General features: G+C 63.6%; 45 protein-coding genes and 3 tRNA genes. 14 read left to right on the forward strand and 34 right to left on the reverse strand.

Annotated features, from left to right (window positions below):
• The coding region (gene lpdA, locus GV368_RS09465; RefSeq protein WP_169116352.1) for a dihydrolipoyl dehydrogenase at positions 1 to 1,838 on the forward strand (1,838 nt) is incomplete at its 5' end.
• A gap of 78 nt (positions 1,839 to 1,916) precedes the next feature.
• Here the strand turns inward: lpdA and GV368_RS09470 are convergent.
• The gene (locus GV368_RS09470; RefSeq protein WP_169116353.1) at positions 1,917 to 3,716 is read right to left on the reverse strand and encodes a methyl-accepting chemotaxis protein; all 1,800 of its coding nucleotides are present in this window, start codon (positions 3,714 to 3,716) and stop codon (positions 1,917 to 1,919) included.
• Positions 3,717 to 3,902: 186 nt separating this feature from the next.
• Between GV368_RS09470 and lysS the strand changes: the two genes are divergently transcribed.
• Entirely contained in the window at positions 3,903 to 5,414 is a 1,512-nt protein-coding gene (gene lysS, locus GV368_RS09475; RefSeq protein WP_169116354.1) for a lysine--tRNA ligase, read from the forward strand.
• A 6-nt stretch (positions 5,415 to 5,420) separates the two neighbouring features.
• On the opposite strand, the gene mnmC is transcribed toward lysS, so the two are convergent.
• From mnmC to rimP, 18 genes are all read right to left on the reverse strand, one after another.
• Positions 5,421 to 7,259: an FAD-dependent 5-carboxymethylaminomethyl-2-thiouridine(34) oxidoreductase MnmC gene (gene mnmC, locus GV368_RS09480; RefSeq protein WP_169116355.1), complete on the reverse strand. Its 1,839-nt coding sequence runs from the start codon at positions 7,257 to 7,259 to the stop codon at positions 5,421 to 5,423.
• A 10-nt stretch (positions 7,260 to 7,269) separates the two neighbouring features.
• Positions 7,270 to 8,670: a glutamate--tRNA ligase gene (gltX, locus tag GV368_RS09485; protein ID WP_142804445.1), complete on the reverse strand. Its 1,401-nt coding sequence runs from the start codon at positions 8,668 to 8,670 to the stop codon at positions 7,270 to 7,272.
• A gap of 93 nt (positions 8,671 to 8,763) precedes the next feature.
• Positions 8,764 to 9,141 (reverse strand): HepT-like ribonuclease domain-containing protein, encoded by a 378-nt coding sequence (locus GV368_RS09490; RefSeq protein WP_142804444.1) that lies wholly within the window; start codon positions 9,139 to 9,141, stop codon positions 8,764 to 8,766.
• On the reverse strand, positions 9,138 to 9,428 hold the full coding sequence (locus GV368_RS09495) for a nucleotidyltransferase family protein (protein ID WP_142804443.1): 291 nt from the start codon (positions 9,426 to 9,428) through the stop codon (positions 9,138 to 9,140). Before GV368_RS09495 ends, GV368_RS09490 begins: the two co-directional genes overlap by 4 nt.
• 66 nt (positions 9,429 to 9,494) lie before the next feature.
• Entirely contained in the window at positions 9,495 to 10,490 is a 996-nt protein-coding gene (locus GV368_RS09500; protein ID WP_169116356.1) for an L-threonylcarbamoyladenylate synthase, read from the reverse strand.
• Positions 10,487 to 11,653 carry a 5-(carboxyamino)imidazole ribonucleotide synthase gene (locus GV368_RS09505; protein WP_169116357.1) on the reverse strand — a complete coding sequence of 389 codons (1,167 nt, stop codon included), beginning with the start codon at positions 11,651 to 11,653 and terminating at the stop codon, positions 10,487 to 10,489. The genes GV368_RS09500 and GV368_RS09505 overlap by 4 nt, the downstream gene beginning before the upstream one ends.
• The gene (gene purE / locus GV368_RS09510) at positions 11,650 to 12,117 is read right to left on the reverse strand and encodes a 5-(carboxyamino)imidazole ribonucleotide mutase (protein WP_142804514.1); all 468 of its coding nucleotides are present in this window, start codon (positions 12,115 to 12,117) and stop codon (positions 11,650 to 11,652) included. The genes GV368_RS09505 and purE overlap by 4 nt, the downstream gene beginning before the upstream one ends.
• Before the next feature lie 50 nt (positions 12,118 to 12,167).
• Positions 12,168 to 13,025 (reverse strand): bifunctional methylenetetrahydrofolate dehydrogenase/methenyltetrahydrofolate cyclohydrolase FolD, encoded by an 858-nt coding sequence (gene folD / locus GV368_RS09515; RefSeq protein WP_169116358.1) that lies wholly within the window; start codon positions 13,023 to 13,025, stop codon positions 12,168 to 12,170.
• A 57-nt stretch (positions 13,026 to 13,082) separates the two neighbouring features.
• Positions 13,083 to 13,158: transfer RNA gene (locus tag GV368_RS09520), tRNA-His, on the reverse strand.
• A gap of 23 nt (positions 13,159 to 13,181) precedes the next feature.
• A tRNA-Arg gene (locus GV368_RS09525) sits at positions 13,182 to 13,258 on the reverse strand.
• Between the two features lie 32 nt (positions 13,259 to 13,290).
• Positions 13,291 to 13,367: transfer RNA gene (locus GV368_RS09530), tRNA-Pro, on the reverse strand.
• 43 nt (positions 13,368 to 13,410) lie between these two features.
• Positions 13,411 to 15,504, reverse strand: a complete 2,094-nt coding sequence (gene pnp, locus GV368_RS09535) for a polyribonucleotide nucleotidyltransferase (protein ID WP_169116359.1) — start codon at positions 15,502 to 15,504, stop codon at positions 13,411 to 13,413.
• 73 nt (positions 15,505 to 15,577) lie between these two features.
• Positions 15,578 to 15,847: a 30S ribosomal protein S15 gene (rpsO, locus tag GV368_RS09540; RefSeq protein ID WP_142804438.1), complete on the reverse strand. Its 270-nt coding sequence runs from the start codon at positions 15,845 to 15,847 to the stop codon at positions 15,578 to 15,580.
• Between the two features lie 65 nt (positions 15,848 to 15,912).
• Complete coding sequence (truB, locus tag GV368_RS09545) at positions 15,913 to 16,875, reverse strand: tRNA pseudouridine(55) synthase TruB (RefSeq protein WP_169116360.1); 963 nt, start codon at positions 16,873 to 16,875, stop codon at positions 15,913 to 15,915.
• Complete coding sequence (rbfA, locus tag GV368_RS09550) at positions 16,847 to 17,239, reverse strand: 30S ribosome-binding factor RbfA (RefSeq protein WP_142804436.1); 393 nt, start codon at positions 17,237 to 17,239, stop codon at positions 16,847 to 16,849. Before rbfA ends, truB begins: the two co-directional genes overlap by 29 nt.
• Positions 17,236 to 20,061 (reverse strand): translation initiation factor IF-2, encoded by a 2,826-nt coding sequence (gene infB, locus GV368_RS09555; protein WP_169116361.1) that lies wholly within the window; start codon positions 20,059 to 20,061, stop codon positions 17,236 to 17,238. The genes rbfA and infB overlap by 4 nt, the downstream gene beginning before the upstream one ends.
• A gap of 12 nt (positions 20,062 to 20,073) precedes the next feature.
• Entirely contained in the window at positions 20,074 to 21,546 is a 1,473-nt protein-coding gene (gene nusA / locus GV368_RS09560) for a transcription termination factor NusA (protein ID WP_169116362.1), read from the reverse strand.
• The gene (gene rimP, locus GV368_RS09565) at positions 21,543 to 21,998 is read right to left on the reverse strand and encodes a ribosome maturation factor RimP (protein ID WP_142804433.1); all 456 of its coding nucleotides are present in this window, start codon (positions 21,996 to 21,998) and stop codon (positions 21,543 to 21,545) included. Before rimP ends, nusA begins: the two co-directional genes overlap by 4 nt.
• A 237-nt stretch (positions 21,999 to 22,235) precedes the next feature.
• On the opposite strand from rimP, the gene GV368_RS09570 reads away from it, so the two are divergent.
• Together GV368_RS09570 and GV368_RS09575 are read left to right on the forward strand one after the other, a co-directional pair.
• On the forward strand, positions 22,236 to 22,487 hold the full coding sequence (locus GV368_RS09570) for a type II toxin-antitoxin system prevent-host-death family antitoxin (protein WP_142804432.1): 252 nt from the start codon (positions 22,236 to 22,238) through the stop codon (positions 22,485 to 22,487).
• The gene (locus tag GV368_RS09575; RefSeq protein ID WP_169116363.1) at positions 22,474 to 22,803 is read left to right on the forward strand and encodes a type II toxin-antitoxin system RelE family toxin; all 330 of its coding nucleotides are present in this window, start codon (positions 22,474 to 22,476) and stop codon (positions 22,801 to 22,803) included. The genes GV368_RS09570 and GV368_RS09575 overlap by 14 nt, the downstream gene beginning before the upstream one ends.
• Positions 22,804 to 22,841: 38 nt before the next feature.
• On the opposite strand, the gene purL is transcribed toward GV368_RS09575, so the two are convergent.
• Positions 22,842 to 26,762: a phosphoribosylformylglycinamidine synthase gene (purL, locus tag GV368_RS09580; protein WP_169116364.1), complete on the reverse strand. Its 3,921-nt coding sequence runs from the start codon at positions 26,760 to 26,762 to the stop codon at positions 22,842 to 22,844.
• A 232-nt stretch (positions 26,763 to 26,994) separates the two neighbouring features.
• Here purL and GV368_RS09585 point away from each other — a divergent pair, with 232 nt between their 5' ends.
• The 5 genes from GV368_RS09585 to rplS all read left to right on the forward strand — a co-directional run bounded on the left by GV368_RS09585 (position 26,995) and on the right by rplS (position 29,771).
• Positions 26,995 to 27,693 (forward strand): hypothetical protein, encoded by a 699-nt coding sequence (locus GV368_RS09585; RefSeq protein ID WP_169116365.1) that lies wholly within the window; start codon positions 26,995 to 26,997, stop codon positions 27,691 to 27,693.
• A gap of 64 nt (positions 27,694 to 27,757) precedes the next feature.
• Positions 27,758 to 28,009 carry a 30S ribosomal protein S16 gene (gene rpsP / locus GV368_RS09590; RefSeq protein WP_142809043.1) on the forward strand — a complete coding sequence of 84 codons (252 nt, stop codon included), beginning with the start codon at positions 27,758 to 27,760 and terminating at the stop codon, positions 28,007 to 28,009.
• 16 nt (positions 28,010 to 28,025) lie between these two features.
• Complete coding sequence (rimM, locus tag GV368_RS09595) at positions 28,026 to 28,538, forward strand: ribosome maturation factor RimM (RefSeq protein WP_142804512.1); 513 nt, start codon at positions 28,026 to 28,028, stop codon at positions 28,536 to 28,538.
• Between the two features lie 3 nt (positions 28,539 to 28,541).
• Positions 28,542 to 29,309 carry a tRNA (guanosine(37)-N1)-methyltransferase TrmD gene (gene trmD, locus GV368_RS09600; protein ID WP_169116366.1) on the forward strand — a complete coding sequence of 256 codons (768 nt, stop codon included), beginning with the start codon at positions 28,542 to 28,544 and terminating at the stop codon, positions 29,307 to 29,309.
• 63 nt (positions 29,310 to 29,372) lie between these two features.
• Positions 29,373 to 29,771: a 50S ribosomal protein L19 gene (rplS, locus tag GV368_RS09605; protein ID WP_142804425.1), complete on the forward strand. Its 399-nt coding sequence runs from the start codon at positions 29,373 to 29,375 to the stop codon at positions 29,769 to 29,771.
• Positions 29,772 to 29,850: 79 nt separating this feature from the next.
• Here the strand turns inward: rplS and lptG are convergent, their stop codons facing one another.
• On the reverse strand, positions 29,851 to 30,930 hold the full coding sequence (gene lptG, locus GV368_RS09610; RefSeq protein ID WP_142804424.1) for an LPS export ABC transporter permease LptG: 1,080 nt from the start codon (positions 30,928 to 30,930) through the stop codon (positions 29,851 to 29,853).
• Positions 30,927 to 31,973: an LPS export ABC transporter permease LptF gene (lptF, locus tag GV368_RS09615; protein ID WP_169116367.1), complete on the reverse strand. Its 1,047-nt coding sequence runs from the start codon at positions 31,971 to 31,973 to the stop codon at positions 30,927 to 30,929. Before lptF ends, lptG begins: the two co-directional genes overlap by 4 nt.
• 25 nt (positions 31,974 to 31,998) lie before the next feature.
• Between lptF and GV368_RS11570 the strand changes: the two genes are divergently transcribed.
• The 5 genes from GV368_RS11570 to GV368_RS09635 all read left to right on the forward strand — a co-directional run bounded on the left by GV368_RS11570 (position 31,999) and on the right by GV368_RS09635 (position 35,338).
• Positions 31,999 to 32,862, forward strand: coding sequence for a M17 family peptidase N-terminal domain-containing protein (locus GV368_RS11570; RefSeq protein WP_206673381.1), 864 nt, complete (start codon positions 31,999 to 32,001; stop codon positions 32,860 to 32,862).
• Positions 32,784 to 33,512 carry a leucyl aminopeptidase gene (locus tag GV368_RS11575; RefSeq protein WP_328514256.1) on the forward strand — a complete coding sequence of 243 codons (729 nt, stop codon included), beginning with the start codon at positions 32,784 to 32,786 and terminating at the stop codon, positions 33,510 to 33,512. Before GV368_RS11570 ends, GV368_RS11575 begins: the two co-directional genes overlap by 79 nt.
• 8 nt (positions 33,513 to 33,520) lie before the next feature.
• On the forward strand, positions 33,521 to 33,949 hold the full coding sequence (locus GV368_RS09625) for a DNA polymerase III subunit chi (RefSeq protein WP_028874759.1): 429 nt from the start codon (positions 33,521 to 33,523) through the stop codon (positions 33,947 to 33,949).
• Complete coding sequence (locus GV368_RS09630) at positions 33,946 to 34,209, forward strand: hypothetical protein (protein ID WP_169116368.1); 264 nt, start codon at positions 33,946 to 33,948, stop codon at positions 34,207 to 34,209. Before GV368_RS09625 ends, GV368_RS09630 begins: the two co-directional genes overlap by 4 nt.
• A gap of 145 nt (positions 34,210 to 34,354) precedes the next feature.
• Positions 34,355 to 35,338 (forward strand): Rpn family recombination-promoting nuclease/putative transposase, encoded by a 984-nt coding sequence (locus GV368_RS09635; RefSeq protein WP_169116369.1) that lies wholly within the window; start codon positions 34,355 to 34,357, stop codon positions 35,336 to 35,338.
• A 19-nt stretch (positions 35,339 to 35,357) separates the two neighbouring features.
• On the opposite strand, the gene GV368_RS09640 is transcribed toward GV368_RS09635, so the two are convergent.
• From GV368_RS09640 to GV368_RS09695, 12 genes are all read right to left on the reverse strand, one after another.
• The gene (locus tag GV368_RS09640; RefSeq protein WP_169116370.1) at positions 35,358 to 36,443 is read right to left on the reverse strand and encodes an MraY family glycosyltransferase; all 1,086 of its coding nucleotides are present in this window, start codon (positions 36,441 to 36,443) and stop codon (positions 35,358 to 35,360) included.
• Positions 36,440 to 37,579, reverse strand: coding sequence for a glycosyltransferase family 4 protein (locus GV368_RS09645; RefSeq protein ID WP_169116371.1), 1,140 nt, complete (start codon positions 37,577 to 37,579; stop codon positions 36,440 to 36,442). Before GV368_RS09645 ends, GV368_RS09640 begins: the two co-directional genes overlap by 4 nt.
• Positions 37,580 to 37,585: 6 nt before the next feature.
• The gene (locus GV368_RS09650) at positions 37,586 to 38,656 is read right to left on the reverse strand and encodes an EpsG family protein (RefSeq protein ID WP_169116372.1); all 1,071 of its coding nucleotides are present in this window, start codon (positions 38,654 to 38,656) and stop codon (positions 37,586 to 37,588) included.
• Positions 38,657 to 38,854: 198 nt separating this feature from the next.
• Entirely contained in the window at positions 38,855 to 39,991 is a 1,137-nt protein-coding gene (locus tag GV368_RS09655) for a glycosyltransferase family protein (protein ID WP_169116373.1), read from the reverse strand.
• 54 nt (positions 39,992 to 40,045) lie between these two features.
• Positions 40,046 to 40,204 carry a hypothetical protein gene (locus tag GV368_RS09660; RefSeq protein ID WP_169116374.1) on the reverse strand — a complete coding sequence of 53 codons (159 nt, stop codon included), beginning with the start codon at positions 40,202 to 40,204 and terminating at the stop codon, positions 40,046 to 40,048.
• Between the two features lie 129 nt (positions 40,205 to 40,333).
• Positions 40,334 to 41,476: a non-hydrolyzing UDP-N-acetylglucosamine 2-epimerase gene (gene wecB / locus GV368_RS09665; RefSeq protein WP_169116375.1), complete on the reverse strand. Its 1,143-nt coding sequence runs from the start codon at positions 41,474 to 41,476 to the stop codon at positions 40,334 to 40,336.
• 199 nt (positions 41,477 to 41,675) lie between these two features.
• Entirely contained in the window at positions 41,676 to 43,064 is a 1,389-nt protein-coding gene (locus tag GV368_RS09670; protein WP_169116376.1) for an oligosaccharide flippase family protein, read from the reverse strand.
• A 29-nt stretch (positions 43,065 to 43,093) separates the two neighbouring features.
• The gene (locus GV368_RS09675) at positions 43,094 to 44,215 is read right to left on the reverse strand and encodes a DegT/DnrJ/EryC1/StrS family aminotransferase (RefSeq protein WP_169116380.1); all 1,122 of its coding nucleotides are present in this window, start codon (positions 44,213 to 44,215) and stop codon (positions 43,094 to 43,096) included.
• A 461-nt stretch (positions 44,216 to 44,676) separates the two neighbouring features.
• Positions 44,677 to 44,880: a hypothetical protein gene (locus GV368_RS09680; RefSeq protein WP_169116377.1), complete on the reverse strand. Its 204-nt coding sequence runs from the start codon at positions 44,878 to 44,880 to the stop codon at positions 44,677 to 44,679.
• A gap of 2 nt (positions 44,881 to 44,882) precedes the next feature.
• Positions 44,883 to 45,473 carry an acyltransferase gene (locus GV368_RS09685; RefSeq protein ID WP_169116378.1) on the reverse strand — a complete coding sequence of 197 codons (591 nt, stop codon included), beginning with the start codon at positions 45,471 to 45,473 and terminating at the stop codon, positions 44,883 to 44,885.
• On the reverse strand, positions 45,474 to 46,415 hold the full coding sequence (locus GV368_RS09690) for a Gfo/Idh/MocA family oxidoreductase (RefSeq protein WP_169116379.1): 942 nt from the start codon (positions 46,413 to 46,415) through the stop codon (positions 45,474 to 45,476).
• 29 nt (positions 46,416 to 46,444) lie between these two features.
• Positions 46,445 to 46,738 (reverse strand): UDP binding domain-containing protein (locus GV368_RS09695; RefSeq protein ID WP_328514255.1); only part of this gene is annotated, 294 nt, incomplete at its 5' end.

Genomic DNA, 46,738 nt, shown 5'->3' on the forward strand with positions numbered 1-46,738 from the left:
TCGGCGACTATCACGACGTGCCGGTGATCGAGGTGTTGGTCAAGCCCGGCGACGTGCTCGCGCCCGAAGACCCGATCTGCACCCTCGAATCGGACAAAGCCACCATGGACGTGCCCTGCCCCGTGGCCGGCATCGTGCGTGAGGTGCTCGTCCAGGTCGGCGACAAGGTCTCCGAAGGCACCCCCGTCATCCGCCTGGAAGCCAAAGAAACGGATCGTGCATCCGAGCCAGCCTCTCAGACCCCCGCCGACGTGGCCCCGCCAGTCCAGCGCGGCGTCGAAGCGAACGCAGCCGCCACGGTGCAGTCCGGATCGGCTCCCGTACCGGCGGCGGAGACGCATTCCGCCCCTCGGTCCGAGGCAGCGGCGGTAGCGTCGTCCGCGCCCGCCTTCGCCGGAGAAGTCCACCACCGCTGTCAGCTGCTCGTGCTCGGCGGCGGCCCGGGCGGCTATTCCGCCGCCTTCCGCGCGGCCGATCTCGGGCTCGACGTGCTGCTGGTCGAGCGCGAACCCGTGCTCGGCGGCGTGTGCCTCAACGTGGGCTGCATCCCTTCCAAGGCGCTGCTGCACCTGGCTTCCGGGATCGAAGCGCGCACGCAGCTTGCCCAGGCCGGGATCGTCTTCGAGGCACCGAAAATCGACCTCGAGCGGGTGCGGGCGCATCGGGACGAAGTCGTCGGACGGTTGACCAAGGGCCTCGCGGGCATGGCCAAGGCGCGCGGCGTGCGGGTGCTGCAGGGTGAAGGTCGGTTCGTCGGCCCCCATCACCTCGAAGTACGGCGCATGGAGGGCGATCCTGCGCGTGAAACCGGGACCGTCGAAATCGTCCAGTTCGAACAGGCGATCCTCGCCGCCGGTTCGCGACCGGTACACCTGCCATTCCAGCCCGACGACCCTCGGGTGGTGGATTCCACCGGTGCGCTCGCGCTGCCCTTTATTCCCCAGCGCATGCTGGTGATCGGCGGGGGCATCATCGGTCTGGAAATGGGCACGGTCTACGCCGCTTTCGGCGCCGAGGTCGACGTGGTGGAAGCCACGGCCGATCTCTTCCCCGGCGCCGACCGTGACCTCGTGCGCGTATGGGAGAAGAAAAACGCCAGCCGTTTCGCCGCCTTGTACCGCAACACGCGCACCACGGCGCTGGAGGCGCTGGCGGACGGCATCTGGGCGAGTTTCGAGGGGGAAGCGGCGCCCAAGGAAGCGCAACGCTACGACCTCGTGCTCGTGGCCGTGGGCCGTCGCTCCAATGGGCCTCTCTTGGGAGTGGAAGCGGCGGGCGTGCACCTCGACGAGCGAGGATTCATCCCCGTCGACCCGCAACGACGCACCAACGTGCCCCACATCTTCGCCATCGGAGACCTCACCGGCAATCCGATGCTCGCCCACAAAGCCGTGCACGAAGGGCACGTGGCGGCGGAAGCGGCCGCCGGCCGGAAAGCGGCGTTCGATGCCTTGCAGATCCCCTCGGTGGCCTACACCGACCCCGAGATCGCCTGGGCCGGACTCACCGAGGCCGAAGCCAAGGCCCGCGGTCTCAATGTGGAAAAAGCCGTCTTTCCCTGGGCCGCCTCGGGCCGAGCGATCGCCAACGGCTGTGAAGAAGGATTCACCAAACTGCTGTTCGACGCCGAGACACACCGCCTGGTCGGTGGCGCCATCGTCGGCGCCGGCGCCGGGGATCTGATCGGTGAAATCTGCCTGGCGATCGAAATGGGGGCGGAAGCAGGCGACATTGCCCGTACCATCCATCCCCACCCGACGCTCATCGAGACGGTGGGTCTGGCCGCGGAAGTCGCCGAGGGGAGCTGCACCGACCTTCCTCCTGCGCGCAAGCGGTGAGTTCCTTGCCGTTGTCGGCGGGGAAGAAGAACGTACCCGCCGCTTCCTCGGGCAGATCCTGCACCATTGAGGGGGCGCTCAGTCCTTGCTCAGGGCTTCGATCGGCAGGCCGACGCGCACGTTCCCCCACAGGCGGCCACCGACGTAAATCGGCATGGCCACATCGACCAGGATCTCTCCCGTGTCGCGGCGGTAGGTCTGCATCAGCACCGGAGCGGTATTCTGCGCCGCGCGCAGCTCGCGAGGGTTGTCGAACTTGCGGTAGGTCCGGTTGCCCACGAGATCCTTTTCCCGGTCGCCCGTGAGGGGTTTGCTGAATTTGGCGTTGTGCGCCGAGAGATAGCCGTCGGTATTGACGGCCACCACGAACACCGCCTCCGGGATCCGCGCGAGCCCCTCGTCCAACAGATGCTGGCAGCGGCGCACGAACTCGTCGCTCCAGGCGAGCTTGAATTTCGGCGGATCGCAGTTCAAGTAGGGGCGATAGTTGCGGTCGAACACGTCGATTCCCTCGCGCACCATCGCTTCGAGCTGGACCTGGATGGCGTCGCGCACGGCCCGTTCTTCGCGTACCACTTGGTCGAAGCGACCGCGCCCCACCCGGTAACGGGCGAGTATCTCGAGGATGGTCTCGGTGCGCTCGGTCAAAGCGTCGGTGTCGCTGCGGGTCTCCTGCATCAGGCAGCGTACGGCCTCGCCCACCTCGGCGATGTGGCGTACGTGTTCGATTGTGGCCTCGTTCGCCCGGGCCAGATTGTCACTGGCCGTAACCATCTCTCCCAGGCTCTCGCGGCTGCGGTGGAACGCCTCGTCCATGCGCGCGAACTCCTCTTCGACGTGATGGACCGAACGCAGCGTCTCGTCCATGTCGGCGTTGATCGCCTCGTTCTGGCTGCGGGTCTGGTCGACGATGCCGATCATGCCGTCGATGTCTTGGGTGATCTCTTGCGAGGAGAGGTTGACGCGTTCGGCGAGCTTGCGTACCTCGTCGGCCACCACAGCGAATCCGCGTCCATATTCTCCGGCGCGCGCCGCTTCGATGGCAGCGTTGAGGGCGAGCAGGTTCGTCTGGTCGGCGACTTCACGGATCAAACCGGCGATGCGGCGGATCTGCTCGGAGCGGTTCGCCAATTCGCCCACCGTGCCGGTAAAGCCCGCCAGACGCTCGCGTGAAGTCCCGATGCGCTGCACGACGGCGTGCAGTTCGGAAAGTGCCGAAGAGACGGCGGCCAAGCTCTCCTGCATCGTCGTGTCCAGCCCCTGAATCCGCGTCTGGACCTCCTCGATCGCCTCCGTCGTACGCTGGCTCGCGGCAAAGACTTCGTCGGCCAGGCGCAGCTGGGTCTGGGCGCTCTTCTCGGCTTCCACCGCCTTGGCATCGGCGCGCACCGCATCCCCACCCACTTCCACGCTCACCCGACGCAGGTCGACGATGATCGCTCGCATCTTCTCGGCAAAAGCGTTGTAGGCTTTGGCGAGTTCCCCCAGCTCATCGTGCGTCATCACCGGCAAGTCGACGGAGAAATCCCCCTCGCGCCGGTCGTTGCTCAGGGTACGAAAGATCTCGGCCATGCGCCGCAGCGGCCGCACGATGAGGTGGCGCATGTAGAGGATGAGGCCGACGGACACGAGCAAAATCGCGGTTACCAGCACTGCGAATTCGCCCAGGGTTTGGCTAAACGCTGCCGCAACCTCGCTGCGTAGCGCTTCGCCCCCTTGGCGGACGAGGAGTTCGTCGATGCGCGCTCTCAAAGAAGAGAGCAGCAGCAAACCCATCGCCGCCATGAGGGGCAAGAGGAGGAAGCTCGAAAATTTCTTCGTGACCGTGGTAAAGAACGTCCGCTCCACCCAGTCGTAGCCGCGCCAGAACCAGTCCATGTCTTTCTCCCTCGGTGTTGGGGGATTATCGGCTCCCCTCGAAAAAACTTTAGCCGATGCTGGCATGCCCTGCTTGCGTGGGGCTTACATCATTCCTCATGGCGTAAGGGTTCATGCAAGTTTGCCCCCTCGTGCCGGAAATGCGAAAATCCCTTTTTTCGTTCATCCACGACCATGAGTCTTCCCATGACGGAACCAAATTCCGAATCCCTTTCCGCTGCCGAAGAGAACCGCATCAGCGCCGAACGGCGCAAGAAACTCGCGGCGCTGCGTGCCCGTGGGCCGGCCTTTCCCAACGATTTCGAACGGCTCAATCTCGCCGCCAAGCTCGACGAAGCCTACGGCGAAGCCGAGGCGGAAAAACTGCAGGAACTCAAGCCCGCCGCGGTCGTGGCCGGGCGTATCATGTTGAAGCGCGTCATGGGCAAGGCGAGTTTCATCACGATCCAGGATCTCTCCGGCCGCATCCAGGTCTATGTGGCGCGAGACAGCGTCGGGGCCGAGGTCTATGAGGAGTTCAAACACTGGGACATCGGCGACATCGTCGGCGTCGCAGGTCACCTCTTCAAGACGCGCACCGGCGAGCTCACGATCCACGCAGAATCGATCCGCTTGCTCACCAAGAGCCTGCGCCCGCTGCCGGACAAATACCACGGGCTCGCCGACCAGGAGCTGAAATACCGCCAGCGCTACGTCGATCTCATCATGAGCGAGGAAACGCGCCGACGTTTCGTCGCCCGTAGCCGCCTCATCCAAGCGATCCGCGAGTACATGCTCGAATACGGCTTCCTCGAAGTCGAAACGCCCATGCTGCACCCCATTCCGGGTGGGGCCAACGCGCGCCCCTTCGTCACCCACCACAACGCGCTCGACATGCCGATGTACCTGCGCATCGCTCCCGAGCTCTACCTCAAGCGCTTGGTGGTGGGCGGATTCGAAAAGGTGTTCGAGATCAACCGCAACTTCCGCAACGAAGGGATCTCGCCGCGGCACAACCCCGAATTCACCATGATGGAGTTCTACGAGGCCTACAGCGACTACCGTAAGCTGATGGATTTCACCGAAGGGTTGATCCGTCATGCGGCGCGCGTGGCGCTGGGCACGGAACGCTTCATCTATCAGGGGCGCGAGCTCGATCTGTCACAGCCCTTCGCGCGGCTCACCATCGTCGAGGCGATCCAGAAACATCACCCCGGCTGGTCTCGCGCCCAGCTCGAGGATCCTCAGTGGTTGCGCGCCAAGCTGGCCGAACTCGGCGTGGACGTCAAACCGGACATGGGACTGGGGGCGCTGCAGCTCGCGCTCTTCGAGGAAACCACCGAAGCCGAACTCTGGTCGCCGACCTTCATCGTCGATTATCCGGCCGAAGTCTCGCCGCTCGCGCGCCGTAGCGACACCAACCCCGAGATCACCGAGCGATTCGAGCTCTTCATCGTCGGGCGTGAGATCGCCAATGGCTTTTCCGAATTGAACGATCCGGAAGACCAGGCCGAGCGCTTCCTCGCGCAAGTGCGGGCAAAAGAGGCCGGCGACGAAGAAGCGATGTACTTCGACGCCGATTACATCCGGGCGCTCGAATACGGCATGCCGCCCACCGGTGGCTGCGGCATCGGCATCGACCGTCTGGTGATGCTGCTCACCGACAGCCCCAACATCCGCGACGTCATCCTTTTCCCCGCGATGCGTCCGGAAGAGTAAAACGCTTCAGCGGCGGAAAAAGCGCGCCGGGTCGACCGCGAGCGCCGTGGTGCGCTCGAGCGGCCAGGGCTCGCCGCAGAGCATGGCCGCGGCAAGCCGCGCCGCCGGCACCGCAAAGGCCAAGCCCCGTGCGCCGAATCCCGAGAGTATGAAAAGTCCCGGCGTCTCGCCCAGGGGACCGACCACCGGCAGGCGATCCGGTACTGTCGGCCGAAATCCTACCCGTGCTTCGAGCGAGGCGGGATCGAGCCCCGCCGTGTAGCCGGGTAAAATCGCTTCGAGCTTGGCGAGGTTTTCCCGGTGATCGCTGGCGCGCACGGCAGGGTCCGGGTCATCCACGGCCAACGTCGCCCCGAAGGCGCGCCGCCCCGAGACTTCCGGCGTCACATAGCCATTGCGGCATACCGTCACCCGAGGCGGCGAACCGGCCTCGGCCGGCGCGAGCGACACCTGACCGCGCGCGGGCCGGATCGGCAGTCCGGCCGCCTGAGCGAACGAGGAGACTTCCGCGCCCGCGGCGAGCACCACCGCGTCGGCTTCTTCCAGGACCTTACCCTCGGCGTCGCGCACGCGCCAGCCCGGTGCGTACGGCTCGATCGAACTCACCGCCGTGGCGCAACGCAGCGTGAGCATCGATCCGGCGAGTTCGATCAGGCGGCGGCACCAGCGCTGCGGGCCGATCCATCCGCCGAGCTCGAACCACCAGCCGCCCTGCGCCACCGGCCAGCCGATGCGCTCGGAGAGCGCCGCGGCGTCGAGCCAGGTCAACACCTCGGGCGGCGGGGCAAGCCGCTCGAGCGTTGCCCGTTGCTTGCGCGCCTGCGCTTCGTCGCGCGCCAGATGCGCTACCCCGTTCGGTCCCCAAGGGGCGTCGATCCCCTGCGATTCCCAGTCGCGCAGCATCGCGTGGGCGGTGAGCGTGCCGGCGCGCGTCCAGCGCGAGAGGAAATTGTCGTCGGCGCTCGGCAACCAGCGCAGCACCCCGGCGAGATTGCCCGAGGCGCTCTGCCCCGGCGAAGCCTCGCGTTCGAAGAGCGTGACCGGCACGCCGCGGCGTGCGAGCGCATGGGCGAGGTTCGCCCCTGCCATGCCTGCGCCGACCACCACGACCCGAGCGGGACGTCGTTCCTCGGCGAGCATCCCATCGCGCCAGGCGACAGTCATCTCCCGCTTGCCGGCGAATCCGGGCGCCGGACGGACGCTCAGACCCGATGCGGCGAGCCGCCGGCGTACCTCACCGGCCGCGCACCAGGTGGCGAGCCGCGCCCCCGGTTTCATGCGCCGTGCGACCGCGGCGAGCAGCGGCTCCGACCACATGGCAGGGTTCTTCGTCGGGGCGAAGCCATCGAGATAGACGGCGTCGAACCGGCCTTCGATCTCCTCGATCGCCGCGGCATCGTGGTAGAGGAGAAAGAGCCGCACCCGCCCTTCGTCGAACTCGAGGGTATGAATACCCGGAACGAGCGGCGGCAAGCGTTGGCCCAAGGCCAGCGCGAGCGGACGCAGCTCGCTCTCCCCTTGCGCCCACACGTGGCGCCAGTCTTCGGCTGTGAGTGGATGCTTTTCCAGGGAAACGAAATTGAGCCGCTGCGCGCGTCGTGGATCCGAACGCCACGCCGCCCAGGTGGCGAGAAAATTCCCACCCAGCCCGAATCCCGTCTCCAGGATGGCGAAGTGCGCCCGCCCCGCCCACGCCTGCGGCAGCCCCGTGCCGCCGAGAAAGACGTGCCGGCTCTGGGCGAGCGCTCCATGCACCGAGTGATAGACGTCGTCGTAGTCGCCGTGTGCAGGCACGCCCTCGCGCCACTGCAAGCGCGCCGGGGTGAGTTCGAGGAGCCCCGCCATGGTCACGGGCTCAGAGGGCGCGCTCGAGCCGCGAAAGCGTGCGTTCCCGCCCCAACACTTCGAGCACCGCTTCCACTGCCGGGGATTGCGGCACGCCCAGCAGCACCACCCGCAGCGGGATGCCGAGCTTGGGCATTTTTACGCCAGCTGCGGCGAGCGTTTCCTTGATCGCTGCGGCGAGCCGCTCACGCCGCCATTCCGTTTCCGGGATCGCTTCGAGCCGACGATGGAGCTCGGCCAGCGCCCGGACGGCGGCTTCGTCGAGATGTTTTTCTCGGAATTCGGCCGCAGGATGCACTTCGACCACGAACGGCTCGACGCAGTCGGCCAGTTCCTCCAAAGTCTGCACCCGATCCTGATAGAGCGCCACCACCGGTTCGAGCGCCGTCGCGTCCGCAACCGCGACGCCGCGCCGCGTGAGCCGCTCGGCGCAATCGACCGCGAGCCGGCCCACCTCGGCCTGCTTGATGTAGTGGGCGTTCAGCCAGCGCAGTTTGTCGAAGTCGAAGCGCGCCGCCGAAGGATTGACGTCTTTGAGGTCGAACCAGGCAACGAACTGCTCGCGCGTGAAAATCTCGTCGTCGCCATGACTCCAACCCAGACGAGCGAGATAGTTGATCACCGCTTCCGGCAGATAACCGTCCTCGTGGTACTGCATCACCGACACCGCCCCGTGGCGTTTGGAGAGCTTCTGCCCGTCCGGTCCCAGGATCATGGGCAAATGGGCGAACTGCGGCAGGGGGGCGCCGAGCGCGAGGTAGAGGTTGATCTGGCGCGGCGTATTGTTGACGTGATCGTCACCGCGGATGACGTGCGTGATGCGCATGTCCCAGTCGTCGACCACCACGCAGAAATTGTAAGTGGGGGTGCCGTCGGCACGGGCGATCACGAAGTCGTCGAGTTCTTCGTTGGCGAATTCGATGCGCCCTTTGACGAGATCGTCCCAGGCGACGGTGCCACTGAGCGGATTCTTGAACCGCACGACCGGCTGCACGCCCGGCGGCGGAGGCGGCAGGGTTTTACCGGGCTCGGGGCGCCAGCGCCGGTCGTATCGCGGCTTTTCTCCCCGGGCACGCTGGGCCTCGCGCAGCGCCTCCAGCTCCTCGGGGCTCATGTAACAATGATAGGCGGTACCGGCCGCGAGCATCTGCTCGATCACCTCGCGGTAGCGATCCATGCGCCGGGTCTGATAATAAGGCCCTTCGTCATAGTCGAGCTCCAGCCAATGCATGCCATCGAGAATGGCCTGGACCGCCTCGGCCGTGGAACGCTCGCGGTCGGTGTCCTCGATGCGCAGGATGAACTGGCCGCCGTGGTGGCGGGCATAGGCCCAAGAGAAGAGCGCGGTGCGCGCACCGCCGATGTGCAGATAACCCGTGGGACTAGGGGCAAAACGCGTGCGGACGGTCATGATCGAAAGGGTTCCTCGAAAAAATCAACCGGCATCATGGTTGAAACGCAAAAGTGTGGATGAAGCGCTAGAGGGTAGTCACCCGACGGCATTTCATGGAATGTCCTCATTGGAGGAAAGCTCTTGCAAAAGGCGGGTTACTTGCCGATGCAATCCTGGCAAACTGCGATGAATCGTCCTCCAGACGATCTCATAGTCCACCTTGAAATAACCATGGGCAAGCACGTTGCGCATCTGATAGGCAATCGACAAGGGCAATTCAGGATGCGCCATCGCGAAATCGGGGTAGTGTTTGTCTATATTTCTGCTCGCCTCGCCGATCACCTCGAAATTTCGCACCACGGCATCCTGGACCAATGAGTCATTCAGGAAAGTCACCTCGTCCATCTCGGCGGTATAGCGATCGATACGTTCGATGGCTTCAAGGATGTGCGCAAGGTAGTCGGCAAGACGCCGTCGGTCGGCGGTCATAAGGGGTGGGCCTGGGCAAGCACTTGGGCGCGGATTTTTTCTGGCAAAGCCTTGGGCGTCAGCACGTCCACTCGGATCCCCAGCAGGGTCTCGAGTTCATGGCGGATCGCGCCGAGATCGAACAGCGTTGTTTCGGGCGTAGGATCGACGAGGATGTCCAAGTCGCTATCCTCGGTATCTCGACCCTGCACGACGGAACCGAATATCCGGGCATTGCGGGCATGATGCGCCTCGATCACGCGTCGAATAAGGTCACGGCGCAACGCAAGGACTTCGGAAGGTTTCACGTTTTCCCCTCGCCCATCTTATTTTTTCATGATAACGCCGTGCATTACGAATCGCAACCGCACGGTTCAACGCCCGCCGGAGCCGCGCGCGGCGCGCTCCAGGCGGTCGGCGATCGCCCGCGCCAGGGGGCCTTCCCCCTGCGGGCGTTCGATGACGATCTCGTCGACGCCGAGCCGGTCGAAGGCGCGCAGCCGGGCGTAGAGGAGGCGCGCCAAATCTTCGAGCGTCGCGGGCATCTCGTACCACTTCACCCCCGGCAGCTCGAGCGGATGCCGGCTCCACAGGGCGATGCGTTTGCCTTGGGCGAGCAGACGGGAGACGAGCGACTCGATCTCGCCCAGCGCGGCCAGACGCACGGGCGTGATCGGTGCGTAATGACTCGGTAACGACCCCGAGACGCGCGGCGCACCGCCATCGGCTGCAGCCACGGGTCGCCCCAGCACCTCGGCCAATTCCTCTGCACCGACCGCGCCGGGACGCAGGATGACGGGACCCACGGTGTCGAGGCGGGAGAGATCGAGGATGGTCGATTCCACCCCTACCGGGCAGGGACCGCCGTCGAGCACGAGCGCCACTTGGTCGCCCAATTCTTCGATCACGTCGGCGGCCGTGGTCGGGCTCACGCGGCCGAAGCGGTTGGCGCTCGGCGCCGCGAGCCCCGAGCCGAAGGCGCGCAGCAGCGCCAAGGCTACGGGATGCGCCGGCACGCGCAGCGCCACCGTCTCCTGCCCGCCGGTGACCTCCGGCGGCACTTCGGGGCGGCGCATGAGCACGAGCGTCAAAGGGCCGGGCCAGAATCGGCGCGCGAGTGCCCAGGCCTCTTCAGGGATGTCGCGCGCCCACTGGGGCAGGTGTTCGACGGAAGGCAGATGCACGATGAGGGGATGATCGCTGGGCCGCCCCTTGGCAGCGAAGATGCGCCGTACCGCCGTTGGGTTACGTGCGTCGGCCGCCAGGCCATAGACCGTCTCGGTCGGCAGCCCCACCAGTTCGCCGGCGCGTAGTTTCGCCGCCGCCTCGGCCAGTGCTTCTTCGCCGGGAGGCAGGATGCGCGCGTTCATTGCGGCAAAGGCGGCAGCGGCGGCAAACCCAGACGACGCCGCGCTTCGCTTGCTACGGCGCACGCCTCGGCGAACGTCGCCGCCGTGACGGTGAAATGCCCCATCTTGCGCCCGCGTCGCGCCTCGCGCTTGCCGTAGAGGTGCAACCGCAAGCCCGGCAAGGCGAGAATCTCGTGCCAGGGTGGCTCGCGCAGCACCTCGTCCGCGAACCACACCTCGCCCAAGAGATTGACCATTACCGCCGGCGAATGCGCCTCGGGCACGGCGAGCGGCAGGCCGCACAGTGCGCGCACCTGCTGCTCGAACTGGCAGACGCGGTGCGCATCGAGCGTATGGTGCCCGCTGTTGTGGGGCCGCGGGGCCATCTCATTGACGTAGAGCTTGCCGTCGGCGTAGAAGAACTCCACCCCCAGCGTGCCGACGTAGCCGAGCGCCTCGGCGAGCGCTTCGGCGATCTCACCGGCCTCGCGCAGTACGGCCGGGGGCAAGGGGGCTGCAGCGAAGGTGGCATCCAGGATGCCGTTGCGATGCACGTTGAGTCCGGCCTCGAAGGCGGCGATGCGCCCATCGGCACCGCGGCCGAGCACCACCGAGAGCTCCGCCTCCAGGGCAAGCCGCGCTTCCAGCACGCAGTCGCGCCCAAAGCGCACGAACGCTGCCCGCGCGCTTTCCCGGTCGGCGACCACCGCCTGCCCTTTGCCGTCATAGCCGAAACGCGCCGTTTTGAGGATGCCAGGGAAAAGCGCCTCGGGCGCGCGCTCGAGGTCTTCTGCCGTGCGCACGGCGAGAAAAGGCGCATGCGGCAGGCCATTTTGCGCGAGAAAGGACTTCTCTTCGATGCGATCCTGGCAGACGGCAAGCGCCGCCGCGCCGGGACGCACGGGCATGGACTCGGCGAGCCGGGCAAGGCTCGTCGCGGGCACGTTCTCGAATTCGGTGGTTGCTGCGGCGCAGTGGGCCGCAATTTCCGCGAGCAGCGCTTCGTCGTCGTAGGCTCCACACAAATGGCGCTCGGCGATGCGCCCTGCCGGCGCCTCGGGATCGGGATCGAGCACCCAGACTGCGTAGCCGAGCTCCTGTGCCGCCCGCACGAAAAAGCGCCCCAATTGCCCACCGCCGAGGATCGCCAGCCTTGCCGGCGCCTCGATCCGCCCGGCCGTCATTCCAGCGGCTCCAGGCGCATGGCGAGCACGGATTCGCTCTGGCGGCGGCGGAATTCGGCAAGCCGCTGCCCGAGCACTTCGTCCGTAGCCGCGAGCATTGCCACGGCGAAGAGCGCCGCGTTCGCCGCCCCGGCCGCGCCGATGGCAAAGGTGGCGACCGGCACGCCCTTGGGCATCTGCACGATGGAGAGCAGCGAATCCTGCCCGTGCAGCGCCCGCGACTCCACCGGCACCCCCAGCACCGGCACCGTCGTCTTCGCCGCCAGCATTCCCGGCAGATGCGCCGCCCCGCCGGCCCCGGCGATGATCGCCCGCAAGCCCCGTTCGAGCGCAGTCTCGGCGTAGGCGAACATCAAGTCCGGCGTGCGGTGCGCCGACACCACCCGCGCTTCGAAGGGCACCTCGAACTCGCGCAGCACCTCGGCCGCGGCGCGCATCGTCGGCCAGTCGGAAGAAGACCCCATCACCACCCCGACGAGCGGCTCGCCGGATCCGTAGCGCAGGAGTTCCCCATTCACGGCGCGATCCCCCGGCGGCGCTGGGCCGCGAGCAAGGTATTTTCCAGCAACATGGCGATCGTCATCGGCCCCACGCCGCCGGGCACGGGCGTGATCCGGCTGGCGACCTCACGCACTCCGGCAGCCACGTCCCCCACCAGCCGGCCGTCGGGCAAGCGGTTGATGCCCACGTCGATCACCACCGCCCCGGGCTTGACCATCTCGGGCGTGATGAATTCGGGCTTGCCCACCGCCACCACCAGCAGATCGGCGCGACGGGTGTGCGCGGCGAGTTCCCGCGTGCGCGAATGCGCCACCGTCACCGTCGCCCCCGCGTTGAGCAGCATGAGCGCCATGGGCTTGCCGACGATGTTGGAACGCCCCACCACCACCGCGTCCATGCCCTGCGGCTCGATGCCTTCCCAGGCGAGCAACTGCATCACCCCGTGCGGCGTACAGGGCCAGAAACATTCCCGGCCCTGTACCAGCCGCCCCACGTTCTCGGCGTGGAAACCATCGACGTCCTTGTTCACGGCGATACGCTCGAGCACCAGAGTCTCGTCGATGTGCGGCGGCAGCGGCAGCTGCACGAGGATGCCGTCGACCTCGGCATCGGCATTCAAGGCGTCGATACAGGCGAGCAGCCGCTCAGCGGACACGTCGGCAGGAAACTCGTACTTGCGCGAGCGGATCCCGACCTCGGCGCAAGCGGCCACCTTGTTGCGCACATAGACGTGAGAGGCAGGATCTTCCCCCACCAGGATCACCGCGAGCGTCGGCACGACGCCGCGCTCCTGCAAGACGCCCACGCGTTCGGCGATGCGGCGGCGCAAGACCTGGGCGATGGCTTTACCGTCGATGAGTTCAGCGGTCATCGTACACCCGTCGAGAAAGAAAATAGGCCGACGCAGGGCCGGCCTATTCGTGAAAACTGGGGCGACATACCGGATTCGAACCGGTGACACCTGGAGCCACAATCCAGTGCTCTACCAACTGAGCTAATGCCGCCGCCGAAAACCTTGGGGCTTGCGTGGCCTGCCCGACAGGAATCGAACCTGTAACCCCCGGCTTAGAAGGCCGGTGCTCTATCCGGTTGAGCTACGGGCAGATTCCGTCCCAGGCAGTATTCCGGAAGTAGCGTGGTCGGGGTGGAGGGATTCGAACCCCCGACATCTTGCTCCCAAAGCAAGCGCGCTACCGGACTGCGCTACACCCCGGAAAGGCGATCATTATAACCCGATCGCCCCGCTTGTCAAAGCCTCATTCGCCCTCTTTGACCGCTTTGAGGCTCAGCTTGATGCGCCCGCGATCGTCGGTCTCGAGCACCTTCACGCGCACCTTCTGCCCTTCCTGCAGGTAGTCGGAAACCTTTTCCACCCGCTCGTCGGCGATTTGGGAGATGTGCAACAGCCCGTCGCGGCCCGGCATGATGTTGACGATGGCGCCGAAATCGAGCAGCTTGACGACCGTACCCTCGTAGACCCTGCCCACTTCCACTTCAGCCGTGAGCTCCTCGATGCGCCGCTTGGCTTCCTCGGCGCCTTCGGCGCTGAAGGACGAGATGGTGACGTTGCCGTCGTCGGCGATCTCGATGACGGTGCCGGTCTCTTCTTGCAGGGCCCGGATCACGGAGCCCCCCTTGCCGATCACGTCGCGGATCTTCTCGGGATTGATCTTGAGTTGGATCATACGCGGTGCATAGGCCGAGACCTCGCCGCGCGCCTCACCCATCGCCTGGCGCATCAGCTGCAGGATGTGCATGCGGCCTTCGCGCGCCTGGGCGAGGGCCACCTGCATGATCTCCTTGGTGATGCCCTGGATCTTGATGTCCATCTGCAGCGCCGTGACGCCATGCTCGGTACCGGCCACCTTGAAATCCATGTCGCCGAGGTGATCCTCGTCGCCCAGGATGTCCGTGAGCACCGCGAAACGGTTGCCTTCCTTGATGAGACCCATGGCGACCCCGGCCACGTGCGCCTTGGTCGGCACGCCTGCGTCCATCAGCGCGAGCGAGCCGCCGCAGACGGTGGCCATGGAGCTCGAGCCGTTCGACTCGAGGATTTCGGAGACAAGCCGAATGGTGTAGGGGAAATCCTCCTGCTGGGGCAGCACGGCCGAGAGCGCCCGCTTGGCGAGGTTGCCGTGGCCGATCTCGCGGCGCTTGGGCGAACCGACCCGCCCGGTCTCGCCGGTGGAGAACGGCGGGAAGTTGTAGTGCAGCATGAAGCTTTCACGATATTCGCCGGCTACGGCATCGATGATCTGCTCGTCGCGGCCGGTGCCGAGCGTGGCGACCACCAGCGCCTGCGTCTCTCCCCGGGTGAAGAGCGCCGAACCGTGCGTGCGCGGCAGCACCCCCACGCGGATGTCGATCGGGCGCACGGTGCGCGTGTCGCGCCCATCGATGCGCGGCTCACCCGCGAGGATGCGCCCACGCACGATGGAGGCTTCCAGCGTGAAGAGGATGTTCTCGATGTCGGGGATGGAGGGCAGCGGATCGAACTCGGCGAGCACCTTTTCGATCACCTGGGCGCGAATCGCCTTGAGCCGATCGTTGCGCGCCTGTTTGGCGGTGATGCGGAAAGCCTCTTCCAGCTCGGCGAAGGCGAGCTCGCGGATGCGCGCCACCAGCGCCTCGTTGGGCTGGGGAGCTTTCCAGTCCCAGGCCGGTTTGCCCGCGACTTCGACGAGTTCGTTGATCGCCTGGATCGCCGCCTGCATCTGCTCGTGGCCGAAGACCACGGCGCCGAGCATCACGTCTTCGGGCAGCTCCTGCGCTTCGGATTCGACCATCAAGACGGCGTTCTCGGTGCCGGCCACCACCAGGTCGAGGGCGCTCTTCTCGAGCTCGCTCGCGTTGGGGTTGAGGACGTACTGACCATCGAGGTAGCCCACGCGGCAAGCGCCGATCGGCCCGTGGAAAGGCACGCCGGAGACGGCGAGCGCGGCGCTCGCGGCGATCATCGCGACGATGTCGGCGTTGACCTCGGGGTTGAGCGAGAGCACCGTGGCGACGATCTGCACCTCGTTGTAGAACCCTTCGGGAAAGAGGGGGCGGATGGGCCGGTCGATCAGGCGCGAAGTGAGCGTTTCCTTTTCGGAGGGACGACCTTCACGCTTGAAGAAACCGCCGGGGATGCGGCCGGAGGCGTAGAACTTTTCGATGTAATCGACGGTGAGCGGGAAGAAATCCTGCCCGGGTTTGGCCTCTTTGGCGGCGACCACGGTGGCGAGCACCACGGTGTCGTCCATGGAAGCGAGCACCGCGCCGCTTGCTTGACGCGCGAGTTCGCCCGTTTCGAGGGTGACTTGGTGACGACCGTAGGTGAAGGTTTTTTTGATGGCGGTAGGCAAGGGACGATCCTTTCTCGGTGAGAGGGCCGACCCTCGCCTAGCCGGACGACAGCGATCGGCCCGGAAGAGGGAATTACTTACGCAGGCCGAGCCGCTTGATGAGCTCGAGGTAACGCTCGGGTTCGGTGCGCTTGAGGTAGTCGAGCAGCCGACGGCGCTGCGACACCATCTTCAACAGACCCCGGCGGGAATGATGATCTTTCTTGTGTTCGCTGAAATGCGGCTGCAGCCCTTCGATGCGGGCGGTGAGCAATGCGATCTGCACTTCGGGCGAACCCGTGTCGTTGTCGCCGCGTTTGTATTCCGCGATGATGCGGGCTTTGGTTGCGTTGTCTAGCGCCATGGATGTGGTTCTCTCTCGTGAATCTGAACGCAAAAAATGAAAAACGAGCCGCGACCCGGAAGGGATCATTCGGCCGGGATGACCGGAACACGCGACGAAGGCGGCGTTATATTAGCAATGACGCGCTTCGGGGACAAGCCCCGCACCGGGTCACATTCCCCCAAACCGATGAAAATGGGGATTCCCTCCTCGCGTGCCCCATAGACGCGCACCATGCCAGAGGAACGGGAATCCCCAAGCGCGGCACGGGCGATGCGCTGTCCGGCAAGAAAAGCCAGGGTTCGGGTCGCATCCAGCTCGACCCGCGGCAGGTCTGCCACCAAGGCATCGGGCGGCAGCAGCCATTCCCGCCCTTGCGCTCCCGCTTCCTCCCATTCGGCGAGCGTTCTCGCCTTCTCGACCGAAAAGGGGCCGATCGCCAGGCGTCGCAGCCGATCGATGTGCGCGGGCACCCCCAGCGCTGCGCCGAGGTCTTCGGCGAGCGTGCGGATGTACGTTCCCTTGCCGACGCGGGCATAGAGGGTGGCCGCCGCGAGGGATTCGTCCCACTCCACGAGACGCAGCTCGTGGATCGTCACCGGCCGGGGCGCACGCTCGATCGTCACCCCCTCGCGGGCGTAGCGGTAGAGCGGCTTGCCTTCGTGCTTCAGCGCCGAGACCATGGGCGGCACTTGCTCGATGGTGCCGAGAAAACGCGGCAGCACCTCCTGCACCGCTCCAGCGCCGAAGGAAACCGGGGCGCGGGCGATCACCTCTCCTTCGGCGTCCCCCGTAGAGGTGGCCACCCCAAAACGCACGCGAGTGAGATAGACCTTGTCGGCTTCCAGCCAGCGCTGGGCGAACTTGGTCGCCTCGCCGAAAGCGAGCAGCATGAGGCCGGTCGCCATGGGGTCGAGCGTACCGGTATGCCCCGCCTTCGCCGCCCCCAAGGCACGGCGCACCCGTTGCAGCGCGGCGTTCGCCGTGAGCCCCTCGGGCTTGTCGAGCAGCGCCACGCCGTCAAGCACCACGGTCTTCGCCCTCGCCATCCTTTCCCGGTTCCTTGCCCACTGCCTCGTCGATGAGATGCGCCAGGCGCAGTCCCCGTTCGATCGACTCGTCGTAGACGAAGGTGAGCTGTGGGATAGTGTGGATGTGCAGACGCCGGCCGAGCTCGCGGCGCAGGAACCCCGCCGCGTGCTGCAACCCCTCGAGGAGCTCCGGGATGGTGGCCGGATCGGCGAGCGTGGACACATACACCTTGGCGTGCGCGAAATCCGGACTCACGTCGACGGCGGTGATGGTGACGAAGCCCACACGGGGATCCTTCACCTGCCGCGCGATCAGCTCGGCCAATTCTTCGCGGATGCCCTCGGCCACCCGCGGCAGGCGGGTCCGATTGCCGCCTTTCATGCCAAGGTCCTCGCCACTTCGCGCACTTCGAACACTTCGATCTGGTCGCCTTCCCGAATGTCGTTGTAGCCCTTGACCGACAGGCCGCATTCGTAGCCGGCCTTGACTTCGCGCACGTCTTCCTTGAAGCGTTTGAGCGAATCGAGCTCGCCCTCGTGGATGACGACGTTGTCACGCAACACGCGCACTCTGGCGCCGCGCTTGATCGTGCCTTCGAGCACGTAGCAGCCCGCCACGGTACCGACCTTGGGCACGCGGAAGACCTGACGCACCTCGGCCAGACCGATGATCTCTTCCTTACGCTCGGGCGAGAGCATGCCGCTCAAGGCCGCCTTGATCTCGTCGACCGCGTCGTAGATGATGTTGTAGTAGCGGATGTCCACACCGTAGCTCTCGGCGAGCTTGCGCGCGCTGGCGTCGCTGCGCACGTTGAAGCCGATGATGATGGCGTTGGACGCCTGAGCGAGGTTGACGTCGCTCTCGCTGATGCCACCCACGGCGCCGTGGATGACCTGCACCTTGACTTCGTCGGTGGAGAGTTTCTCCAGCGACTGCTTGAGCGCCTCGAGGGAACCCTGCACGTCGGCCTTGATGATGATGGGCAGCGTCTTCACCTCGCCCTCGCTCATCTGCTCGAAGAGATTCTCGAGCTTGAGCGCCTGCTGCTTGGCGAGTTTCACCTCGCGGAACTTGCCCTGGCGATAGAGGGCGATCTCACGCGCCTTGCGCTCGTCGGGCAGCACCACGAACTCTTCGCCCGCCTGCGGCACGTCTTCCAAGCCCAGGATCTCGACGGGCATCGAAGGTGCGGCCGAGTCGACCGGTTTGCCGGTTTCGTCGAGCATGGCCCGCACACGCCCCCAGGTGGAACCGACGAGCACCACGTCGCCCTTGCGCAGCATGCCGCTTTGCACCAGCACGGAGGCCACCGGGCCGCGCCCTTTGTCGAGGCGTGCCTCCAGCACGATCCCTTTGGCCGGGCCTTCGGCCGGCGCCTTGAGCTCCAGCACCTCGGCCTGCAGCAAGATGCCTTCGAGCAGCTCGTCGATCCCCTGCCCCGTCTTGGCCGAGACATTGTAGAACATGGTGTCACCGCCGTATTCTTCCGGGATCACGCCTTCGGCCACGAGCTCTTGCCGCACGCGCTCGGGCTTGGCCTCTGGCTTGTCGATCTTATTGACGGCAACGATGATGGGCACGCCGGCGGCACGCGCGTGGTGGATCGCCTCGCGCGTCTGCGGCATCACCCCGTCGTCGGCGGCCACCACCAGCACCACGATGTCGGTGGCTTGCGCACCCCGCGCCCGCATGGCCGTGAAGGCCTCGTGACCCGGCGTGTCGAGGAAGGTGATGGTGCCGCGCGGCGTTTCCACGTGATACGCCCCGATGTGCTGCGTGATGCCGCCCGCCTCGCCCGCAGCCACCTTGGTGCGGCGGATGTAGTCGAGCAGCGACGTTTTCCCGTGGTCGACGTGACCCATGACGGTGACCACCGGCGGACGCGGTTTTTCTTCGTAGTGCTGCTCGCCGACTTCCTCGAGGAAGGCATCCGGTTCGTCCAGACGGGCGGGCACGGCCTTGTGCCCCATCTCTTCGACCACGATCATGGCCGTTTCCTGGTCGATGACCTGGTTGATGGTGGCCATGATGCCCATCTTCATCATGGTCTTGATGACCTCGGTGGCCTTGACCGACATCTTGTGCGCCAACTCGGCCACGGTGAGGGTCTCGGGCACATGGACTTCGCGCACGATCGGTTCGGTGGGCGCCTGGAATTGTTGGGAACGTGATTCCGTCCCCCGGGGAGCGCGTTTGCCCGCCTTCCCGCCCTTGCCACCTCCCTTCCAGCCGGCGCTGCCATCGTCGAGGGCGCGGACTTTGAGCCCGCCGCGTTTGGGTGCCCGTTCTTCGACTTTTTTCTCGACCTTCTTCTCTTTGTCCTTCACCTTGTGCAGGGTCGGACGCTCTTCCGTCGCTGGTTTGGCCGTGCCGAGAGCCGCCTCGGCAGTGGCAGTCGCTGCTTTTTCGGCCTTCGCCGCATCCTCTCGCAGCTGAGCCTGCGCGCGTGCCTGACGAGCGAGCTCGCGTTCGCGCTTGGCGCGCAGATCGGCCTCCTGGCGGGCACGCAGCTCGGCCTGACGCTTGGCTTCGGCCTCTCGGCGTGCGATCTCTTCAGGGGGCAAGATGGATGCCGCGGATGGCTGAGGTTTGGGCTCGAGCGGCGTCGCGGTCCGCTCGGGCTCGGGTGCCGATGGGGGCTCGGTCGCCTTCGACTCGGCGACGGGAGGAGCCTCCGGTGCGGCGGCTCGAGCCGGGGGCTTCGAAGTCGTCACTTCCTGCGCGGCGTCCGCGCGCTCCTCGCTCGCCGTAACTTCAACCATCTCGGGCTCGGTCGTTTCGGCGGGCACGGGGGAGATCGTTTCGGCAGAAGGCGCCGGACGCGCCGACGGAGCCGATTCGACCGTTGTGGTCGCCTTCAGCGCCGCCTCGAGCTTGGCCTGCTCCTCCTTCGCCTTGGCGAGCAGCTCGTCGCGGTTGACCAGCACCCGCTTCTTGCGCACCTCGACTTGCACGGTACGTGCGCGCCCCTGGGCATCGGTGGCTCGCAGGGCGGAGGTTTCCTTGCGAGTGAGCGTGATCTTGCCACTGCCGCCTTCGCCGTGCTGACGTTTGAGAAAAGCGAGCAGTTGCGCCTTGTCCTTGGCCGTGATGCCATCTTCGGCGCTCTTCTTCTCTACGCCCGCCTGCTGCAATTGGTCGAGCAAGCGTTGTACGTCGAGCCCTAGCTCTTCGGCGAATTCTTTGACGTTTTTCGTTTCCATCTTGCTGTCCCCTTACTCGAACCAATGGGCGCGCGCCTTGGTGATCAAATCGGCGGCGCGCTCATGGTCGATGCCGGTCAATTCGGCGAGCTCGTCGCTCGCCAGTTCCGCGAGATCGTCGAGCCGGGTGATGCCCTGGCGAGCGAGCTTCACGGCCAGATCCTTGTCCATCCCTTCGAGCTCAAGGAGTGCAGGCTCCACCTGTTCGATCGCCTCCTCGATGGCGATCGCTTCCGAGAGCAGCGCCGTGCGGGCGCGTTCGCGCAGCGCCTGCACCGTCTCTTCGTCCAGGCCCTCGATCGCCAGCATTTCGGAGAGCGGCACATAGGCGATCTCCTCGAGCGAGGAAAAGCCCTCGTCGATCAGCAGATCGGCAAGCTCCTCGTCCACGTCGAGTTTCTCCATGAAGAGAGCGCGCAAAGCTTGCCGTTCCTCTTCCTGTTTCTGCTGCGATTCGGCTTGGCTCATCAGGTTGATGGTCCAACCGGTGAGCTCGGAGGCGAGCCGCACGTTCTGGCCGCCGCGGCCGATGGCGATGGCGAGGTTCGCGTCGTCGACCACCACGTCCATGGCGTGTTTTTCTTCATCGACCACGATGGAGAGCACCTCGGCCGGCTGCAGCGCCGCGATCACGTACTGCGCCGGATCGGGCGACCAGACGATGATGTCGATCTGTTCCTGGGCGATCTCGTTGCGGACCGCCATCACCCGCGAGCCGCGCATGCCCACGCAGGTACCCACCGGATCGAGCCGCGGATCCTTCGAATGCACGGCGATCTTGGAGCGCAGACCGGGGTCGCGGGCGCAGCCCTTGATCTCGATGAGCCCCTCCTCGATCTCCGGCACCTCCAGCTCGAAGAGCTTGACGACCAACTCGGGCGAGGTGCGCGAGAGGATCAGCTGCGGCCCGCGGCCGCTGCGGTCGATGCGGATGACCACCGCCTTGATGCGGTCGCCGACGCGCAGCGCCTCGCGCGGAATCATCTGCTCGCGCGGCAGGAGCGCTTCCAGCCGACCGATCTCGACGATGGCGTTGCCGCGCTCCATGCGCTTGATGGTACCGGACACGAGCGTTTCCTTGCGCGAGAGGAATTCTTCGAGGATCTGCTCGCGCTCGGCGTCGCGAATCTTCTGCAGCACGATCTGCTTGGCCGTCTGCGCCCCTATCCGCCCCAAATCCTGCACCGGGATCTCTTCCTCGTAGTATTCGCCCACGCGGATGTCGGGATCGATCTCGCGCGCGTCGATGAGCCCCATCTCGCGCTCGTCGTTGGTCACTTCGGCATCGGGCAACACCAACCAACGCCGCCAGGCGCGGTACGTGCCGGTGGAACGGTCGATCTCCACGCGCACGTCGGCGTCTTCGTGGAGATGCTTCTTCGTGGCGGAGACGAGCGCCGCTTCCAGCGCAGCGAAGACGACATCCTTGGAGACGTTCTTTTCATGGGCCAGCGCATCGACCAACAACAGCAGTTCGCGACTCATCGTTTCTTACCTCCGAAACCGTCGAATTGGGGGACGAGGCGGGCCCGGTCGATCTCCGCCAACGCGAATTCATGTTCTCCCAGGTCGCTCGAGACGCGCACCCGATCCTCTTCGATACCCAGCAGTTCCGCTTTCAGATTCTTGCGCCCCTGCCAGGGCTCATGCAGCTTGAGCTGGACCTGGGAACCGACGAAACGGGCGAAATCGCGTGGTTTCTTCAGCACCCGGTCGAACCCCGGCGAGGAGACTTCCAGACGGTCGTAGTCGATGTCCTCGACCTCGAACACGCGCTGCAGCTGATCACTCACCGCCGCACAGTCGTCGACGGTGACACCGCGCTCGATGTCGATGAACACGCGCAGAATGCGCGCCCGGGGCGAGACTTCGAAATCGACGAGCTCGAACCCCATGCCTGAGACCACCTGCTCGACCAAGGCTTCCAGATCCACCATGTTTCACCCGAGAAAAAAAAATGGGCCAGAAGAGCCCATTTCCGTTTGCTTACCAACCGGAAATCCGGGCAACTTAGCAAGTTTGCCCGGACGAGATGATGAACTATAGCACCATCGAGGGGGTTTTTACAAGAGAGGGTGTTTCTACAAGATATTAGATCGACACGCCCCACACTTCTCGAAAAAGCGCTATATTTAGAGCCATATTCGTAGCCGTTACTTTGAGGGGAACGCATCATGGATGCAATCTACGCCAACTACTCCATCAGCATGTCCGAGTTCAAGCGCAACCCGGCACGGGTGCTGCGCGCCGCGGGCGAGAAGCCCGTGGCGGTACTCAACCACAACCGTCCAGCCTTCTACCTGATCACTCCCAAGCTCTTCGAGGCGCTGGTCGAAGAGTTGGCCGACCGCGATTTGGTCGATTTAGCCCGCCGACGTCTGGCCATGAAGGACAGCGCCGTCGAGGTGGATCTTGACGAGCTCTGATCCTTCGTCCGGGGCAACGAAATATCGCCTGAAGTTTCTGCCCGCAGCGCTGGAGGAATGGAACGCCCTGGACGGCAGCCTCAAAGCCGTCTTCAAGAAACTACTCGAGAAGCGTCTGGAGCAGCCGCGCGTCCCCGGCGCGGAATTGCACGGGGATCTGCGCGACTGCTACAAGATCAAACTGCTCAAGCAGGGCTACCGACTGGTGTATCAGGTCGAGGACGATGCTCTGGTCGTGCTGGTGCTGGCCATCGCCAAGCGCGAGGACATGGTGGTCTATCGCGCGGCCATCGAGCGACTGATTGCAGATCGGTAGTGCCATCCCTTCTGCGATGGCGCGCGCTCGCGGCTTTTTCACCCCACCCAGCGACGGGCATTGAGGAAGAGTTGGAACCACGGCGATTCCTCGCCCAGGCCGGCCGGCGCCCAAGACCATTGCACCGTGCGGAAAGCGCGTTCCGGGTGTGGCATGAGGATGGTGAATCGACCATCGGGCGTGGTGAAGCCCGTGGTGCCGCCCGCGGAGCCGTTCGGATTGAACGGATAGCGCTCGGTAGGGGCGCCGCGGTGATCGACGTAGCGCAGCGTCGCGATCGCCTTGGCAGCCTGTTCGGACGAAGCGAACTCGGTACGCCCCTCGCCGTGGCTCACGACGATGGGCAATCTGCTGCCCGCCATGTCCGCGAAGAAGATGGAAGGGCTCTCGAGCACTTCCACCATCACGAAGCGCGCCTCGAACTGCTCGCTGCGGTTGCGCACGAAACGCGGCCAGTGCGCCGCCCCGGGGATGATGGGGGCGAGCTGCGCCATCATCTGGCAGCCGTTGCACACCCCCAGAGCGAAGCTGTCTTCGCGCGCGAAGAACGCCGCGAACTGCGCCCGCAGCGTTTCATTGTAGAGAATGGCCTTGGCCCAACCCGCCCCGGCTCCGAGCACGTCACCATAGGAAAACCCGCCGCAGGCGGCGATTCCCTTGAATTCCTCGAGCCGGCGCCGGCCGGCGATGAGATCGGTCATCGGCACGTCCACGGCCTCGAACCCGGCCCGGGAGAATGCCGCGGCCATTTCCGCGTGGCTATTGACCCCCTGCTCGCGCAGGATGGCCACGCGCGGGCGCGCGCCGCTTGCCACCATGGGCGCCTTGCCCACCTCGAAAGTGGGCGCGCAGGAAAGGCCGGGGTCCTCGGCATCGGCGAGCGCGGCAAACTCTTCCTCGGCGCAGGTTTCGTCATCGCGCAAGCGGGCGATGCGCCGGCTCACTTCGCTCCAGCGCTGCCACAGCGCCGTGCGCTGGGCGGCGTAGAGGAGCTGTCCGCCGTGCCACAGGCGCAGTTCGTCGCGATCGTTCAGCGTGCCGACGAAATGATGCGCGAGGCCGTGTTCGCGCAGGATCTCGCGCACCTCCTCGCGCCGGTCGCGCTCGATCTGGATGAGCGCCCCCAGCTCCTCGGCAAAGAGCGCCGAGAGCACCGCGTCGTTGCGCCGTCCGAGCACGGTGTCGGATCGCTTGGTCGAATCCACGTCCAGGCAAGCGCCCGCGATCGCCACTGTGTCGAGCTGCAGCGAAAGGCCGCAGCCTGAGGCGAACATCATCTCGGCGGCGCAGGCGAGCAAGCCGCCGTCGGAGCGGTCGTGGTAAGCGAGCACCAGGCCGCGCGCGCGCAGTGCCCGCAGCGCGTGCCAGAATCCGGTCAGCGTCTCGGGGCGCACGTCGGGCGCCTGCTCGCCCACCGAGGCATACACTTGGGCGAGCGCCGAGCCTCCCAGGCGGTTTTTCCCCTCGCCCAAGTCGATCAGCACCAATTCCGTCTCGCTCGTGCCCTCGCGCACGAGCTCCGGCGTGAGCGTGCGGCGCACGTCCTCGACCGGAGCAAATGCCGTGACGATGAGCGACACGGGCGAGACCACCTCGCGCTCGCTGCCGTCGGCCTCGCGCCAAGCCGTCTTCATGGAGAGCGAATCCTTGCCCACCGGAATCGCGAACCCCGCGCTCTGGCAGAAACGGCTCACGGCCGCGACCGTCTCGTAGAGCCGCGCATCCTCGCCGCGGTGCCCCGCCGCCGCCATCCAGTTGGCCGAGAGTTTCACCCGCGAGAGTTCGGCCACGTCGGCCGCGGCGAGGTTGGTGATCGCCTCACCCACCGCCATGCGCCCCGAGGCGGCCGGATCGACGCAGGCAAGCGGCGTGCGCTCGCCCATGGCGAAAGCCTCGCCCGCGTATCCCGTGAAATCGGCCGAAGTGACCGCCACGTCGGCCACCGGCACCTGCCAGCGCCCCACCAGCTGGTCGCGCGCCGTCAAGCCGCCGACGGTGCGATCTCCGATCGTGACGAGGAACTTCTTGCTCGCCACCGACGGCAGCGCCAGCACCCGCTCGATCGCCTCGTCGAGCGCGATCGGCGTGAGATCGAAGGGAGAAAGGTGGATCGCCCGGCGTGAGACGCTACGCACCATCTTCGGCGGCTTGCCGAGCAGCGTCTCCATCTCCATGTGCACCGGATCGTTGCCGAAGAGCCGGTCGTGCACGACGAGCATGCCGTCCTCGCTCGCCTCGCCCACCACCGCGAAGGGACAACGCTCGCGCGCGCAGATGGCGGCAAAGCGCTCGAGCTGCTGCGGCGCCACGGCCAACACATAGCGCTCCTGCGCCTCGTTGCACCAGATCTCGCGCGGGCTCATGCCCGGCTCCTCGATCGGGATTTCGCGCAGCTCGATGTGCGCACCCAGACCGGCCCCATCGACGAGCTCGGGCAAGGCGTTCGACAGCCCCCCGGCGCCCACGTCGTGGATGGAGAGAATGGGATTGTCGATGCCGAGTTGCCAGCAGCGGTCGATCACTTCCTGACAGCGGCGCTGCATCTCCGGGTTGCCCCGCTGCACCGAGGCGAAGTCGAGCTCCGCCTCGTTCGTGCCCGCGCTCACCGAAGAGGCCGCCCCGCCGCCCAGGCCGATCAGCATCCCCGGCCCGCCGAGCTGGATCAGCAGCGTGCCCGGCGCGAAACCGACTTTCTTCGCCTGCCGCGCCTGGATCGCCCCCACCCCGCCGGCGATCATGATGGGCTTGTGGTAGCCGCGCACCTCGCCGTCGACTTCGAGCTCGAAGGTACGGAAATAACCGGCGAGATTGGGGCGGCCGAACTCGTTGTTGAACGCCGCCGCCCCGATCGGCCCCTCGATCATGATCTCCAAGGGCGAAGCGATGCGCCCCGGTCGCCCATGAGCGCGCTCCCAGGGTTGCTCGAAGTCGGGCAAATGCAAGTTGGAGACGGTGAACCCGGCAAGCCCTGCCTTGGGTCTGGCCCCGCGGCCGGTGGCCCCCTCGTCGCGGATCTCGCCGCCCGCGCCCGTGGCCGCACCCGGGAAAGGCGAGATCGCCGTCGGATGATTGTGCGTCTCGACCTTGCCGAGAAAATGCATGCGCTCACGGTGGGCGCGCCACACGCCGTCGGCATCGGGATGCAGCACCTCGCACTCACGCCCTTCGAACACCGCCGCGTTGTCGGCATAGGCCACGATGGTGCCTTCGGGATGCGCCGCGTGCGTGTCGCGAATCCATTGGAAGAGGGACTTTTCCTGCTCCTGGCCGTCGATGATCCATCGAGCGTTGAAGATCTTGTGCCGGCAATGCTCGGAATTGGCCTGAGCGAACATCATGAGCTCGACGTCGGTCGGATCGCGCCGCATACGCCGGTAGGCTTCGAGCAGATAGTCGATCTCGTCGTCGGAGAGCGCCAGGCCCATGGCGCGGTTCGCCGCTTCCAGCGCCGCGCGCCCTTCACGCAGGAGCGGCACCGTCTCGAGCGGCTTGGGCGGAAAATGCGCAAAGAGCCTCACCCCTTCGGCCGGGTCGTGGACGACCGATTCCGTCATGCGATCGTGCAGCAGCGCCTCCACCGCCGCGCGCTGCGCCGCGGCGAGCCGCCCGAACCCCTCCAGCCGATAGACGATGCCCCGCTCCAGCCGGCGCACCGCCGAAAGCCCGCACTGGCGCACGATGTCGGTGGCCTTGGAGGACCACGGCGAGATCGTGCCGAAACGCGGCAGCACCACCAGCACGTCCGCCGGCGCCTCCACCGGCGCCGGCTGCGCCGCCAGGAGCTCCATGAGGCGCCCGCGGGCGAGCGCATCGAGCGGCGTGTCGCACTCGGCCCAGAACCACTGTTGCGCCGACAGCGTCGCCTCCCGGCCGATCGCCGCGGCCAAACGCCGCGCCAGACGCTGCAACCTCGGCGCCGACCAGGCAGCGCCCCCTGCGAACGAGACGATTTCGCTCATGAATGACCGCCAACGAACCGGAAACGGGAATTATACCGTTTGCCGTGCCCTTTATTTCCTGGTCGGCTTCGTCTATGATGGCGAATAAGGGAGCCGCCTCGAACGACCGTCGCGCCGAGCCTCGGTACGAAGCGCCCAAGACAGCCGCATGTTCCCCCTCCCGCGTACGGGCGCAGATCGGCACACCGCACCGTGCAGCGAACCCTCTCTGATCGGAGCCACGCCAATCGACATGAGCAGAAGAAAGATTCGAGTGCGCCAGCTTTACTGGATCCTCGGGCTCACCCTGATCGCCATCGTACTCACCCCGCTGGTGCGGCTCTTATGGCACCCCCCCACCACGGTCCAGACCCCGACGAAAGAGCCTCCACTCCCCTGGAGCATCACGTTCGACGAGGCTGGCCGCCCGTCCGTTTTCGGTCTCGTCCTCGATTCGAGCACCGTTGCCGACGTTCTTCAACACCTCGGCAAAGGTGGTGGTCAGTGGGCGATCCTCGAACGCCCCGGAAACCCACCCGTGCTCGAAGCCTATTACCCTGATTTCATCGTCGGACGAATCGAAGGCAAACTCATCCTCCGGTTCTCCGGCGACCCCGAGGCGCTCTCGCGCGAATTCACCCGCCACGGCCGGGCCGAACCCACCGCCAGCGGCGCCCGCAAGGTCGAGGTCGGCCCAGAAAGTCTCTCCAGGCTATCCCGGCTTCCCCTCACCCTCATCACGTTCCTGCCCAAAGCGCAAATCGACGAGGCCATATTGCGCGAACGGTATGGTTCACCGGCCCACCAGTGGCTCGAGGAAGAAACCAAGGTTCAACACTATCTCTACCCCGAGCGCGGCATCCACATCCTGCGCACCGAGCGCGGCCGTACCGTGATCGAATACACCACGCCCGAACGATTACGTCGGCACCTTTCGATCGAACGGCATTGATTCGACCTTTCGAACCTCGTATAATCCGCGGTTTTCGATCACCACCGTACATCGAGGAACACACATGGTCGTCATCCGTCTCGCCCGTGGCGGCGCCAAGAAGCGCCCCTTCTACAGCCTCGTGGTCACCGATTCGCGCAATCGCCGCGACGGTCGCTTCATCGAACGCGTCGGCTACTACAACCCGCTCGCCTCCGGCAACGAAAAAGGCCTCTCCATCGATTTCGCCCGCCTCGACTACTGGACCAGCCACGGCGCCCAGCTCTCCCCCACCGTGCGCCGCCTCGTCAAACAAGCGCGCCAGAACGCCGCCTGAATCTCGCTCCATGGCCATCGTCGTCCTGGGGCGCCTCGTCGCCCCGTTCGGCATCAAAGGCTGGTTCAAACTCCACGCATACGGCGACGACCCCGGTTCCTGGGCCGAAATGCCCCATTGGTGGGTCGCGCCCGCCCCCGATGCTCCCTCGGAATCTTGGCAGACCCTGTCGCTCGCCGAGCTGCGTCCGCACGGCCGCGGGCTCATCGTCAAGTTTGCCGGCATCGACGATCGCACGGCCGCCGAAGCCTACCAGGGGTGGTACATCGGTGCGCCGCGCGAGGCCCTGCCCGAGCCCGAAGAAGACGAATACTACTGGGGTGATTTGATCGGTGCCGAGGTGTATACGAAAGGCGGCACTGCGCTGGGCCGCGTCGCCGAGCTGATTGCCACCGGCGCGAACGACGTCCTCTCCGTACGCGACGAAGCGCACGATCGCACCCGCCTCATCCCCTTCGTGCGCGCCTACGTACTCGACGTCGATCTCCCCGGGCGCCGCATCACCGTCGACTGGGACCCCGACTGGTAGTCGATGCGCCGCTACGACGTCGTCACGATCTTCCCCGCCATGTTCGCTGCGCTGACCGAGCACGGCGTCACCCGGCGCGCGCGCGAGCGCGGCCTCTATGAACTCGCGCTGCACGATCCGCGCGACTTCACCCACGATCCGCACCGGCGCGTCGACGACCGCCCCTACGGCGGCGGCCCCGGCATGCTCATGCGCCCGGAACCGCTCACCGCCGCCCTGCGCCACGCTCGCGCCGAGCAGCTCCGCGCGGTCGGCACCCCCGGTCCGGTCATCTATCTCTCGCCCCAAGGCAAGCGCCTCGATCACGCCGAAGTGATGCGGCTTGCCGCGCGCCCCTCTTTCATTCTGCTCTGCGGCCGTTACGAGGGCATCGATCAGCGCGTGATCGAAGCCGAAGTGGACGAAGAACTCTCCCTCGGCGATTTCGTCCTCACCGGCGGCGAGCTCGCCGCCATGGTCGTGCTCGACGCGGTGATCCGCCAATTGCCCGGAGCGCTGGGCGACGCGCAGTCGGCCGAAGCCGACTCTTACGTCGGCGGCCTGCTCGATCACCCCCACTACACCCGCCCCGAAGTCTTCGAAGGCCGAGCGGTGCCCGAAGTGCTGCGCTCGGGCAACCATGAAGCAATCGCACGCTGGCGCCTCAAGGAACGCCTGCGCCGCACCCGGACGTTGCGCCCCGATCTCCTCGCCTCCCGCCCCCTTTCCGTGCTAGAATCGCGCCTGCTCGAAGAACTCGAGCAAGAAGAGAAACGCGACACATCAGCCTGAAACCCGGCTGCTCTGTGCGCAACCAGCCCCCTCGAGGGGCGTTTTTGCTACCAGGAGCTCCCGATGAACCTGATCGAACAGATCGAACGCGAAGAAATCGCCCGGCTCACCGCCGACAAGTCCATCCCCGACTTCCGCGCCGGCGACACCGTCGCCGTGCAGGTCAAGGTGAAAGAAGGCAACCGCGAGCGGCTGCAAACATTCGAAGGCGTGGTTATCGCCCGCCGCAACCGCGGCCTCAATTCTTCCTTCATCGTGCGCAAAATCTCCTCCGGCGTGGGCGTGGAGCGTACCTTCCAGCTCTATTCCCCGTTGGTCGCCTCGATCCAGGTCGTGCGCCGCGGCGACGTGCGCCGCGCCAAGCTCTACTATCTGCGCGAGCGCAGCGGTAAAGCCGCCCGCATCAAGGAAAAGATCGTGCGCAAGAACCGCGAAGGCGCGGCCCAGCAATCCGAGCAGTAAGCCCTCCGGCATCTACCACGCCGAAACGCACGGGGAAAAGGAAAAAGGCCCGCACGGGCCTTTTTCTTTCATATCCTCCTCAGCGTCGCTCCACCCAATGCATCATTGCCAGGGCGAGCAAGGTGAAAGTCATCGCGGGCAGCGCGGCCGCCAACCAGGGCGACCACCCCGCGAGCACCCCCAGGCTGCCCGCGAGGGAATTGAGCAAGTGGAAGGCCACTCCGAGCAAAGTCCCCAGGAACACCTTGAAACCGATCGGAGCGCCTCGTGCATGCCCCAAGGCAAAGGGCAAGGCCAATGTCACCATCACCAAGGCCGTCAGCGGATAGACCAATTTGCGTCCCAGGGCCTGCAAATAGCGATCCGCGTTCTGTCCATTGCGTATGAGATGCCTGCTGAACGTGTAGAGCGCGCCGATGCTCATGCGGTACGGCTCCACCATCAGCACCGCCAGCACACGGGGCGTGAGCTCCGTGCTCCATTCGAGCTCCGGCAGCGACTCCGCCGTGATCCTCTCGGGCGCGAGCCGGCGCCGTTGCACCTCTTTCAAACGCCACACGCCCTGCACGGGATCGAATTCCGCCTCCTTCACCTGGTCGATCGCCGTCATCACCCGATCCGGCCCGAAACGATAGATCTCCAGCTCGCGCAGCCGCCCATCACTCCCCAGGCGACGCACGTTGAGGAAATCCTCCCCCTCTCGGATCCACAAGCCCGAGCGCATGTCCGTGGAAAAATCGCTTCCACCCATCGCCTGCAAACGAAAACTTCGCGCCGTCTGCTCCGCCGGAGGCACCAGCCACTCCCCCACCGCGAAAATGATCACGCCCTGGATCAGCGCCGCCAGGGCGAGGATACGCCACAGCCCACCCACCGACATGCCGGAAGCGCGCAGCACAGCCAGCTCCGAATGCCGCGCCAGCTGCGCCAGCGCCGCCAGCGTTCCCACCAGCAGCGCAATGGGCAGCAACTCGTACAAACGAGACGGAAGCCGCAACACGACATAGAGCGCGGCCTCTTTCAGGCCATAAGCCCCACGTCCGATATCATCGAGCTGATCGACGAAATCGAAGAAAAGAAAGAGTGCGATGAACACGGCCGTCACCACCGCCGTGGCCCGCAACACCTCCGTCACGATCCAGCGTGACAGCACGCTCATCCCCGTCTGTTCCTCCAGACCATCAAGCCGAGCCAGGCCAACGCAGCCAGCGCGTGCGGCAACATCAACCCCGACCAGAACTCCATTCGACCCCGCGCAATCCACCCGTAACTCACGCTGATGAAATTCGTGTACGTCACGAACACGAGCACGGCCATCACCAAGGCGTACCCCTTGCTCGTACGCGGACTCGACTCACCCAGCGGCAAAGCCATCGCAACGAGCAGCAACACCGCCAAGGGCAAGCCCAAACGGCGGGCGAGCTCTGCCAATGCCTGCCGCCCCGGCTCGGCCAGCAACTCGGGCAAAGGGATCGCCTTCATCCGGAATCTGGGTGACTCGCCCGCTTTCGCCTGCAAACGCAATTCCTGCCACTCGAACTGCTCGATGCGAAACGCCAACGGCGTCTGCCCTTCTTCGTACCGCCGCCCGTCGAGCAAACGCACCCACTGCGCCTCGTCCCGCTGGAAAAGTTCGGCATCGGCCGCAAAGATCACGGAACTGCGCCCCTCTCGCCGCAAGCGCGCGAACACCTGTTGCCGTCCATCCTGGCCCGGCATCACGAAGAACACCCGCCGCCCATCGCCCGACTCGCGAAACACCCCCGGCGCCACGCTCTGCGTCTCGTCGCGCGCCGCCGCGCTCGCCAACAGCTCTGCACGCTGCCGCTCCGACCAAGGCGACACCCACATCGTGATCCACAGCACCAAGAGCGCCAAGGGAAGCGCGAAAAAGAGCAACGGATCGTAAAAACCCACGCGCGACACCCCGGCCGCACGCCAAACCACCCACTCCGAATCCCGCGCCAAACGCTGGATGGTCAGCAACACCCCAGCGAATCCGCCCAATACCAGCACCAGCGGCAACTGGCCGATCACGCTCAATCCCAAGAAGGTCCACACCAGATCGGCCGGAATCTGACCGCCGGCCGCCTCCCCCACCAGCCGCACCACGAGCACGGTCAGAGCCACGGCGAGCAGCCCAAAGGCCGCCATCGCCGCGTTCTGTACGATCTCGGCTAAAATGCTTCGACGAAAGATCATCGGATCGACTACGAGGAGTGAGCCCGTGGAATTTACCATAAACGTCCAACCCGCCGAAAAAATCCCTGCCACCTCCTTCGTGCTCCCCGTCTTCGCCGACGAACCCACCCTGCTCGTCACACACCTCGACAAGCTCACCAAAGGCAAGCTCTCGGCCCTCCTGAAAGAAGAAACCGATCTCGACAAAGCGGGAAGCCTGCACACCTACACCACGCTTCCGGGGCTGGACGCCGAACGCCTGCACGTCGTCTCCCTGGGCCCGCGCGCCAAGCTCGACCGCCGCGCCTGGATGAAAGCGGTGCGCTCTGCCGCCGCCGCGCTCGCCAACGGCCCCGTCGGCACGGCCGTCGTCTCGCTCGCCGAGATCGAAGTGCCCGGCACCACGCTCACCGAACGCCTGCGCCGGCTGGCCACGGCACTCGAAGACGCCACCTACACCTACGACGCCACCAAAACCACCAACGGCAAGAAACCGCGCGGCGCCGATCGCATCGAACTGCCGCTGCCCACGCCGCTCACGCCCAACGAACTCGCCGCCCTCGAAGAAGGCCGGGCGATCGCCGCCGGCATGGCGCGCGCCCGTGAGCTCGGCAACCTGCCGCCCAACCTCTGCACCCCCGCCAAGCTCGCCGAAACGGCGCTCGAACTCGGCAAGGTCTACGATCTAAAAGTCGAAGTGCTCGAGCGCGAGGATGCCGAACGCCTCGGCATGGGCGCTTTCCTCGCCGTGGCCGCCGGCAGCAAGACGCCTCCCAAATTCATCGTGGCCGAATACCGCGGCAGCGGGAGAAACGCCGCAAACGCCGCCCCATCGTCCTCGTCGGCAAAGGCGTCACCTTCGATTCGGGCGGTATCTGCCTCAAGCCCGCCGCCCAGATGGACGAGATGAAATTCGACATGTGCGGCGCCGCCGCCGTGCTCGGCACCCTGGAAGCCGTCGCCCGGCTCAAGCTCCCGCTCGACGTCGTCGCCATCGTCCCCGCCACCGAGAACCTCCCCAGCGGCACAGCCACCCGCCCGGGCGACGTCGTGCGCACGCTCGCCGGCCGCACGGTGGAAATCCTCAACACCGACGCCGAAGGGCGGCTCATCCTGTGTGATGCCCTCACCTACGCCCAGCGCGAATACCACCCCGAATGCCTCATCGACGTGGCCACGCTCACCGGCGCCATCGTCATCGCCCTCGGCAAAGAAGCCACGGGGCTGCTCGCCAACGACGACACCCTGGCCCGCGAACTCCTCGCAAGCGGCGAACGCGCCGCCGACCCCGCCTGGCAGCTGCCGCTGTGGGACGAATACCAGGAAGCGCTCAAGAGCAATTTCGCCGACGTGGCTAACGTCAGCACCGACCGCGCCGCCGGCTCCATCACCGCCGCCTGTTTCCTCGCCCGCTTCGTGGAAAACGTCCCCTGGGCGCATCTCGACATCGCCGGCACCGCCTGGCGCTCCGGCGAGAAAAAAGGCGCCACCGGCCGCCCCGTGCCGCTGCTCGTCGAATTCCTCCTCGAGCGCGCCGCCGCCCGGCGTCAGGCCGACTGACTCCTCCCATGGCGCACGTCCGCTTCTATTACGACGTGCCCGAGCCGCTCGCGCTCGCCTACGAGCTCGCCGCCCGCGCCTACCGCGCCGGGCAAAAAGTGGCCGTGCGCCTGGAAGACGAAACCATGCTCGCCACCCTCGCCCATCGCCTCTGGACTCAGGAATCCGGCGCCTTCCTGCCCAACGTCCCCGCCGGCTCGCCGCTCGCCGGGCAAACCCCCATCGTCCTCCTCACGGCCGAAGCGCCCATCCCGCCGCGCCCCGTCCTCATCCAGCTCGCCCGCTCCCATCCCGAGCTGGATCGGAACAGCGAATGGGTTTTGGAGATCGTTGGCCCCCAGGAAAACGACAAGGCCCCTGCCCGAGAACGTTTTCGTCGCTACCGCGCCGAAGGACACGACGTCCAGGCCATCCCCCGCAAGGCCCCGACCCCATGACTCCGACCAACGACCCCGCCGCCCCGCCACTTCCCGTCGACGACCTGCCGCTCCTCACGGAAGTGGTCGACACGCCCTCCCCCGCAAGCGCCTCGTCCCCCTCGCCCTCGCCCAACCAGAACCTCACCCCCACCGCTGAAGCTCAGCTGCGCTGGATCGAACGGCGCCTGCCGCAGATCCTCGCCGAAGAGATGACATTGCTGCAGACCCGCGTCCTCACCCGGCTGAAGCTCGAGCTGGAGCAGGGGCCGCCAAAGTAACGAGCGGCTCACCCCCGCCGCAACACCCCCGGCGTGAGAAAGCGCACGATGCGCCGGTACAGCCAGACGTAGAGCACTGCGAATAAAAAGGACAGCGCTGCCCAACCGCAGGAACTTTGGTCCCGATGCGGCTACAATAGGGGACATGAACGCCCGACACGATGCCAGCTACAAGCACCTCTTCTCCTCACCCAAGGTGGTGCAGCACCTCATCGAAGGGTTCCTGCCCGCCGAAGGGCTGGGGCGACTCGACTTCACCACCCTGGAAAAAGTCCCCGCGAGTTACGTGAGCGAAGACCTGCGCGAGCGCGCCGATGACGTCATCTGGCGGGTGAAGACGGGCGAAGACTGGCTCTATCTCTATCTTCTGATCGAATTCCAGAGTAGCGTCGACCCCTGGATGGCCGTGCGCCTCCTCACCTACGTCGGGCTGCTCTATCAGGACCTCATCAAGGGCGGACAGATCAAGGGCAGGCGCCTGCCGCCGGTTTTGCCCATCGTCTTCTATACCGGCGAAGAACCCTGGAGTGCGGCCACCGACATTGCCGAACTCCTGCCCCAAGACCCGCCCGAGACGCTCGCCAAGTACCTGCCGCGCTTGTCCTACGTGCTCATCGACGAGAACGCCTATAGTGACGAGACGCTCGCCGGGCTGAAGAACGTGGTCGCGGCCACCATGCGGCTCAAGCGCCAGCAACGGCCGCAAGACCTGGCCCGGCTCACCGCTGCGCTGCACAGCTGGTTTGCCGGCGATGCGGAACTCGAACGCCTGCTCACCGTCTGGATTCGAGAATATCTACTGCGCGACCTGCGTCCGGAACTGGACGTACCCGAAGCCCACGACCTGGGGGAGATCACCATGCAACTGGCCGAACGATTCAAGCAATGGGAACGAGAAGTCAAGACCGAGGCCCGACTCGAGGGTCGGCTCGAAGGGCGGCTCGAAGGGCGGCTCGAAGGGCGGCTCGAAGGCGAAGCGCTTTTGCTGCAACGCATGCTCACGCGCCGCTTCGGTCCCTTACCCGAGTGGGCGCAGCAGCGCCTGCGTTCGGCTTCCGGCGAGGAACTCGAGACTTGGGCCGACCGCGTGCTCGATGCCCAGCGGCTCGAAGACGTCTTCGGAAGATGACGGCTGCCTGGTTCCACCCTCACCCCCGCCGCAATACCCCCGGCGTACGAAAACGCACGATGCGCCGGTACAGCCAGACGTAGAGCACCGCGAACCCCAGCGTGAAGCCCATCAGCACGTAGGTGTGCCGCCAGAAGAGCACGGCCGGGATCACCGAGGCCGAGCACAGCAGCCACAGATAGGGCGAAGTGGCCGAATTGCGCCGCACCAGCGACTCCGCCTCTCGCCCCCCCGCCCAGCGCACGATACGGCGGAATACTAACATGTGCAGGTGCAGTCCATCGGGCACGCCGGGAGAGATCCCCCGCACGAACTTCTTGCGGTAGATGGAAAACACCGTCTCGAACACCGGATACACCACGAGGAGCATGGGAAACCACGCCGACACCTCCGGGTGCCGCCCCACCAGCAGCACCGACACCTCGCCGATCAGAAACCCCACCAGATACGCCCCGCCGTCGCCGAGGAAAATGAGCCCCCGCGGGTAGTTCCATAGGAAAAAGCCCAGCAGCGCCCCCACGCTGGCGATGCACACGTTCCACAGCAGGTGGTCCCCCAGCACGTAGGCCACGTACCCCAGCGCCGAGAGGATCATCACCCCCACCATGCCCGCCAGGCCGTTGAAGCCGTCGATGATGTTGATCGCATTGGCCACGCCCCCCACCGCCACCACCGTCACTGCCAACGCCACCGGCCCATAACGGAAGAGGTCATCGACGAGCGGCACGTCCACCCGCGTGAGCACCGCCCCCAGGAGCCAGAACCCCAGCGCCGCCGCCCCCATGGTCAGCAGCAGACGAGCCCCCACGCCCACGCGTTTGGTGACATCCTCGGCCAGCCCCCCGGCAAAGGCAGGAATGCCCGCCACCAGCAACAGGGCGAACTCGCGCGCAATGTCGCGGCCATCCAACCATAACAGCACTGTCACCGCCACCAGCCCCAGCGCCACCCCCACCCCGCCGATGCGCGCCACCGAATGTCGGTGAAACTTCTGCACACCGGAGAAATCGTCGTCGGCCGAGAGATGCCCGTGGAAACGATGCAGCCGGATCACCCCCAGCGTCACCACAAAACTCACCAGAAACGCCACCAGCAGAACGTTCATTCCCTCTCCACCCTTTCCACCCCGAGCAGCGCCATCAGCCGCCGGTTGATCTCGCGCACGTCGAAGCGCTCCTCGGCCAGGCGCCGGCTCTGCGCCCCCATCGGCCCGATTGCCTCCGGATGCGCCACGAACCACAGCATGCGCTGCGCAAGCGCCTCCGCGTCGCGCACCGGCACGAGAAAGCCATTCACCCCATCGACCACCGTCTCGCGGCAACCGGGCGCGTCGGTGGTGATCACCGGCCGGCCCATTGCCATCGCCTCCTGCGTGCTGCGCGGCACCCCTTCGCGATAATAAGAAGGCAAAACATAGACGCTCGCCTGCGCGAGCCACGGCTGCACCGGCACGTGCCCCGGCCATTCGATCGTCCCCTCCTGCACCCAACGCCGCACTTCACTCTCCGTGAGTGCGCCAGGGTTGTCGTCCAGCCCGCCCAAAAGCACGAAGCGCACCTGCGGATGACGCGCCTTCACCCGCCGCGCCGCCTCCACGTACTCCACGATCCCCTTTTCCCGCAGCAGACGCGCCGCGAGCAGAAACGTCACTGGCTCCGTCACCGGCGGAGCCGGACGCCATTGGTCGAGGTCGACGCCGATACCGCCAAGGCACACCACGTTCTCGGGTTTGGCCCAGCGCAGGCGGATCGCCATTTCCTCATCGTCCGGGTTGAGCACGATCAACGGCTTGGCCATCGGCAGGGATAGACGGCCAAGCGTTACCACCGCCTGCCGAATCAATCGCTTGCGCAAGGAAGTTTTTCCCTCTTCCTCGATGAACGTAAACCCCAGCCCTTCGAGCATTGCCACCCGGCGCGGCACCCCGGCCAAACGCGCCGCGAGTGTCGCGTAGATCGTAACCTTGACGATGAAACTGAAGCACACGTCGATACGCAATCGACGCAAGGTACGAGCCAAATCGAGGATGTCTTTTACTTCTCGGACAGGATTTCCCAAAGAACGTGTGATGGAAAAATCCACCGGTTCCGCTCCCAAAGCCCGCACCTTTTCGCGCGCATCCCCGTCGTAGTCGGGTGCAAAAGCGAACACCTCCACTCCCGCCGCCACCAGATCACGGATGAGCGCGCCGCGGAAATTGAGTAGCGAAAATGCCTGGTTGCCGATCAGGGATATTCTCATAAAAAGTCACTCGAAACCGGCGAGCCGATAGGGAACCCATGCAAAAGAGTGCTCGGCAAAAAACATCCATACGCCAAGCACTACTGCGAAAAAACCTATAACAAGGAAGGCAAACGCCCCGCGAATATCGTTTTGCCTAAAAAGCAGTGGACAAAAAGAAAGTACATGTATTTGAAAAGGGAACAAATAAAGAGCCATGCGATCCGTCGCCGTCGACGCAAAAAATGAAAGAGGAAAAGAAATCATCGAAAAAAAAGCCATCAAACCCCAGAATTTTCTTTCCGTGGGAACATGATCGATACGTTTCGCATGAATAAAATAAATGATCGAGGCTAGGAAATTCATCCCCGTTCGAACAAAAGCCCCTTTGCTATCCATCTCTCCTTCGACATACGTCGTCATGAAATGATCGAGGGAACCAAAAAGAAAAAAATAACCGGCCAGAACGAAGGAGATGGCCCCCCCGGTCAAAACCATCAACCGGTTCCGATCCGCTACCCAGGCAACCACAGGAAGCAGGAAAAGCGCAGTTTTGTGAAACGATGCCGCAAGCACCATCCAGAAGAAAAACCGCCCCCACTTTCGGTCCAGCAGCGCCACCATGGCGATCATCGACAAACCGATAGCCACGGACTGCCGGGTATATCCCATCCCTACCACGATGATGAGATACGGCACCGCAACCAGCAATGCCAACCAAGGCAAAGGCTGACGTCTGACGAATGCCACCACCCCCGACATGAACAAAAGCCCACAAAGGGCATTGACCACATAAATGCTTCCCCCCAGACGGTTGACGACCCAGTTTATCAGATAGTACCCAGGATCTCGTCCGGGGGTCACATACTCCGAGAAAGGAGTAACCGCAGCCGATTCGAAATAATCGAGGTAATTCCCCCAGTCTGCGCCCACTTCATGCCGCAATCCGATGACCACGGAAAAAACGGCAATGACCAAGGACCAGACAACCAGCTGCGCCCGCCGGTCCAGCACCCGGACAGGAATCAGCAACAATCCAACCCCGTAAAGCAACCAGTATGGCCACATCTCCTCATGTCCCCCTGCCCCAGCGCTCATTCCACGCCTGGAACATCACAGCACGTCCCAAGGGTAAAAGTGCCACGGTCGAGATCCCGACAGGACCGCCCGCGCGTCGAACCACACTCCCAAATCATCCGGCCCGCGATGCCGCAGGGCATCGGCCATCGCGCGCAGCACCGATTCGGGCTGCTCGGGGAGATTCGTTCCCAAAAAACCGGCGAAACCGCACATTGCTCACCTGCCAACAACAGAACGACGGCAATCTCGAAATGAATTCTCCAACCACACGCATACAGCATTCATGGAGTTTTGCTTCGAAATATAGGGAATGGAAATATTTCTTACATCAGACCGGCGAAAAGACTTTGATTTTATCGCAATCTCGACAATATCTTCAAAAACAATGTCATCTCTCATGAAATAATAGGGGAAATTATCCGGCAATGCAGAATCCCTGTGAGTCGAATATACCGGAACACCGGCAGCAAGCATTTCCCTGACTTTCAGGGTAGTTGCCTCAGTTATACCTTTACGCTCCAAAGCCAAAGAAGCCAATCCAACATCCGCAACAGAGTAGACCTCCATTATGTCATTTTTTTTCATGCTGCTATGCATTATTATGCAGACACGGGAATCGAGCAAACTGATTTCCTTTTTCTGGATTTCATCGATTTCCCCTATAAGATGAATAATCACGGGAAGCGGGGTCGAACCAGAAAAATTTTCAATCGATTTTATCAGCTTGTCCAAGCCGTGCCATATCGAGAAAACACTGCAAACGAAAACTATGTTTATTTTTTTGTCGTTTCTCCTGTCATCCGCCAAAGGGAAAACGTCAACATCAATTCCGTTCAGATATACTCCCGAAGGAATTTTCCGCCCGGATCGGATAAGTTCATTTTCTGCTATTTCGCGTGTTACACCCAATATACCTTTTACAAATTTCAGGGAAAATTTTCCACTCACACGTTCCAGAAGTGAAGCCATCCTTCCCTTCCACCCTGGAGCTACAAGAGGAAGTTCCCGAATTTCGTCGGAATGGTGCACAGAAATCCTGTTTTTCACAAACGGTGCAAATATAAAAACAAAAGGATCAAAAGGAATGTGCCGCATGAGCACAAAATCGGATTCTTTTGCCAATTTCAAACAAACAATCCAGCAGTAAAAATTTCTCAAGAACATGGGTCTAAACATCCATGGTATTCTCTGGGCGAAGGATGGCCCACCATTCTCCGTTGTCAGCAAAACCGTTTTCCAGTTTACAGATGCATTTTTTTGTGCAGCAGAATTTTCATATTCCAATTGAGCAACAATTCCTGATGGAAGTCCTCTTGTCATTGAAAGGGTTACAATACGCATTTTCAATTCCAAAAAATGTCTATTATCAAATAATCTATTAGATTAACTCGCGCATCGTCTCACGACTCAAGAATAATGCACGACGTCGCGGATCAATGCAATCGTTGGGGACCCGACAACTATCTTGATTTGTTCCGCCTGCAGGGGATCACCGAGCCGCTCGAGCTTGGCGCGATGCTCCTCAGCAGCAAAGAGATCGGACTGGATCGCAGTGCGGCGCGTCATCGTTCGGGCTCCTCACGAATCAGGACAGGGGAATTTTATCAGAGGCGAAAGGGCAGGGGTTTTTCGAGGTGCCCGAGAACGAGTGGCAATCGTGTGGAATTCAGCGCTGCGTGTCATGAAGAGCCTGTTTCACCGCGGGTTTTCGGAAAATGGGGATTGATCGAGTTTTCCGATGAAGCTCACGATTTTCTCCGCTGCATCCCCCGCCCCATACGGCTGTACCTCCTGCCCGCGGCTACCCAGCGCATTTGCAATGGCCGCTTGCACCGCGCCTGCGATGGTCGGCGGTGCAAGCCAATTCCACCCTGCATCCACCAGCTCTACCCACTCGGTTTCATCGCGCAGCGTCACGCAGGGCACCTTGTAGAAAAACGCCTCTTTTTGCACCCCGCCCGAGTCGGTGGCGATCAGCGCCGCAAATTTTTCGAGCTGCACCATGTCGAGGTAACCCACGGGGTCGATCAGCTTCACATGCTGCGCCAGGGCGCTCCACTGTGCGGTTTGTTGCAGCACGGCGCGCGTGCGCGGGTGCAGGGGCCAGACTACGGGCAAGGTGTGCGCGGTGGCGATCAGGGCCTCGACGATGGCGGTCAAGCGTTCGGGGTGGTCGGTATTCTCTTGGCGGTGAACGGTGGCCAGCACGTAGTTTTTTTCCGTCAGACCCAGCTGGGCCATCAGACCGGTGCCTGGCGTTACGCGGCTGCCGTAATGCAGGGCCACGTCATACATCACGTCACCCACTTCGATGATTTTGTCTGCGGGATAGCCCTCGCGCTGCAGGTTGGCACTGGCCGCTCGCGTTGGGGTGAAGAGCCATTGCGAAATGCGGTCGGTGAGAATGCGGTTGATTTCCTCGGGCATGGCCATGTTGAAACTGCGCAGACCCGCCTCTACGTGCGCCACGGGGATGTGCAACTTGGCCGCGGCCAGCGCACCCGCAAGGGTAGAGTTGGTGTCACCATAGACCAGCACGATGTCGGGCTTTTCTTGTAGCAACACCTGCTCTACGGCCTCGAGCATGCGTCCGGTCATGGCGCCGTGGGTGCCGCCGTGTATGTCCAGAAAGTAGTCGGGCTTTTTCATGCCCAGCTCGGCAAAAAACACTTCGGACATATTAGCATCGAAATGCTGGCCGGTGTGCACGAACACTTCCGTGAGACCCGGCGTGGTCGCAATGGCGTGGCTGACCACGCTGGCCTTGATGAACTGCGGGCGCGCGCCCAGGACGGTGAGGATTTTTTTGTCAGGACGGAAGGAGATGGCTTGGCTCATGCAGACAGTACCTTTTCATACAAATTGCGCTCCGATGCGCTCGTAAATTGCGAGTTGTGCCAGAGTAGCGTGAAACACCCCTGTACGGCACGGCAGGCGTCTTTCAAGCCCTACAAATCAGCGCCAGCACGTGACTGTGAATTGATATATACGTTCTAATACGGCCAGATGGATGCCATAATTCCATATAATTAAACTACTAAGCCAGAAAAAAATTACCCACAACAAAAAATGTTGAACCGAACAACACCCAAGGAATGCAATGTACCGCTGAAAACCTTATTTCTTTAAGAAATTCATTTGGTCTAATTTTTATGGCATAAGACACTACTGCGAAATATATGCCGTAGACAAGGATTCCGGAAATTGCGTAATATTCAAATATAAGGTTCGTTGCCATATTTGCAGCAAATACGGTAAAGCCAACACGTAAAGCAAACCCAAAAAACTGATTCATCATTGCAAGACCTTGGTGGCCAACTATGTGTAAAGCCATGGAAATTGGCGACACCAGGAGTTGTAGCAAAAAACAGGGAGTCATCCAGGCGATCATGACGCCTGCCCTATGCCATTCTTTCCCAAAAATGAGCGGAATCACAACTGGTGAGGTGATGCCAATGAATAGCAGCGGCCCCCATCCAATTCTAACCAATTTGCTCAAAATACCAACGGTGAACCCCGCCAAGCGAAGCTCGCGATGCTCTAAGGGCGCATGCGACAAATAGACCTGCGATATAGCAGCGCCAATCAAACCCATCGGAATAGCTGCTGCTTTCATTGCCAGTAGTAAGTAACCAGCCTCTGGTCCCGTTGCAACAGCGCCAATGATGATGATGGGAAATTGAATCGCAGCAATATTTGCCAGAGCTTCGAACGTGGAATATTTAGGGAATCGCGAATAGTCTTTTAGTAATCTACCCATGCTTTTTTTGCTAATGGAGTCTCGCAAAGCCTGATCTTGCTTCCAGGCAAAGCGCCCTAGCCCTAAAAAGCCTGCACTACTGCTTATAATTTGACCAATCAGCAAGCCAGCGCCACCAAGTATACCTGAGATTCCCAATGCAATTTGGGTAATTGTACTGCTAATTATTTGTGATAGCCTGGTTTTGGCAATTGCGGAAAAACGTTTTTTGCGCGTCGCCCAAAATTGAATTGCAGAATAAATCCCTGATAACCATATCCCCAAAGGCAGTAACCAAACATAGGGTTGCAAGGCAGGTTGATTGATTATTTCAATTAGTTTATCAGAAAATACCAGAATTACTAGGAAGCATAAAGCACTCAGCAAAGTGCAAAAACATACGGAAAGCGCAAAAAGGTTTGCCGCATCTTCATCTTTTTCTGGCAGTGGAATTGCAATATCGAAGCGAAGGCAAATGGGAACCGAAGCTATTGCCACTATCGATGAAAAAACCGCCAAAATGCTGAAATCGTGTGGCGTATAGAGTCTCGTAATCAGCGGTAATGCGAGCAAGCCGATTCCTTGTGCCAGCGCTGTCCCTCCGGCCAGCACTCCCACGCTGCGCACGAACGAGTGGCGTGGCAGGTGGCGCTGGATAAGTGCTTTGATGCGGGCCGGTAAACTCATACGCAGGCGCTGCTATTTGGCGTTTTTTGTCATGGTGCAGCCTCTTGTGATTGGCTGTGCGCCTGCTTTATGGCTTTCAGCACGGCTGCAGCAATACGTGCCAGACTGACTTCATCGAGGTGTGGGTGCATGGGCAAGCTGAGCACACGTTGCGCCACGGCGTCGCCTACGGGCAACTGCACGCAGGCATCGAGCACGGCGGGTTGCTTGTTGAGCGGAATGGGGTAGTGCACCGCCGTGGGTATGCCGGCCTGCTGCAGTTGCTCTTGCACCTGCTGCCGGTTGGGCACCTGAATGGTGTATTGCGCCCAGGCGCTTTGGTTGTGCGCTTCCACATGGGGCGTGGTGATGATACCTGTCTGGTTCAGCAGCTGGGTGTAGCGCTGGGCCACTTGCTGACGGGCCGCCAGTTCTTCGTCCAGCACCCCCAGCTTGGGTAGCAGGATGGCGGCTTGCAGGGTATCTAGCCGGCTGTTGACGCCTACGCGAATGTGGTGGTAGCGGCGGTCTTGGCCGTGGCGGGCGATTTGGCGGATGATTTTGGCCAGGGCGTCGTCGTTGGTGAAGATGGCGCCGCCGTCGCCGTAGCAGCCCAGCGGTTTGCTGGGGAAGAAGCTGGTGCAGGCGATGGTGGAGAGGTTACAGCTTTTACGGCCTTTGTAGGTGGCGCCAAAACTTTGCGCGGCATCTTCGATCACGGGGATACCGTGCTTGGCGGCGATCGCGTTGATCTCGTCCATGTCGGCGCACTGACCGTACAAGCTCACGGGGATGATGGCTTTGGTACGGGACGTGATGGCGGCTTCGAGCAGGGCGGGGTCGAGGTTGTAGGTGCGTGGGTCGATGTCCACATATACGGGTTTGGCACCGAGCAGGGCCACGGTTTCGGCAGTGGCGATAAAGGTGAATCCTGGGGTGATGACTTCGTCACGCGGGCCTATGCCTAGCGCCATTTGGGCGATTTGCAGCGCATCGGTGCCGTTGGCCACGGTGATGCAGTGCCTGGCACCGGTGTAGGCGCAGAGCTTTTCTTCAAGCTCAGCTACTTCGGGGCCGAGGATGTATTGACCGTGGTGAAGGACGCGATGGATGTTGCGCTCGAGCAGGGGACGAAGGGCATCCTGCTGGCGTTCGAGATCGATGAATGCGATGGGCCGCGGGGCGGCAGGCTGGCGCAGGAAGGTTTCCGGAGAAATGGTCTTGTCGGGATGTTGCTGCAGGAGGCGGGCATCGTGGGTAAGGAGCCGGATGTCCCCTTCGCGGAAGCGGGACAGGGCCTTGATCAGCTGTTCGTCTTCCGGATCCTCAGCAGCGAACACGTTTCCTTCGTCCGCGAGGGCCGCAAGCCAGTGCTTGTCTTCGGCGAAGGCAGAGAGCAGCGCCCGTGCCTGGTAGGCGATCTGCCTGGCCGTGAGCGCCCTGCCTTCTTCCGCCGTCATGCGGGCCAGCTCGGCCCGGGCAACGTATTCGAGCGTCTGCACGCTTCCGGCATGAAGCCAGAGACGGCCGCCTTCGATCTGGCACTTCGCCATGGCGAGATCGGTCAGCTCGCACCAAGGACGCCGTCCGAGGCAGCTGTCGATCGCCACGTTGACGTCGAGCAGCAGGTCCATCAGCGGTCTTCCCGCAGGTCGAAGGCGCGGATGCGTTCGAGCTGTTCGTCCGTGATCGCCGGCAACCGCTCATCCGGCGGCGGGGATTGGTGGCGGATGGCATCGAGCCGGGCCCGGACCGCGCGGGCGCGCTCACGCACTTCCGGGGCAAGATCGGGAATTGCGGGCACGTTACCCTCCAAGGCAAGGACTTCGACGTGCATGTTTAGGGCTCCTCTTTCGTGATCCGGTCGCCGTCGAGCCGGTACAGGGTTCCCGTGTGCGGGCAGCGGTATTCGCCACGTCCGGCAAGGGGCAGAGGGAGGCGCTCGCCGTATTCGCTCATCCATCCGGCCTGCCGGGCGGGAGCGCCCATCATCAGCGCATGGGCCGGAACGTCGCGGGTCACCACGGCGCCAGCAGCGATGAAGGCGTATTCGCCAAGGGTGACGCCGCAGACGATGGTGCAGTTGGCTCCGAGCGTGGCTCCTTTTTTGACCAAGGTCGGTCGATACTCGTTCTTGCGTTCGACGAAAGCCCGGGGGTTGAGGACATTGGTAAAAACCATGCTGGGGCCGCAGAAAACGTCGTCCTCCAGGGTGACGCCATCGTAGAGGGAGACGTTGTTCTGAATTTTGCAGCGATCACCGATGATGACACGGTTGGCGACGAAGACGTTCTGCCCGAGCGTGCAGTTTCTTCCGATCCGCGCGCCGCCGCAGACATGCACCCAGTGCCAAATGCGGGTGCCTTCGCCGATGAGGGCGCCGTCGTCGATGATGGCGCTGGGATGGATGGTCAGGTGCGGTCTGTCCATTTATTTCACGCGTGCGATGAAGGGATGGCGCTCGCCGCCAGGTGTGATTTCGGCATTGCGGATGTGGGCGACGGTTTCGATGGCCACACGGTTGTCTTCGAGCCCGAATCCGCGCCCGGCGAGGATTTCTTCGTAGGTCCGGGTATGCAGGTCGGTAAATCCGTCGGAGAATTCGACGTTTTCGCCGTCGGCGGTGAGGGCTCGCCAGGTACGTTTTCCTTGGGCGCGGGCGTCTTCGGGAACATCTTCGAGCTCGAGCGAGAGAAACCAGTGTACCCGCGCGCGCTCGTATTCGAGGTAGCCGGCCGCTCGGGTGGGCGTTTTGAGATGGACGCGATTCTCCTGCAGGGCGCCAAAGACGAAATGCAGCATGTCAAAGAAATGCACGCCGATATTGGTGGCGATTCCTCCGGACTTGCGTTCGTCCCCTTTCCAGCTCTGGAGGTACCAACGACCACGCGAGGTGATGTAGGTGAGATCGACGTCGGCCTTGCGCTCCCGGCCGGTGGTTTGCATCCGCTCGCGCAGCGCGATGATGGCCGGATGCAGCCTCAGCTGCAGGATGGTGTTCACGCGCCGGCCGGTATCACGCTCGATGTCGAGCAGACCGTCGATGTTCCAGGGGTTGAGCACGAGCGGTTTTTCACAGATGGCGTCGGCCCCCGAGCGCAGGGCGAAGCGGATGTGGCTGTCGTGGAGATAGTTGGGCGAACAGATCGAGACGTAATTGACCCCCTCGCCCTTGCGCCGCAATTTGTCGAGATGGCGGTCGAACCGCTCGAATTCGGTGAAAAAGTACGCGTCGGGGAAATAGCTGTCGATGATGCCGACGGAGTCGGAGGGATCGAGGGCGGCCACGAGGGCATTGCCGGTATCGCGGATGGCTTTCATGTGCCGTGGGGCGATGTAGCCGGCAGCGCCGATCAAAGCAAAAGTTTTCATAGGGGATTTTTGTTCTTGAGTTGCGGGATTCATAATCTGTCTTCCACGGTTTCGAGTGGCAAAAGGTGTTTAACGTCGTAGAGCACCCCATCCTCTTGCAGCCACGCCCGGATCGCCCCTGCTCCCATCTCGCGGTATTGCCGGTGCGCCACGGCGAGCACGATGGCATCGTAGCTGCCGAGCTGGGGTTTCTGGGTGAGTTCAAGGCCGTATTCCTGCCGCGCATCTTCCGGGTTGGCCCAGGGGTCGTGCACGTCGACCTGCATGCCGTAGTCTTGGAGTTCGGCGATGAGGTCGATCACGCGGGTGTTTCTCAGGTCGGG

Source organism: Tepidiphilus baoligensis, assembly GCF_012911495.1.
GTDB lineage: Bacteria > Pseudomonadota > Gammaproteobacteria > Burkholderiales > Rhodocyclaceae > Tepidiphilus > Tepidiphilus olei.

What these genes read in the sequence shown, in the direction of transcription:
- GV368_RS09470 (WP_169116353.1), bottom strand. Translation starts at nt 3,716, where the DNA reads ATGGACTGGTTCTGGCGCGGCTACGACTGGGTGGAGCGGACGTTCTTT.
- lysS (WP_169116354.1), top strand. Translation starts at nt 3,903, where the DNA reads ATGACGGAACCAAATTCCGAATCCCTTTCCGCTGCCGAAGAGAACCGC.
- mnmC (WP_169116355.1), bottom strand. Translation starts at nt 7,259, where the DNA reads ATGGCGGGGCTCCTCGAACTCACCCCGGCGCGCTTGCAGTGGCGCGAG.
- gltX (WP_142804445.1), bottom strand. Translation starts at nt 8,670, where the DNA reads ATGACCGTCCGCACGCGTTTTGCCCCTAGTCCCACGGGTTATCTGCAC.
- GV368_RS09490 (WP_142804444.1), bottom strand. Translation starts at nt 9,141, where the DNA reads ATGACCGCCGACCGACGGCGTCTTGCCGACTACCTTGCGCACATCCTT.
- GV368_RS09500 (WP_169116356.1), bottom strand. Translation starts at nt 10,490, where the DNA reads ATGAACGCGCGCATCCTGCCTCCCGGCGAAGAAGCACTGGCCGAGGCG.
- GV368_RS09505 (WP_169116357.1), bottom strand. Translation starts at nt 11,653, where the DNA reads ATGACGGCCGGGCGGATCGAGGCGCCGGCAAGGCTGGCGATCCTCGGC.
- purE (WP_142804514.1), bottom strand. Translation starts at nt 12,117, where the DNA reads ATGGGGTCTTCTTCCGACTGGCCGACGATGCGCGCCGCGGCCGAGGTG.
- folD (WP_169116358.1), bottom strand. Translation starts at nt 13,025, where the DNA reads ATGACCGCTGAACTCATCGACGGTAAAGCCATCGCCCAGGTCTTGCGC.
- rpsO (WP_142804438.1), bottom strand. Translation starts at nt 15,847, where the DNA reads ATGGCGCTAGACAACGCAACCAAAGCCCGCATCATCGCGGAATACAAA.
- truB (WP_169116360.1), bottom strand. Translation starts at nt 16,875, where the DNA reads ATGGCGAGGGCGAAGACCGTGGTGCTTGACGGCGTGGCGCTGCTCGAC.
- rbfA (WP_142804436.1), bottom strand. Translation starts at nt 17,239, where the DNA reads ATGAAAGGCGGCAATCGGACCCGCCTGCCGCGGGTGGCCGAGGGCATC.
- infB (WP_169116361.1), bottom strand. Translation starts at nt 20,061, where the DNA reads ATGGAAACGAAAAACGTCAAAGAATTCGCCGAAGAGCTAGGGCTCGAC.
- nusA (WP_169116362.1), bottom strand. Translation starts at nt 21,546, where the DNA reads ATGAGTCGCGAACTGCTGTTGTTGGTCGATGCGCTGGCCCATGAAAAG.
- rimP (WP_142804433.1), bottom strand. Translation starts at nt 21,998, where the DNA reads ATGGTGGATCTGGAAGCCTTGGTCGAGCAGGTGGTCTCAGGCATGGGG.
- GV368_RS09570 (WP_142804432.1), top strand. Translation starts at nt 22,236, where the DNA reads ATGGATGCAATCTACGCCAACTACTCCATCAGCATGTCCGAGTTCAAG.
- purL (WP_169116364.1), bottom strand. Translation starts at nt 26,762, where the DNA reads ATGAGCGAAATCGTCTCGTTCGCAGGGGGCGCTGCCTGGTCGGCGCCG.
- GV368_RS09585 (WP_169116365.1), top strand. Translation starts at nt 26,995, where the DNA reads ATGAGCAGAAGAAAGATTCGAGTGCGCCAGCTTTACTGGATCCTCGGG.
- rpsP (WP_142809043.1), top strand. Translation starts at nt 27,758, where the DNA reads ATGGTCGTCATCCGTCTCGCCCGTGGCGGCGCCAAGAAGCGCCCCTTC.
- trmD (WP_169116366.1), top strand. Translation starts at nt 28,542, where the DNA reads ATGCGCCGCTACGACGTCGTCACGATCTTCCCCGCCATGTTCGCTGCG.
- rplS (WP_142804425.1), top strand. Translation starts at nt 29,373, where the DNA reads ATGAACCTGATCGAACAGATCGAACGCGAAGAAATCGCCCGGCTCACC.
- lptG (WP_142804424.1), bottom strand. Translation starts at nt 30,930, where the DNA reads ATGAGCGTGCTGTCACGCTGGATCGTGACGGAGGTGTTGCGGGCCACG.
- lptF (WP_169116367.1), bottom strand. Translation starts at nt 31,973, where the DNA reads ATGATCTTTCGTCGAAGCATTTTAGCCGAGATCGTACAGAACGCGGCG.
- GV368_RS09625 (WP_028874759.1), top strand. Translation starts at nt 33,521, where the DNA reads ATGGCGCACGTCCGCTTCTATTACGACGTGCCCGAGCCGCTCGCGCTC.
- GV368_RS09630 (WP_169116368.1), top strand. Translation starts at nt 33,946, where the DNA reads ATGACTCCGACCAACGACCCCGCCGCCCCGCCACTTCCCGTCGACGAC.
- GV368_RS09635 (WP_169116369.1), top strand. Translation starts at nt 34,355, where the DNA reads ATGAACGCCCGACACGATGCCAGCTACAAGCACCTCTTCTCCTCACCC.
- GV368_RS09640 (WP_169116370.1), bottom strand. Translation starts at nt 36,443, where the DNA reads ATGAACGTTCTGCTGGTGGCGTTTCTGGTGAGTTTTGTGGTGACGCTG.
- GV368_RS09645 (WP_169116371.1), bottom strand. Translation starts at nt 37,579, where the DNA reads ATGAGAATATCCCTGATCGGCAACCAGGCATTTTCGCTACTCAATTTC.
- GV368_RS09650 (WP_169116372.1), bottom strand. Translation starts at nt 38,656, where the DNA reads ATGAGCGCTGGGGCAGGGGGACATGAGGAGATGTGGCCATACTGGTTG.
- GV368_RS09660 (WP_169116374.1), bottom strand. Translation starts at nt 40,204, where the DNA reads ATGACGCGCCGCACTGCGATCCAGTCCGATCTCTTTGCTGCTGAGGAG.
- wecB (WP_169116375.1), bottom strand. Translation starts at nt 41,476, where the DNA reads ATGAGCCAAGCCATCTCCTTCCGTCCTGACAAAAAAATCCTCACCGTC.
- GV368_RS09670 (WP_169116376.1), bottom strand. Translation starts at nt 43,064, where the DNA reads ATGAGTTTACCGGCCCGCATCAAAGCACTTATCCAGCGCCACCTGCCA.
- GV368_RS09680 (WP_169116377.1), bottom strand. Translation starts at nt 44,880, where the DNA reads ATGCACGTCGAAGTCCTTGCCTTGGAGGGTAACGTGCCCGCAATTCCC.
- GV368_RS09685 (WP_169116378.1), bottom strand. Translation starts at nt 45,473, where the DNA reads ATGGACAGACCGCACCTGACCATCCATCCCAGCGCCATCATCGACGAC.
- GV368_RS09690 (WP_169116379.1), bottom strand. Translation starts at nt 46,415, where the DNA reads ATGAAAACTTTTGCTTTGATCGGCGCTGCCGGCTACATCGCCCCACGG.